Source organism: Actinomyces sp. oral taxon 171 str. F0337 (assembly GCF_005696555.1).
GTDB classification, from domain to species: Bacteria; Actinomycetota; Actinomycetes; order Actinomycetales; family Actinomycetaceae; genus Actinomyces; species Actinomyces oris_E.
In genome coordinates this window covers 916,300-972,136 of sequence record NZ_CP040005.1, presented here as the reverse complement: position 1 = coordinate 972,136, position 55,837 = coordinate 916,300, and the positions used below count along the sequence as shown (strand labels likewise).

Here is a 55,837-nt window from a genome sequence, read left to right as displayed (position 1 = left end):
TCCTCGGTCAGGTCGAACAGGGTGGCCTCGCCGGTGAGCACCGGTGTCTGCTCGGTGACCCCCGCCTGCTTCAGGAGCTCCTCGACGGCCTCCACCCGCTGAGAGACATGGAGGGAGTCGAGCTCGCCGTGCGGAAGGCTGAGCCGTCCGCCTTCGGTCTCCAGGCTACGCCCCGCCGCGAGCGCAGTCAGGGCCTCGCGGCGTCCGGCGTCGGGTCGGGTGAGGGCGCCTGCGGCCTCGTCTCCCAGCCCTTCGACGTCGAGGGCGCCCCGGGAGCCGATGTGGGCGATCCGCTCGGTGAGCTGGGCGGGGCAGGAGCGAGTGTTGGGGCAGCGCAGGTCGACGTCTCCGTCCTTGGCCGGTGCCAGCTCGGTGCCGCAGGACGGGCAGTGCGTCGGCATGACGAAGTCCCGCTCGCTGCCGTCACGCAGCTCGGCGACCGGCCCCAGGATCTCGGGGATGACGTCGCCGGCCTTGCGCACAATGACCATGTCCCCGATGCGCACGCCCTTGCGAGCCACCTCGGTGGCATTGTGGAGGGTGGCGCGGGCCACCGTCGAGCCGGCGACGAGGACCGGCTCCATCATGCCGAAAGGCGTCACGCGGCCGGTGCGCCCGACCTGGACGGCGATGTCCAGCAACCGGGTGCGGACCTCCTCGGGCGGGTACTTGTAGGCAGTGGCCCAGCGGGGTACTCGGGAGGTGTGACCGAGGCGCCGCTGAAGGGAGTGGTCATCGAGCTTGAAGACGATGCCGTCGATCTCGTGGATGAGGTCGTGGCGGTGGGTGGCGTAGCGCTCGATGTAGGCCTCACGCTCAGCGCGCCCCCGGACCACGGTGTTGTAGGGGGACACCGGTAGCCCCCAGCCGGCCAGCAGCTCGTACCACTCGTGCTGCCGGGTGGGCAGCTTCTCCCCCGGAGCAGGGGTGATCGCGCCGACCCCGTGGGCGATCATCGCCAAGGGCCGGGAGGCGGTGACGGCGGGGTTCTTCTGGCGCAGCGAGCCCGCGGCCGCGTTGCGGGGGTTGGCGAAGACCTGCAGGAGAGGGGTGCCGTCCGCCTGCCGCTGCAGGTTGCGGGTACGGCGCTCCTCGTTGAAGGACTCGAACTCCTGGGTGGGGAAATAGACCTCGCCGCGCACCTCGAGCAGGGAGGGGTGGGCGTCACCGGCCAGGACCAGCGGGACCGAGGCGATGGTGCGCACGTTGCCGGTGACGTCCTCGCCGGTGGTACCGTCACCGCGGGTCGCGGCCCGGGTGAGGATCCCGTCCTCGTAGGTCAGGGCCACGGCCAGGCCGTCGATCTTGACCTCGGCGGTCATGGCGAGCTCGTCGTCGCCGACCCCGGTCTCGGCGACCATGCGCTCAGCCCACTCCTGGACCTCGTCAAGGGAGAAGACGTCCTGGAGGGAGTACATGCGCTCATGGTGCGGGGCGGGGGCGAAGTCGGTGATGGCGCGCCCGCCCACCGAGCGGGTCGGCGATCCGGCTCTGGCCAGGAGGGGGTGGGCCGCCTCCAGCCCCTCCAGCTCCCGGTAGAGGGCGTCGTAGTCGGCGTCCGACAGGGGACTCTCGGCGTCGATCGCGTTGTAGTAGGCGTCGCGGGCGGCCTCGATGTCACGCACCAGCTCACTCCAGCGTTCCCGGGCGGCGGCGGGGACGACGCTCAGATCCACGGGGCTCTGCCGATCGGAGCGTGCCGAGGAGGAGGCCGGGGTAGGAGCGGGACCGCGGGGCGCGTCGATGTCAGTCATGGGGCCATCTTCCCCCAACCGAGCTCACACCGGGCTCTCGCGTATCCACAGTGAGCATGAGCATCCCCAAATGGGGAGGATGTCCACACCCGGGGGTGCCCACCGGCGACGTGACGGACTCCAGCGGTGATTCTGGAGGAATGAGCGCTATCGCCGATGTCCTAGACCTCCACCCGCTCCTTCCGGGAGAGACCTCGTTCTCGTCGTGCCAGCACTCGGCCGGTGAGGCGGCCGCGGACGCGGCTCTTGCCGCCTTGGCCGGACCATGGCACCTTGCGGTCCTGGACGGTCCTGACCGTGGCCTGGTGATAGCCGTCAGGGACGGCGCCTTCCTGGGACGGGGAGAGGTTCTCAGCGATCCGTTGGTGTCACGCCGCCATCTGCGTCTGCGGATTCACGGCGGTCGTGTCCTGGCGCAGGACTGTGGATCAGCCAACGGCTCCTACCGCTACTGGCACCTGGGACTGTGGTGGCGCGCCCGCAGGGAGATGAGGCTGAGGGAGGGGACGCTCCTGCGGCTGGGGGGCAGCGTGCTCGAGCTGCGCAGGCGTCCCTGCGACCTGGTGGTGGCGGCCCCTGCGGCGCCGGCTTCGTCAGCGGCATGGTTGATGGTGGGCTCACTGGTCTGCTTACTGGTCATGGGCTGCTCGGCCGCGGTTGCGGTCAGGACGGGGAGCCGCGGTGCGATGGGCATGGTCATGGTGGCGCCGATGGTCGCGATGACGATCATGCGCCTGGTGCCGTTCCTGCAACGTCGACGATCCCAGCGCACCGGGCGCGCCGGCGGGCCCAGATGGCGTGGTCGCCGGCGCCGCCGAGGACGCCGACCGGGTTGGAGGCACGGCGAGCCGGACCCTGCCACGATGCTGCTGGCCGTCGCGGCACGCTCCAGCATGTCTCAGTCCGTCCAGGGCTCCGAGGCCGAGGGCTCAACACCGGTCTCGACCTCCCAAGAGGTCCTGGCAGCCTGGAGTGCCGGGCGCCGACGGCGCTGCGTCCTATCGCTCTCCGACGGTGAGAGCCTGGCCCTGGTGGGCGAAGGGGCCGGGAATGCGCTGAGATGGTGGTGCACCCAGCTCCTGGCCCGCGATGAGGTCCAGCTGACCGTACTGACCGACCTGCCGGGTGACCCGCGGGACGAACGCACGGGTCGTCAGGACAGTGGGGAGCATAGTCAGGAGCATGAGGACTGTGAGGAGGAAGGCGGCCGACTGGGAGTACGCCTCTCCTGGGGCCCGCAGGCACGCCCTCACAGCGCGCAGATAGTGACCTGCTCGCATGACGAGGTCCCGCCGCAGGCGCTGAGCACGCGGCCCGCTCCGGCCGGGGCGCCGTCGTGCTCACCGATCTGGTGGGATGCGGTTCGTCACCTGAGCCGCTCCCGGATCACGTCACCGTCCAGGGCGTCGTCCCAGGTCGATGGGATTCCCGATCTGGTGCCCCTCAGTGAGGTCATGGACGACCTTGACGCCTACGAGCTGCGGGCGCAGTGGGAGGAGCAGTCGCGCTCGCCGGCTCAGGCTGCCCCGGCGTTGCCTGCGGTGCTCGGAGTGGGATCGCGGGGGCCCGTGAGAGCCGACCTGGTGGCGGACGGCCCGCACGCCCTGCTGGCCGGGACGACGGGTTCTGGAAAGTCCGAGCTGCTCATCTCGTGGCTGGTGCAGCTGGCACTGAGTCGGGCGCCGGATCGTCTGACACTGGTCCTCGTCGACTACAAGGGCGGTGCCGCCTTCGGTCCTCTCGCCGGCCTGCCGCACACGGCCGGGGTCCTGACGGATCTGGATCCTGCTGGCACCCAACGAGCCCTGTCCTCCTTGGAGGCCGAGGTGCACCGCCGCGAGCGGATCCTGGCCGCCCACGGCGCCAAGGACCTCTCCTGCCTGCCGCCACGGGTCGTCGTCCCCGATCTGGTGGTGGCGGTGGACGAGTTCGCCACCTTGGCCGGTGAGCACGCCGACGTCCTGGAGTCCCTGGTGCGCATCGCATCCCAGGGACGCAGCCTGGGGATCCACCTCATTCTGGCCACTCAGCGCCCTCAGGGGGCCGTGTCCCCGGCAATTCGGGCCAATACCTCCCTGCGAGTGTGTCTGCGGGTGCTCGACGCCGCTGACTCCAGGGACGTCCTGGGGCACGACGGGGCCGCCCGGCTCGGTCATCATCCCGGCAGAGTCCTGGTCAGTGGAGCCGGCAGCGAGCAGGAGGGCGTCCCCGGCCCACGAGGTCTCGGCAACGGACCTACTGGCCCTAGCAGCGCCAGCAACCAGGTGCTTCAGGCCCCCTGGTGCGGCTCAGGGCGTGAGGTCCAAGAGATCGTTGACCTCGTCTCACGCGCAGCCGAGGGACACGCCTCCCCGTGGCGCCCGTGGGCGCCGGCTCTGCCCACCTCGATCAACACGGCCCAGGCGCTCGAGCTGGGACGGCTTCGAGGCCCCCGGGCACCTGGCGGGACTGAGGAGCAGGGGGCGGATGGGGCACTCGCCCCCGCGGGCCTCACCGACCGCGCCCCACTGTCCACGCACGACGACGGCCGTCTTCTTCTCGCCGTGACCGACCTTCCTCGCCAGCAGAGTCTGGGGGTGTGGCACTGGCGGGTCACTCGCCCGCTGCTGGTGCTCGGGGCCCCGAGGTCGGGGCGCTCCACCCTCGTGGCCTCGGCCGCGACAGCGGCACTGAGCTCGGGCAGAGGGGTGCACCTGTGCGGACTCACTCCCCCGGCGTCCGACGGCTCCGGCGAGGCCGCCGACGCGACCTCACCCGTGCACGAACTCCTCACCCACCCCGGGGTGGGCACGGTTGTCGGTACGGAGGACCCGCGGCGCCTGGCCCGGTTGTGGGGGCTTGCGGCCAGTGGGCGGCTGGGCGGAGACCTGCTGTGCCTCGATAACGTCGACGCACTCATCCCGACCATCGATGAGGTGCTGGGCCCCGGTCAGGGAAACGCCCTGCTGGAGGCCGTCATCCGAACCACATCCGCAGCGGGCGCTCCCCTGCTGATGACCGCCCCGCTGGCCGCGTCCACCGCCCGGTGGGCAGGATCCATGGGGCTCAGACTGGTTCTCGGTGCGGCCACCGGCACGCAGGCCGCTCTCGCCGGTCTTCCACGTGGAGTGGTCACCGGTGGCGTCCCGGGGCGCGGCGTCATCCTGGACGGGGCTGCGACGACCGCCTGTCAGATCGTGCTCCGTGAGGGGTCCCCAGTATCCGGCTCCGACCACGACGGCGGCTGCGTGCTGCGGCTCGTGCCGCTGCCGACACGGCCCACCTGGGAGGACGTTCCGGACGGTACCTGGGCTGTGGGAGGGGACGCGGCTGCTCCGGTCACGCTTCCGGCTCGCACCAGTGTCCTGGTGACCGGGCCGCCCGGCTCGGGACGCTCCACGGCGCTGCGGGCGCTGGCTCAGGCGATTCCTTCGGATGCCCTCATTGTGGACGACCTGGACCTGGCGGACGTAGCCACCGTCACTCAGGTGGAGGCCGCGCTGGCGCGCTCCGATGTGGTGTTGGCCTCCGCCTCGACGGAGAAGGTGGCCACGACCTTCCGCGGCGCGATCTCCACCATGCGTGAGCGCGAAGCGCTCGTCGTGCTGTGGCCCGGTCTGCGCCATGCCGATCAAGCCGCCGGCGTCTCCCTGCGGGCGGTCACCGATCCGAGGGCGATGACGCTGCCCGGTCGTGGAGCACTCGTCTATCGGGGAACGTGCCTACCCATTCAGATCGTGCTGCCCCGGCCCGACGATGATCGCCCTATTGAACATTCTGTTTAACAGGCATTCTCAATGACGGAAAGTGGTGTTATCTCAACAGCTCCACGTCCTGTGAGGATCACGACAGGGTATAGGCGCAGGTCTCATGATCGAGGTCTTGCCCGCTGCCCACCGTCATGTGAAAGTTGTTCTCAGACGCGGCCGCCGTCCCCTGACAAGCCGGGCCGGCGCTAGCCGTATGACCGATGACCTTGTAGGGGGCCTTTATGGACTGGCGCAGCCAAGCCGCATGTCTCACCGTTGACCCGGAGCTCTTCTTCCCTGTGGGGAACACCGGTCCCGCTATTGCCCAGATCGCCAAGGCGAAAGAGGTGTGCGGCCGCTGCGAGGTGGTGGACACCTGCCTGAAGTGGGCTCTGGAGAATGGTCAGGACGCCGGCGTCTGGGGCGGCATGAGCGAGGACGAGCGTCGTTCCCTCAAGCGCCGGGCAGCTCGCGCCCGCCGGTCGTCCTGAAAACTGATCGAGTTTCTTTGCGCCGCGGTGTTCGCACGGTTAATCGTGCGAACACCGTTTTATTGATCCAGGCGTTTTCAACAGCTGGGATTCGACAGGTCAGGCGTCAGCCCTCGTAGCCCTCTGGTTAAGGCGGGCGTGAATGACGACGTCGGTCCCCCCTCCGCTCAGAGGCTCCCAGTCAATGACCCCCCGCAATTCTCCACGCACGAGCGTGGTGACGATCCGCGTTCCCAGACCGGTCATGAGGGTGTCCGGCGCAAGGCCGGCACCGTTGTCCATCACGTGGACCTCGAGCCTGTCCTCGTCACGGTGGGCCGTGACTGTCACGCGGCCGTCACGTCCATCGAGGCCGTGCCCGACGGCATTGGTCACGAGCTCGGCCAGCACCGTGGCCAGCGCCTGAGCCGTGTCAGCATCGACCACGCCGAAGGATCCTTCCAGCTTGGTGCTGACCTCACCTGTGGGCGTGGCCACGACCGCAGCCATGCGCAGGATGGAGGAGAAGACCTCATCGAAGTCCACGTGCTCGTTGACATTGTGACTCAGGGCATCGTGGACGGTGGCGATGGTGGTCACCCGGCGCTCGGCCTCGGACAGAGCTTGACGGGTCTCCTCGTTCGAGGCACGGCGGGCCTGCATGCGCAGCAGCGCCGAGACGGTCTGCAGGTTGTTCTTGACCCGGTGATGGACCTCCCGGATGGTGGCGTCCTTATTGAGCAGGACCTGCTCACGCCGACGCACCTCGGTGACGTCGCGGACCAGGAGCGCCGCCCCGGAGCGGTGCCCTCCGAGCGTCAGGGGGATGGAACGCAGAGAGAGGAACACTCCTTCGACCTCGACCTCGGTGAGCCAGGCCTGCCGTCCCATGAGCACCACGGCCAGCGTCTCATCGACGGGGGTGCGGGCAGGAATGATCGATGTGACGGCCTCCGCCAGCTGGATCCCCTCCAGCTCGCCATCGATTCCCAGGCGATGGAAGCAGGAACGCCCGTTGGGGCTGACGTAGACGATCCGCCCCTCCTCGTCCAGACGCAGGACGCCGTCGGCCACGCGCGGTGTACCGTGGCGGATCGTGGTGCCGGCACCTTGGATGGGGAAGTCACCCGAGGCGGTCATCTGGCACAGGACCTCGGCGATCTCCTCCATCTCCCGCTCAACGATGCGCCCGCCCCGGATGACGCCCACCGAGGTCTCCCGGGTGACGACGGCGATCGGTGTACCGGCGTGGACGACCGGGATGTACTCCTCCTGAACCGCGGCGGTGCCGGTCCAGTAGGGCTCGGCGGCGTCCTGGATCTGAGCGGTGGACAGTGACTCCATGGCCATGGCCTCACGTGAGGCCGGCATGCGCCGCCCGATGACGTCCTCGAGATGGACGGTGGTCCCACCGGAGGGGCGGGTATGGCCTGCGGCAATGAAACGCCCCGCGCGGGTACGCACCCACAGGACCAGGTCAGAGGTGGATAGGTCCGCAATCAGCTGCCAGTCGGCCACCAGCTGGTGGATCCAGTCAAGGTCGGCCTCGGCGAGGTCGACTGCGTCTCTCAGGGCGCTGGGCAGAAGATTAGGCACCTCTCAAGGTTATCGGCAGTGAGCGAACCCGGCTCGTCGAGCCGGCTAATTGCCAAGCAGAACACATGCTCAGGACCTTGACGATCCCGTTCTCAACTGTTCGAGCCGCGTCACGTCTCCCGGCCCCTCCGTGATCGAAACATGCCGCGGCCCGGTGAAACATGACAGGATCGCACCATGAGGAAGACCATCACCATCACCTATCCCGCAAGTCCGGCACGCACCGCGCAGATGCTCGCCGACCCCGCTTACCAGGAGGAGCGGGTTTCGAGAGCCGGACTCGACAACGCCTCGGTCGACGTCGCCCAGCGCGGTCAGGGGTTCGTCACCACCATCGCCGGGAGCATCCAGCCCTCCCAGCTTCCCTCGGTCGCCTCGCGGATCGTGCGCTCGGCGGTGTCCTTCACCGTGGCCGAGTCCTGGGGCGAGCCGAAGGACGACGGCTCACGCTCCGGCGGCTACGACGTGACGCTCAAGAACACCCCGGTCAAGGTCAGCGCCACCTCCACCATGGCTCCGGCCGTCGACGCCGCCGGTGAGGCCACCACCGTCACCGTCGACGTTGATCTCAAGGTCTCAGTGCCGCTGGTGGGCAAGACCATCGAGGAGAAGGCCATGAGCATGGTGGGGCGAGTCGTGGCGGACGAGGAGCGCCGCGCCACTGCCTGGCTCGCCGAGCACTGATCCGTGCCTTAGTCGCGCTTCGTTCACTCACCCTGATCACTCACTGTGCGCTACGTCGCCAGGTCTTGTTATTCCCGTGCTGCGTCTCTGTCCGCCAGTGGCGCAGCACGGGCCTGCACACCGGCTCGGACACCGAGTCGCGTTCCGTTTCATGGCACGATCAGGCCATGAGCACATCTAGCACAGCCGCCTCCGCCCCTAACGCCGTGTGGGCCGAGCGCACGGGCACCCGGCAGTACATCGGCCGCAACTCCTCCGGCGCCGAGGTGCGCGTCGGCATGGGGCCGGGCGAGTTCTCCCCCGGTGAGCTGATGAAGATCGCACTGGCCACCTGCAACACCCTGTCCGCCGACCACCGCCTGGCCAAGTCACTGGGCGAGGGGTTCGAGGCCACCGTGGGCTGCTCGACCGTCAAGAACGACGCCGAGGAGCGCTACGAGTCATTCCAGGTCGAGATCGTCACCGACCTGTCCTCACTCGATGCCGATCAGCGCGAGCTGCTGAACCAGCGGGTCGCGAGCGCCGTCGACCGTCACTGCACCGTGGGGCACACCATCGAGCACGGCGCTTCCTACACGACGACGATCGTCGACCCCAACGAGGACTGAGCGCCCGGCGCTCCGTCCGTTGATCCGGCCGCCGTCCCCGAGGCCCCCTGTGTCACTCAGGTAAGGAGACCACTGTGAACACCTCCCGCTCTGGGCGCTCCACCGCGCTCGAACGCGCCCTTGACAAGGCCCTCGCCATCCCGGCCGCCCGCATCGAGGAGCGCGTCGCACGGATGCGCCGAGACCGCCCCGGGGCCGACGCCGCCGAGCTCGTCGAGATGGCCGCCTCCCGCTTCCGGCGGGACGCGGGGCTGTCATCGGGAGCGGTCGGGGCATCCGCAGCGATACCGGCCATCAGTACCGGTGCGGCCGCCGCTCTGACAGTCGGCCAGAGCGCCGCCTTCATCGCCTCGGCCGTCACCTACGTTCTCACTGTCGCGGAGATCCAGGGGGTCCACATCGTCGACACCGAGCGCCGTCGGGCCCTGGTTCTCTCTGCCCTCCTGGGCAAGGAGGGCTCCGAGGCGGTTCAGGGCCAGCTGGGTCTGTCCTCGATGTTCTGGGCGGCTCAGCTGCTCATGCAGATGCCTCTGCCATCGGTGAAGTCGATCAATGCCCACCTCATCAAACGGGTGGCCAAGCGCTCGGCCGCCAAGGGTGGGGCACTGGCGCTGGGGCGCCTCCTCCCCTTCGGGATCGGGGCCGCCATCGGCTGGTCCGGAGGCCGGGCGCTGGCCAACCAGGTCATTGAGGGGGCGCAGGCGGCGCTGGGACCCCAGCTCGCTCTGGGTGGCTACGTCGACAACTCCCATGTCGAGGTAATCGACGCATGAGCGGCGTCGGCAGCGCGAGCGAGCCGTCGCCGCAGGCCGTCCAGTACCCGGCGTTGGCGCGGATGGGGCTCGTCCCCCCGCCGGACGTCGACGTCGCCTACGAGAACCTCCTGGCGGACGTTCTGACCAATGGGACCTCGAAGTCCGACCGCACCGGCACCGGGACGCGTTCGCTCTTCGCCCGCCAGCTGCGCTACGACCTGGGGCGTGGTTTTCCGCGTATCACCACGAAGTTCGTGGCCATGAAGGCCGTCAAGGGGGAGCTGCTGTGGTTCCTGCGCGGAGACACGAACGTGGGATGGCTCCAGGAGCGGGGTATCACGATCTGGGACGAGTGGGCCGATGACTCCGGCGAGCTGGGACCGGTCTACGGCTCGCAGTGGCGCTCCTGGCCCACCCGGGACGGGGGTGTGATCGACCAGATCTCCGGGCTCATCGATACACTGCGCACCGACCCGGACTCACGGCGCATGCTGGTCTCGGCCTGGAACGTCTCCGAGCTGGGGTCCATGGCACTGGCCCCCTGTCACGCCTTCTTCCAGTGCTATGCGGCCGAAGGCCGCTTGAGCCTGCAGATCTACCAGCGCAGTGCCGACCTGTTCCTGGGGGTGCCCTTCAACATCGCCTCCTACGCACTGCTCACTCACATGCTCGCTCAGCAGGCGGACCTGGAGCCCGGTGAGCTCATCTGGACCGGCGGGGACTGCCACATCTACGACAACCACGTCGAGCAAGTCCGCACCCAGCTCTCCCGAGTGCCGAGCGCCCATCCCTTCCCGACGCTGCGCCTGGAGCGGGCCGAGTCCATCGACGCCTACGACATGGACGACATCGACGCCTCCCAGGGCTACGAGCACCACCCCACGATCAAGGCCCCGGTCGCGGTATGAGCGGCCTGGGGATGATCTGGGCCCAGGATGTCACCGGCATCCTGGGGGCCGACGGCGGCATGCTGTGGCGCGTGCCAGCGGACTTCGCCCACTTCAAGACCACAACCATGGGCTGCGGGCTGGTCATGGGACGCACCACCTGGGAGTCACTGGGAGGCCCCCTGCCCGGACGGCGCAACGTGGTCCTCACCCATGACCGGTCCTGGCGGACCGAGGGCGCGGTCCGCGCCGGCTCGCTGCGCGAGGGGCTCTCGCTGGCTGCCCAGGGCCTGGCCTCCGAGCTGGGGCACGATCCTCGTGAGGGGGATGCTGCCGGGCTGCCCCGCCTGTGGGTCATCGGTGGCGGGAGCGTCTACGAGCAGGCTCTGGCCGACGGCCTGCCCGATGTGCTCGTCGTCAGCGTCCTGGACCTGGATGCCACCGAGCGGGCCCGCGAGCGCGGCCTGCCCAACTCGGCTCTGGTGCGCGCACCGGGAGTCAGCACTCAGGAGTGGGCCATCGATCCGTCCCTCTCCGACCCGCAGGGGCAGTGGCGCCCCGTGTCCGGGGACGCGCGCTGGCGTGTGGAGACCTGGCGGCACCTCTAGACGCGGCTCAGTGGGCGCAACGGGTCTTCAGTGGGTGGCATCATAACGAGCCCGCGCCTCAGTGACCGCACCGAGGTGGTCGGTGGCCCAGGCCTCAACCTGAGCGAGCGCCTCCGCCAGCCCCCTGCCTGGGTCGGTGAGCTCGTAGGTTACTCGCGGCGGGATCTCAGGGTACTGATGGCGCTCGATGAGTCCATCGCGCTCAAGGCCCCTGAGGGTCTGGGTGAGCATCTTGGTGGAGATACCGTCGACGCGGGTCGATATCTCCTTGAATCGTTGCGGCTGGCCCGCTTCGTGAAGCGCCCCGACGACGAGCACGGTCCACAGGTCGCCGAGCGACTTGAGCAGACCGCGTGAGGGGCAGCTGCGGCTATAGGGGTTGGGCGCCATCTCCCCCGCCTGCTGCATGCTGGTCAGCTGCTCAGTGTCGGCCACATTGTCTCCTCGTGTGCTTGGTCGCTGATCCGTCGTCGGCCGCCCACGCGCGTGAGCGGCCGACGACGGGCATGGGCGACAGATTACCTGCGAACCGGGAGCCCTACTCACTCAGGCACGACGGCGAGGCCGCCGGTCCAAGCGACCTGCTCCGTGACGCCCAGGGCGATGTTCAGCGCCCCGAGCGCCTCCAGACGCTCCGCCCGCTTGAGCTCGCCGGCGTCGGCCCACGTCAGTCCGGCGGCCTCGACGAAGGAGCGCAGGCTCGTCTTGGCCTCCACGGAGTCGGAGGCGGCCAGAACAGTGGCCGGGCGAGCGCCGATGGTGCCGCTCGCCAGGCCGGAGGCGAAGACGGTGTTGAAGGCCTTGACCACCTGGGCGTCCGGGAGCTTCGCTGCGAGCTCGGCGGTCGCGGAGCTACCGGCCGGGACGAGAGAGTCGAGAGTGGTGAAGTCCAGGGGGTTGGTCGGGTCGACGACGACCTTGCCGGCGAAGGCCTGTGCGCCGTAGGTGGCGATGACCTCGGCGATGGCGGTGTAGGGCAGGGCGAGGACAACGATGTCACCGGTCAGGGGCGAGCCGATCTCGGCGACCTCGACGCCCGACAGGTCGGTGGCCTTGGAGGCGTCGCGCACCAGGACCTGAGTACTGGCACCGGCCTTGACCGCCAGACCTGCGACCGCCGATCCGATGTTGCCGGCGCCGATGATGGAGATGGAGGGGACGGACATGAGAGCTCCTTGAGCGTTAGTTGTTGAACGAACAACTGAACTCTCTCACATGCATCCACTTTCCAATAGAGAGTGACTGTATGTAAGAGATCACTAACTGTCGTCGCGCACGATCTCTACCATCACTGACACGCCGAGCACCGTGGGCCTCTCGCGCTCAGAGCAGCTTCTTGGAGGTGAGCCAGTCAGTGGCGATGACCTTGGAGCTGAGCTTCTCGCCGGTTGAGCGATGGTTGAGGGAGCGCAGCTCGTCGGGGGTCAGCAGGGCCGAGACCCGGTTGATGGCGGTGGCCGCGATGGCCGGCATTGAGGCGGAGACCAGCGGGGTGACGTTCTGCGGGAGGATGAGCATCTGGGGGTCGGACAGGATGACGAGGTCCTTGGCCCTGATGGCGGGATCGGAGGAGTAGATGTCGGCGACGTCGACGGTGCCGTCGGTGAGGGCCTTGACGGTCAGAGGCCCGCCGGAGTCCTCCACCGGCGTGACGGAGGCGTCGACGCCGTAGACGGCCTTGAGGCCCTTGGGGCCGTATGGGCGGGTGGTGAACTCCGAGTTCGCGGCGATCGTGATGGGCCGCCCGAGCGAGGCCAGGTCGCCGATGGAGGTCAGGGAGTGGGCCTGGGCGGTGGCCTTGGTGACGGTCAGGGAGTCCTGATCCGTCGCCTCGGCCGGGTTCAGGACGGTCAGCGAGTGCGGCAGAGTCCTCAGCAGGGTGTCCTGGATGGAGGCGGTATCGCCGGCGGTGCGGGCGGGGGTCGCGGTGGTGGGGCTGCCTGAGGCGGAGGTCTTGCTGTAGTACTCCAGCAGGTTGCCGCCGTACTCGGGGATGACATGGATCTTGCCGGCCTCGAGCTCGGGCAGGTAGACCTCCCGCTGGCCGATCTGGTACTCGCGGGTGACGCTCAGGCCGACCTTCTCCATCATCTGGGCGTAGAGCTCGGCGATGATCTCGTTGGAGTAGTACTGCTGGCTGCCGATGATGATCGGGCCGCCGGAGTAGCCCCCCGAGGCGCGGTCGACGGCGAAGGGATCGGTATCGGAGCAGGCGCTCAGGGCGAGCAGGCCGGTGGTCGCACCGACGCCGGCCAGCAGGCCGCGTCGGGTCAGCTGCTTGCCGGGGCGCGAGTTGGACGGTGCGGTCATGCTGATTCCTTCCGGTGCTGCCGGGCACCCGGGGGCGTGACACCCCATTGGATGAGGGCGAAGATGGCCTCGGAGGCCAGGGCGAGGGAGATGACCAGGAGCGCTGAGGCGAGCATCATGACGTAGTCCTGAGTCTTGAGGCCCAGGAACATGAGTCGGCCGAGCCCGCCGGCGCCGGTGTATGCAGCCAGCGTGGCGGTGGAGATGACCTGGAGGCTGGCCGAGCGCAGCCCGCCGACGAGCAGCGGCGCCCCCAGGGGGATCTCGACCCGACTGAGCACCTGAAGCTCACTCATGCCGCTGGCCCGGGCGCCGTCGACGGCCATGGTCGAGGCCGCCCGCACCCCGCTCATGGCTCCGGCCAGGACACTGGGCAGGGCCAGGATGACGAAGGCGATCATGGGGGCGCTCAGGCCGACCCCGAGCACGAGGCCGAACAGCGTGATGAGGCCGAGGGTGGGCAGGGAGCGGGCCGCGCCGCTGAGCGACTGAACCCAGGTGCGTCCACGTCCGGTGTGCCCCACCCACCAGCCGGCGGGGACCCCGATGAGGGCGGCGATGAGGACACCGGCCAGGGAGTAGAGGACATGCTGGACAAGCAGCGGGCCGATCCCCATGGCCCCGCCCCAGTGAGCGGGATCGGCGATGTAGGCCAGGGCGGCCAGGACGAACCTCACGCCTTGCCCTCCTGACTCCCCGAGGTCGCGGCGCCGACACCGGCTACGGCCGCTCCGGAGGTTCCGACGCGCTTCCATGTCCAGGGCAGGCACAGCCGCCCCAGCGCAAGGACGAGCCCGTCCAGGATGAGAGCCAGGGCCGCGGTGGACACTAGACCGGTAAGGATCTCTGCGGTGACGCCGCGCTGGAAGCCGTCGGTGAACAGCCAGCCGAGGCTGCGCACACCGAGAACCGCTCCGACGGTGGTCAGTGAGATCGTTGAGACCGTCACCACGCGCAGGCCCGTGAGGATGGCGGGACCGGCCAGCGGCAGCTCGACGGTGAGGAAGCAGCGCAGGCGTCCCATGCCCATGGCGGTGGCGGCATCCAGGACCCGGGCGTCAACGGCGTCGAGCGCATCAGCGGTGGCCGGCACCAGGAGCGCCAGCCCGTAAAGGGTCAGGGCCACGATGACGTTGAACGGGTCGCGGATGCCGGTGGCCAGGATGATGGGGAGGATGACGAACAGGGCCAGGGACGGGATGGCGTAGAGCAGCGAGGAGCCGGTCACGAGAACAGCGCGCAACGGACGGGCCACGCGGGCCAGCCGGGCGATGGGGATCGCCAGGACGAAGGAGGCGATGATCGCGGGAACCGCCTGGAGCAGGTGGGCCAGCAGGTGCCCGGCAATGGTGGGCAGGTTGGCCAGGACCCAGCTCATACCCGCTCCTCCGCCTCCGCAGAGGACTCGTCGGCCAGGCGCCCGACGGCGCGGCCGGCCCGGTCCAGGATGATCCGGGACTCGGCGACGTCCTTGAGCCTCAGCTGGCGTGCGGCGTCGTCGAGGCCGAGGAAGCGGGCGACGAAGTCATCAGCCGGGTCGGCCAGCAGCTGGGGGCCGCTGCCGCGCTGGGCGACCTGGGCGCCTTCGCGCAGGAGGATGATCTCGTCGCCCAGGGCAAGGGCCTCGTCGACGTCGTGGGTGACGAAGATGATCGTCTTACCCAGCTCGGCCTGGATACGGACCATCTCGCGCTGGAGGTCACGACGCACAAGAGGATCGACGGCGCCGAAGGGCTCGTCCATGAGGAGCACCTCGGGGTCGGCTGCCAGGGCCCGGGCCACTCCGACGCGCTGGGCCTGGCCGCCGGAGAGCTGGTGGGGATAGCGTCCAGCCAGGTCGCGGTCGAGGTCGAGCATGTCCATGAGCTTGAGGGCCCGGCGCCGGGCGTCGCGGCGGTCGGCGCCCTGGAGGCGGGGCACGAGGGTGATGTTGTCAATGACGCGTCGGTGCGGCAGCAGCCCCGCGTTCTGCATGACGTAGCCGATGGAGCGGCGCAGGGCGACGGCGTCGCGGGTGGCGACGTCATCGTCATCGATGAGGACCCGTCCACTGGAGGGTTCCACCATGCGGTTGACCATGCGTAGCAGGGTCGTCTTGCCGCAGCCGGACGATCCCAGCAGGACGGTGGTGGTGCCGGCCTCGATACGGGCCGTGAAGGAGTCGACGGCTGGAGAACCGGATCCGGCACCCCTCCCAGCCGGGTACGACTTGGTGACGGCATCGAAGGTAATGGTGCTGCTCATTGCAGGTGCCGGGTGTCCTCTCATGGCCTGTGGCGGCGCGCCCTGATGGCGTGTCGCCACCGTACCAGCCGCCACCCGCCGATTTATCAGGTGGCAGCGTTTCCCAAGACGATTGGTGCAGAATTGCAAGCAAACACCCAGGTACTCACCATCGACACGTCGAAGGTATCGACGAGCTGCCCCCACTCAACACCGCAGCAGCGCGAACCATTCCCGCACTGCATGCCCAGGCTGCGACCCCGGGCGGGCTTTCCGGATCAGAAGGTCCGGATCAGAAGGCCGGGCGCAGGGCGACGTCGTCGGAGTAGTCGGAGGCAACGAGCTCGACACGGTTGCCCTCGGGGTCAAGCACGGTGGCCTCGTAGTACCCGTCGCCGGTCTCGCGAGGTCCGTCGACGACCGGCACACCGGCTTCCGACATGTAGGAAGCCAGGCGGTCGACGTCTTCGCGCCCCGGCAGGCCAAAAGAGACGTGAGCCCACCCCAGCCCGGCGGCCTCGCGCCCCTCGGCCAGCTCCGGACGGGTCATGATCTCCAGGCGGGTCCCCCGCTCGCCCGCGGGCGTCTCGGCGAAGTGGAGGATGTGGGTGCGCAGGCCGGTCCTGGGGTTCTCGTAGAGACCGTTGGCATGCCCGTCAAACCAGTGGGAGTAGAAGTCGCGGGCGCTGTCGAGGTCGGCGACCCAGATGGCGACGTGGTCGAGGTACGGCATGGTCATTCCTTTCCTGACGGTGAAGAATCACTACCGACAACCAGAGATGATCGTACGATCACTCTTCTAGGCAGCGATTTTTCAGCATTGAATCAACGGATTTCCGAAACTCCGATCCGTTGACACCAACAGTAGAAGACCATACGATCATTGTCATTGCTCGCTCTCCAGCAAAACGATCATCTCGTTGCTACCGATGCGGAGGAAGCATGCGCGAGAGTCCCCACGACAGGCGCCGCACGATACTGCGCGCCCTGAGCCCCACCACGGTCCACAGTGTGCAGGCGCTGTCCCGGCTGACCGGGGTCTCGGTCATCACCATCCGTCGGGACCTGGCAGAGCTGGCGCATGAGGGCCTGGTGACCCGGGTCCACGGCGGGGCTCTGCGTGCACCGCGCCGTGGAGCCGCCCGACCGGCCTCCATGCGTCGCAGGCAGGATGTGGAGATCAAGCGCCGTCTGGCGCAGGCCACTGCCGAGCTCATCGAGGACGGGGAGGCGGTCATCATCGACTCGGGGACCACCTGCGAGATGGTGGCTGAGCAGCTGGCCGGCCGCGACATCCGGGTTCTGTGCCTGTCGCTGGGAGCAGGGGCGGCAGTGGCCTCCGTGCGTGGAGCCGCGGTGACCATCGCGGGCGGCCCGGTGGATCCGGAGTCCCTCTCCCTGTTCTCCGCTGAGGCGGTCGAGGCGGTGCGCGCGTTCCGCGCCGACGTCGCGGTCCTGTCCACCTGCGCCGTGTCCACCCATGAGGGCATGACCGTCATGGAGTCCGACGACGCGATGGTCAAGCGCGCCATCATGGACTCCTCCACCCGACGCGTTCTGCCGACCGCACCGAGCAAGATCACCCAGACCAACACCTACCGGTTCGGGCGTATCGAGGACCTCGACACGCTGCTGACAACAAGCCAGATCGACCCCGAGGCACTCGAGGAGCTGCGGGGAGTCGGGGTTGACGTCGTCCTGTGCGACTAACGGCGAACGACCGGGTCGCAGCGGAGCGGCTTAGCCCAGCAGTGCTGCGATGGTGCAGGAGACCGCCAGCAGCGGGAGGATCCCCTGCTTGGCAGCTGCGCCACGGTGCGGAGCTGAGGCCAGGGCCAGGACCACGGCGGCCGCCAGCATGGCTCCAGTGCCAGCCAGGATGAGGGCGGCGCCGACGGCCACGTGCCCCAGGGCCGCCAGGGCGACTCCGGTCAGCGCCTGGAGGGCCAGGAAGAGGTTGTAGAAGCCCTGGTTGAAGGCGTAGAAGGCGTGCGGCCTGGCCTCTTCGGGCGTGCCCCCGAAGGTCTTGCGGGCCAGAGGCCCCTCCCAGGCGATGGACTCCATGTAGAAGATGAGGACGTGGAGGGCGGCGGCCAGGACGGCGAGGACCATTGCGGCGGTCAGCATGTGCGCTCGATTCATGGGACGGATGGAAACCGGCCCCCTCAACTACCCCGACGCCGTCGTTATTCCCCGGGATTCCCGAGGCTCCCCAGGACGCCTCCGGCGCCTCCTGAGGTCAGGAGGCCGCCTGCTTGGTCACCCAGGCGATGAAGTTCTCCTCGCCGGTGCCGGTCAGCTCGGCCATCGTGTGCCCCTGTCCCCAGATAGTGGCGAAGTCGACGCTGCCGGCTCCGGCCTGCTGGAGCGCCAGGGCAAGGTTCACCTCGACGGTGGAGGCGGTGTCGCCCTGGGTGATGCCGGTGCGGATGCGCCAGGCGGGGGCGATGGTGGAGCTGCCCCGCCCCTTGGAGTCCTGGGTGAGGTAGTACAGGGGGTCATACATCGCCACGCGCGTGACCATGTCGGTGCCGACCGAGTCCTTGGCACCCAGGTCCTTCTCGTAGCCGGCGACGCCGTAGTCCTTGTTCCAGCCCGACAGCCCCGAGTACCTGGACTGCCCCTTGGAGATGACCTCGCGGCTCAGGGAGGAGAAGTGCTGCTTGGTCTCCCCCGAGCCCATGACGAGGTTCTCGGTCTGGGCGCGGCCCACGCCGTCGAAGGCCCCCACGTCCTTGGAGGCGTTCTTCTGGGAGGTGACGAAGCCCTGCAGGCCGGTGATCGTCGCAGTCTTCTTGGAGGCGTCGTAGGTGACCCACTGCGAGGAGGAGTTGAGGAAGGCGATGTACTCCTCCACCGTCTTGTAGGTGGTGGACTTGCTACTGCCCTGACTGCCGCCTTTTGACGTCCCACCCTTGGGTGGCGTGCCGCCGGCGTCGCTGGGCGGGGTTCCCGACGGCGCCCCGCCGCCTCCACCGCGCTCCATCCCCGCCATCTCGGTCGACGAGGGCGTGTAGGGGAAGGTGGTGGCCGCCAGGAAGTCATTGAGGGACTTCTGGATGACCCCCACGAGGTGGTCGTAGTAGGAGCCCGACAGGAAGGTGCCCTGGGAGGAGGACTCCAGGGTGAGCGGCTTGCCCTGCGAGTCGGTGAGCTTCAGCCCGTTGAGGTAGGTGGGGAAGGCGGCCGCGAGGTCCTGGGAGTAGGCCCGTGTCCAGGTTCCCTCGGCCCGAGTGTCGGAGGAGGCGAACTGTCCCATGTTCCACTCGTAGGCGGCATTGGCGCTGTCCAGGCTGGTGATCGGGCACCAGCACATGGCTCCGGCGACGGCGTCGGACAGGGCCTTGCCGCTGGTGTCAGTGGTGGCGGCACCCAGGGCGGCCAGGTAAGGGGCGAACAGCTCGCTGTCCCCGGAGGCTCCTGCGACGGCGCTCTGCGCCCCTCCCCCGCTGTGCCCGAAGACGTAGACCTTCGCGGCGTCGCCGGGCACGGAGGCGGAGTTGTAGCGCCGGTAGCGCACGGCGGCCTTGAGGTCGGTGACGCCCCAGGGCGCGTTGCCGGAGTAGGTCTGGGAGTTGGAGTCCTTGCCGCGCAGGCCGGCATGGACGTAAATGAAACCGGCCTCCATGTAGGCCTTGATGGTGTCGTAGGAGTACTCGGTGGGCGGCTTCTGGGCGGAGTATCCCGGGGTGTTGACCGGGAAGACGGTGGGTGCGGTGGCGGCGGTGAGGCTGCCGACGGCGCCGGAGGGGTTGACCGTGGCCGTATAGGTGCCGTTTCCGTTGTCTTTTCCGGTGAAGTAGGCGCCGGGCACGTAGATGCCCAGGGTCTCGTAGTCCGAGGCCTGGGGCGTGGCCACGTAGCGCAGTCCCAGCTGGTAGTAGACCTTGTGCTCCGCGTCGTAGCGCCAGGCCGCGTTGTCCAGGGCGAGCTTCGTGTCGGTGGGCGCCTGCGACGACGCCGTGGAGGAGGCCTGCGCAGTGGCCCCTCCGGTGGAACAGGCCCCCAGGCCCAGGAGTCCCGCCGCAGCGGGCAGTGTGGTGAGGATGGTGCGTCGTGGCAGGTTCATCGTGGTTCCCTCCGGGACAGTCAGTCGCGTGCCTCGCTCGGGTGTCTGCGTACGTGGCTAGCACATCACCTTAAGGCAAGGGCGATCCCGGGACGCACCTGTACCGCTTCTGTGAGTCGTCATCCGCCCGACGATGACCGCGACAGGATGCGGACTCATCTCAACCGCACGACGACGGCGCCGCCCTCATGGGAAGAGCAGCGCCGTCGTCGGCTTGAGAGACAGTCCTGAGGCTCAGTCCTCAGCGGCGCTGGGGTGGGTCATGTCCATGGGGACGACCCACTTGTCGAACTCCTCGGCGGTGACGAAGCCGAGCTCGAGGGCGGACTCGCGCAGGGACAGGCCCTTGTGGTGCGCATTCTTGGCGATCTTGGAGGCCTTGTCGTAGCCGATGTGGCGGTTGAGAGCCGTGACCTGCATGAGGTTGGTCTCCAGATTGGCCTCGATCCGCTCGGTGTTGGGCTCGATGCCGTAGGCGCAGTTGGTGTCGAAGGAGACGCAGGCGTCACCCAGGAGCTGGATGGACTCCAGGACGCACCAGGCCATGACGGGCTTGAAGACGTTGAGCTGGAAGTTGCCCTGGGATCCGGCGAAGCCGACGGTGGCGTCGTTGCCGAAGACCTTCGTGGCCACCATGGTCATGGCCTCGCACTGGGTGGGGTTGACCTTGCCGGGCATGATCGAGCTGCCGGGCTCGTTCTCCGGGATGATGAGCTCGCCGATGCCGTTGCGGGGGCCGGAGGCGTACCAGCGCACGTCGTTGGCGATCTTCATGAGGGCGTCGGACAGGACCCGCAGGGCGCCGGAGACCTGAACCAGGGCGTCGTGGGCGCCCAGGGCGGCGAAGAGGTTGTCCGCCTGGGTGAACTCGATGCCGGTCTCCTCGGAGATCTTCTTGGCGCACAGGGCCCCGAACCTCGGGTGGGCGTTGAGGCCGGTGCCGACGGCGGTCCCGCCGATGGCGAGCTCGCGGGCACGGGAGTCGGCGTAGCGGATGCCGTCGAGGGCGAAGTCGATCTGAGCGACCCATCCGCTGAAGACCTGTCCCAGGGTGATGGGGGTGGCGTCCTGCAGGTGGGTGCGCCCCACCATGACGACGTCGGCGTAGGCCTTGGCCTTGGCGTCCAGGGTGTCGCGCAGCTGCTGGACGCGCGGGTACATGGCGGCCAGCTCGTTGACGACGGCGATGTGCATGGCCGTGGGGAAGGTGTCGTTGGAGGACTGGCCTCGGTTGACGTGGTCGTTGGGGTGGACCGGGGTCTTGGAGCCGCGCTCGCCGCCGGCCAGCTCGATGGCGCGGTTGGAGATGACCTCGTTGGAGTTCATGTTGGACTGGGTGCCCGAGCCGGTCTGGAAGACCACGAGCGGGAACTCGGCATCGAGGTCACCGGCGATGACCTCATCGCCGGCCTTGGCGATGAGCTCGGCGATGTCGGCGGGAAGCTCACCGAGCTCGGCGTTGGCCAGGGCGGCGGACTTCTTGAGGATCCCCAGGGCCTTGATCATGGGGCGACCCCACACGAAGGTCTCTCGGCCGATGTCGAAGTTGTGCAGGCTCCGCTCGGTCTGGGCCCCCCAGTAACGGTTGGCGTCCACCTCAACGGTGCCCATGGAGTCGGATTCGGTGCGGGTCGTGACAGCCTGGTTGGGCGTCTTTGCATCAGTTGTCATAGGTGCAAGGTTAGGCGCTCATGGTCCCTGCCGTGCGAGGACCGGCGTCCCAGACACGTCTCAGATCGCTGCCGGCCGACGGCATCGTCGCCGTGGCTCATGACGGCCGGAACTGTTCCAGAGCCAGGTCGAGCAGGTCCGCAAGACGCTCGTTCCCGTCAATGGTCCTGGGCTCATGGAGATGCCCCGTGATCTGCAGGGCTGCGAGTCCATGAAGCAGGACCCAGACGACGGTGGCGATCTCGCGGGTGGGGCCGGGACGCAGCAGACCAGCATCCTGGGCCTGAGCAACGAGCTCACCGACGGCGGCCATGGCGTCGTCAGCAGCCTCCTCCAGTCCTGGGTCCGGCTCGGCAATCGGAGCATCCCCGAAGACCAGCTGGTAGTGGTGGGGACACTCGACTGCGTAGTCGATATAGGCCCGGCAGCCGGCACGCAACCGCTGCCACGTATCCCGATGCCGCTCCGCACCGCGACGAATCCGCTCTGCGATCTGCCGCAGTGTCCTTCCCGCCAGGGCGCGCATGAGCGCGGCCTTATCCGCGTAATGACGATAGGGCGCCGAGCGGGACACACCGGCAGCTTCTCCAACGGCACGCAGCGTCACCGACTCAGGCCCTCTGTCCTCGAGCAGCGTTGAAGCAGCGTCGAGGATGGCGGCGCGCGTCGGGCCTGGATCACGAGGGCTCACGATCCAAGACTACCCACATGTTGACATAGTCAACTTCCCGGTTATGCTGACACCGTCAACTTAACCTGACGAGAGGACGACTCATGACCGACACCACCCGCTCCGGAGCCGACTTTGACGCGGCCTACCTGAGCACCTGGACCGAGCCCGACGCCGGAAAGCGCCTTGCACTCATCGAGCAGATGTGGGCACCGCACGGGTCGCTGCACATCTCCTCACCCGCCTTGACCCTCACAGGGACAGCCGACATCGCCGAGCACATCGGCCGTGTCCACAACGACCGCATTGCGGGCCAGGGCCTGACCTTCAGCTATGACCAGCGCATGGAGTCCGGCGACGCGCTATTGCTGCGCTGGTCGATGACCGCCCCGAGCGGCGATGTCGTCGGGCGCGGAGTCGACACCGTCTTCCGCGACGTCGACGGCAAGGTGACGCGCGCCTACATGTTCATGGGCGTGAACTGACCGGAAAGGGATAACGGGACCCCGACACGACTCGCGTCGAACACTCAGGACATCGCCGCCAGCACCGCCTCGATGCCGGCGGCGATCGTCGTGTGCGCGCCAGCCGCGAGGCGGACGACCTCGTCGGGCTCGGTGGGCGTCTGCGCGAGGGACAGGTCGGAGACGATGCTCATGCCGGCCACGCGCACACCGAGCTGGTGCAGGGCGACGGCCTCCAGGACGGTGGACATGCCCACGCAGTCGGCACCGACGGACTGCAGCATCCGCGCCTCCGCCATGGTCTGGTACTCCGGGCCGCGCAGAGCGGCATAGACGCCTGCCTTTTCTGTGACACCGCTCAGGATGTCGGTGAGCTCGTCGTCCCACACGCCGCGAACGTCGGTGAAGACCGGGCCGTCGAAGGGCGAGGAGCCGGTGAGGTTGAGGTGGTCGGTGATCGTCATGACCTCGCCGATCCGCCAGCTGCGCAGACAGCCACCGGCGTTGACCAGGACGGCCCCGCGCACACCGGCAGCGGCCGCGATACGTGCCAGGGCGACCACCGACGCGGGCCCGTGCCCCTCGTAGAGGTGGGATCGTCCGCGGGCCACGAGGACGCGCCGCTCTTCCCCGTCCTCTTGTCCGCTTATCCTCCGGCCACGACCGACGGTATAGAAGTCGAGGCGGTCCTCATGTCCCGGCGCTACCGGGACCAGGACACCGGGCAGATCGGACAAACGCAGGCTCACGGCCGGCTCGCCCCAAGCGGCCAAGGCGTCAGCGGTACCGGACCCCAGGACCACCAGGAGGTCGTGGCAAGGCACACCGGTACGACGGGCGATCTGATGGGCGCCTTCCATGGCCGGACCAGGGCCTTGCACTCCGGCAGAGGCGCTCAGGGCCTCCAGACGCTCAGGCTCGAGGGTGAAGCCTGTGACGGTGTCGTTCACGAATGGGCCTCCTGGCGGACGACCCGGCCTCGGCCGAGGACGAGGTGCCCGAGCACACCGATGAGCAGAGCGACCAGCACACCGAGGTTGGCTCCGGCCCAGGCCCCGTCGCGCCCCCCGAGGGGCCCGAGCAGGTAGCCCTGCCAGGACAACCAGGAGGCGGCCGAGTTGACGACCAGCCCCCAGCCGACGACGGAACCGGCAGCCACAAGGGCGATGGCCTCCCAGTTGACTGAGCCGTAGACGCCGTCGGGCGTGAAGAGGGCCTCCTCGTCGTAGTCACGCCTGCGCAGAATGACCTCGGCGACCATGACTCCGGCCCAGGCGGCGATGACGACTCCCAGGGTGGTGAGGAACCCCTGGAAGGGCCCGAGGAAGTCATCGGCCCCGAAGATCACGGCGATGGTGCCCACAGTCATGATGGTGGCGTCGATGGAGGTGGCCACGTGCCGGCGCACGGGCAGACCGGTCGCCAGAAGCGACAAGCCCGAGGAGTACAGGTCCATGATGATGCCACCGGCCAGCCCCAGGATGGCGACGATCGCGAAGGGGACGAGGAACCATGCGGGCAGGATCGTGGTCAGGGCGCCGATGGGGTCGGTGTTGATGGCCTGGCCGAGCTCGGCGTCGGAGCCCACCAGCAGGATGCCGAAGAAGACGAGCACCACGCAGGGCAGCGCCGACCCCAGCGTGGTCCAACCGATGACGCCGGCCGTCGAGGCCTTGCGGGGCAGGTAGCGGGAGTAGTCGGCGGCGGCGTTCACCCAGCCGAGGCCGAAGCCGGTGGCCACCATGACCAGGGCCCCGATGAAGGCCGCCGGACCTCCGGAGGGCAGCGCCAGGAGTGTGCGGAAGCTGATCTGGGGAGCGACAAGGACGAGGTAGATGATAGTGAGGATACCGGTGGCCCAGGTGATCCAGGTCTGGACCCTCATAATCGCCTCGAAGCCGAGGATGCCGGCGCTGGCGGCCAGGCCGACGGTGAGCAGGAAGCCGAGGATCTGGGCACCAACCTGGTTGTGCCAGCCCAAAGCCTGGAACACCGTGGCCGAGGCCAGGGTGGCCGAGACGCACAGGACGGTCTCCCAGCCGACCGTGAGAATCCAGGACAGGGCCGCGGACAGGCGATTGCCGTTGTAGCCGAAGGCCGCTCGGGACAGCGCCAGGGTGGGGGCACTGCCTCGCTTGCCCAGGACAGCCACGACACCGCACAGGAGGAAGGAGATGATGACACCGACACTGCCGGCGACGACCGCCTGCCAGAAGGACAGTCCGAATCCGAGGACCCAGGCACCCCAGGACAGCCCCAGGACGGAGATGTTGGCCGCGAACCAGGGCATGAAGAGATCGCTCGGCCGCCCCTTGCGATCGGACTCGGAGATGATGTCAAGACCGGCGTTCTCGACGCGGGTGGCGGCGGGGGCCACCGCAGGTGCACTGCTCATGGGCGATCGACCTCAATGTCGGTATCGGGACGCTCTCGAATGAGAGGTGTACGAAGTCTATGGGATGTCAGGGGTGGCGGACGACGCCGGAGGGACGAGAGGAGCCGCTCAGCCCAAAAATAGGACGTATCACACATACTAGGTGATCTCCATAGAAACTCCCGCTGGATACTGAGTGCCGTCTCAGATGCACACATGTATAGTCGAGCCATCCTCTTACGTCTCCCCCTCGTGGAGACTCATCACGGAAAGGAGCTCTCATGAGCGACAACGGAACCTTCGACAGGATCGCCGGTAAGGCGAAGGAGACCACGGGCAAGGTCACCGGCAACAAGGAGACCGAGACCGAGGGCAAGCTCCAGCAGGCTGAGGGCAAGGTCAAGGAGGTCGCCGAGGACGCCAAGGACGCCATCAAGGGTGCGGTCAACCGCCTCAAGGGCGACAAGTAGTAGCGTCCGCGCAATACGCCGAGCGCCCAGCCTCGTGAAGGAGGCTGGGCGCTGTCCTTCTGCCGACTTCTTTTGCGGATACCGACGTCAGCTTTCTGCAGGAATGAGGGTCGGCGCCACATTGACGACGCTCTGCGAGGGGTCGGCCTGCCCCCAGGAGTTGTTCCCCCAGGTCCAGGTTCCCTTGTCGACAGTGGCCCAGCTGTCATAGCCGGAGGTGCCGATCTGGGTGGCCCCGTCGATCTTGTCCACCTGCACCAAACCCGACGGGGTGTCGGAGACGGCACCGTTGACCTGCCCGTAGCGGTTGGAGCCGAAGCACCAGACTGTTCCCCCGGTGAGCGCGCAGGTGTGCTCGTAACCCGAGACGAGCTCAGTGGGAACGGCCGGCAGCTTACCGACCTCGACGGCCTGGTTGACCAGTGCCTCATCAGTCTTCTTGCCGAGCTGGCCGACCTCGTTGGCCCCCCAGGCGTAGACCGTGCCCGAGTCGTCCACGGCCACGGCGAAGCCCTTGCCCACACTCAGCGCTGAGACCTTGACCTTCTCCAGCCCGGGCACCGCCGTCGGTGAGACACGTGCGCCCTGGGTGTTGGCCTGGGCGTCAGCGCCCCAGCAGGAGACTCCGGTGCCACCGGAGGAGCAGACGAAGGATCCGCTGCCGGCACGCAGGGACGCCGACTTCGCGGCGGCGGGGGCCACCGCTGCGGAGGGCGACGACGGGGTCGCCTTCCCCTTGCCGGGCCACAGCCAATGCCCTCCCAGAGCACCGCCGGCCAGCCCGAGGACGAGCACGCTGGCCGCCACGACCGGGACGACCCACCTGCGGCGTGGTGCACTGCTCGAGCGCTGGGTGGTGGCGTCCTGAGGCGCCTCCATCTCGGCCACCGTGGGCAGGGGCTGAAGCCTGTAGCCCTGCGGTTGAGGCTGCGTCGGCGTCGCCATCTGCGGCTGGGGGGTCCCGGCCGCAGCCGACTGCTGAGCCGACTGAGTCGACCGAGTAGCCCCGTAGCCCGCAGCCCCGTGGTCCGTGGTGGCACCACCTGCGTCGTCGCCCCTGAATGCACTGTTAAGGGCCACTATGTTTCCAGGCGCCGTGTGCGAGGGCGCGGGCTCCTGAGCGGGCACCTGCTGCTGAGCAGGCGGGTACCCGGTGGGCTGCTGAGGGGAATACCCGGCAGAGGCTGCGATCTGTTCGAGCTGCGCACGCTGCTCGGGCGTCCAGGCGTGTCCGGCGGCGAGGGCCTCCCGAGCACGCTCAGGACTGCCGCCAATGAACCACAGCACCCTGTCCCCGTCGAGCATCCGGTCATCCATGGGCCAGACCTCTCCTCAACGTCAAGGATCGATGCGCGTCAGTACGTCAGCCTACGGCGCGCCATGAGCATGGCAGCGCCCGTCGCACCGGTGCCCAGCACCATCCAGGCGGCGGTCGTCCCCGCACCGGTCTGCGCAAGGGTGGAGCGACCTGCGCCGGCAGCGCCGTCCTGGCGAGGAGCCGCGGCCTGCTCACGGGGAGCCGCGGCCTGCTCACCGGAGACATCCGCGGAGCCCTGGGCGGCGCTCTCATCGGACGCCGCAGGAGCGCCAATCTCAGAGGACTGCTCGGACGCCTGCTCCTGAGGGGCCTGCTGCTCGGGAGCGGCCTCGGGGGCGGCGGGATCGCCCTGCTGCTGGTCACCCTGGTTCTGCTGGGGCTGCTCGGCCGGAGCCGCCGGCTTGTTCTGCTGCTGCACCGCGGCATTGTTGGCACCGGGGGCCTGGGGGTCGGCCTTGTCTGCGTCGTCCGCAGGAGCGGGGGCCGGAGCCGGGGCGGGAGCGGGCTTGTTGTTCTCAGGGTTGGGGACGGCTGGAGCGGGCGTATTGGGCTGCGGGCTCTCAGCCTTGGCCTCACCGGCCTGCGGTGCCGCCTGCTCGGCGGCAGGAGCGGGGTCCGTCTCAGCAGCAGCCGCACCGACCGGGACGACGGACAGGGCGACGGCCGCGGACGCGGCCACCCATACGCTTCGCTTCATGGGAACTCCTTCAGAAATGAGAGCGGTGGCTCTCACGTCGGGTGATAAGGATGCGGATACGGCCACCTTACCCGGCGCAGCCCTGGTCCTGTCACGCCGCCGACACGGACACCACCCCCACTGTCGGATACCTCACATGACAGCCGCACGCGGGGTGGCGAGAGATGCTCAGACCCGCAGCCCCAGCCCTCTCATGCGTGAGACGGCCCCCTGGGACAGCACCGAGTGGAGCTGCTCCTGAGCCATCGAGCCGAGAAGCTCGGGGAACTGTCCCAGGAGCCTCTGAAAGGTTCCGATCTCCTCACCGATGACGCGCCGTCCCCACAGCCCCAGTCGGGCAGCCAGCTGCGGGTCGGCTGCGATGACCGCCTCCAGCTCGGCGACGGCGTACGTGCTGATCGGGTCCTGACTGAGCTCGTGGACGAGTCCGCTGCGCAAGGGGTCCTCCAACGACTCACTCAGCGCCATGCCGAAGTCGATGAGCAGCCCGAAGGTGATGTAGGTCTTGAGCAGACGCTCGGCCCAGTCCAGTGGACGCAGGCGCTCATCGAGGTCGCCCAGAACGTCAGTGAAGCGCTCGGCCGCCCCCAGGGCGTCGATGCCGTGAGTCGACGCCAGCTCCACGACTCGGTCGAAGGAGGCGACTTCCCAGGCGCTCATGCGCAGCAGGTCGACCCGGGCCGTCATCCGCGGAGCCCGGTCGGCATCCTTGGCGTACCGGGTGCAGGCCGCCGTCCTGGAGATCGCGACGACGCCGACGACGGACAGCTCGTGGGGACCGACCTGCATCGGGGTGGAGGCGCTGGGCTGAGGTGACGGAGTCGGCATCTGAGGCATGACCACCATCGTATCCAGGTCTTGCCACGTGTGACGCGCAGCCGTGACATCGACCACGCCGCCGGCGCACCTCCCCGTCCAGGCAGGCCATCAACACGTTTTCCCGCTACGCTGACGGCGTCCGCGGTTGCCCGGTCGTCAGATGGACTCAGATATGACTCGCGATCGGCTGCCACATCCGACGGTGCCCACGCCCACGCAGCGCACTCCGAGCTGTGCGCGCGAGCGACAGCCGCGCCGGACCGGAACAACCCGATCAGAAGACAAGGAACCTCGTGAGCAACGAGCAGCACGGGGCCGACGCCGTCGAGCCCGACAACAACTCCACAGACAACCAGACCGCCGTCGAGGGCGCAGGCGCCGCTGCCGGCGCCGCCGACGCCACGTCCGGGATCATCGAGACGGCCGGCGCCCACGCCCCAGTCCTGGACGAGGCCACTCCCGACATCACCGATGAGGGCGACCGGACCGACCTGAGCCGCAAGACCTTCGCCGACTTCGACGTCGAGCCGGAGATCTGTGAGGCCCTGTCCGCCAAGGGCATCACCCACCCCTTCCCCATCCAGGCCCTCACCCTGCCGGTGGCCCTGGAGGGGCAGGACATCATCGGTCAGGCCAAGACCGGCACCGGCAAGACCCTGGGCTTCGGCATTCCCCTGCTCATGGACACCCTGGGCCCCGGGGAGGAGGGCTGGGACGAGGACCCCGCCTCCGGCAGCCCCCAGGCCCTGATCATCCTGCCCACCCGCGAGCTGGCCAAGCAGGTCGCCGAGGAGCTGTCCACGGCGGCCGCGAAGCGCACCGTGCGCATCGTCCAGGTCTACGGCGGGCGCGCCTACGAGCCCCAGATCGAGGACCTCGAGCGCGGAGCCGAGGTCGTCGTGGGAACGCCCGGCCGTCTCATCGACCTCATGGAACGCGGCGTGCTGGACCTGGCTCACGTCACCACCGTCGTCCTGGACGAGGCCGACGAGATGCTGGACCTGGGGTTCCTGCCGGACGTGGAGAAGATCCTGGCCCGCACCCGCACGGACCGGCACACGATGCTCTTCAGCGCCACCATGCCCGGGGCCGTGGTCGCCCTCGCGCGCCGCTACATGACCCGCCCCACCCACATCCGCGCCCAGGACCCGGGCGATGAGGGCATGACCGTCCAGACGGTCCAGCAGGTCGTCTACCGCACACACTCGATGAACAAGGTGGAGGTCGTCTCCCGGATCCTCCAGGCCGAGGGCCGCGGACGCACCATCATCTTCGCACGCACCAAGCGCACGGCGGCCCGGGTGGCCGACGACCTGCGCGCCCGCGGCTTCGCCACCGCGGCCCTCCACGGCGACCTCGGCCAGGGAGCCCGGGAGCAGGCACTGCGCGCCTTCCGCAACAGCAAGGTGGACGTCCTCGTGGCCACCGACGTGGCCGCCCGCGGCATCGACGTCGACGACGTCACCCACGTCATCAACTACCAGTGCCCCGAGGACGAGAAGATCTACGTCCACCGCATCGGGCGCACCGGCCGCGCCGGTAACTCCGGCACGGCGGTCACCTTCGTGGACTGGGACGACGTGCCGCGCTGGCGGATCATCGCCAAGGCCCTGGGCCTGCCCATCGAGGAGCCGGTGGAGACCTACCACACCAGTGAGCACCTGTTCTCCGACCTGTCGATCCCGGAGAAGGTCACCGGCCGTCTCCCCCGCCACAAGCGCACCCTGGAGGGACTGGACGCCGAGAAGATCGAGGACCTGGGTGAGACCGGCAGGCGCAGTCGCAAGCAGTCCGGCCGGCAGGGCGGGCGCGCGGAGCGCGGCCGGGGCCGCGGCGGCAGGGACGCCAAGCGCGGTGAGCGCTCCCGGCGCTCGGCCGACGGCGAGGCGAAGCCCCGCCGCAAGCGCACCCGTAAGCGCACTCGCGGCGGTCGCCCTGTTGACGGGGCGGCCGGCGAGTAGGCCCGGAGAGGACCGAGTAGACCCACCCGGGTCTCAGCCGCCGAACGACGGCGGCTCTCGGGGCGAACCCGGGTCAGAGGCGGGTCTCCAGGAAGGCGAAGACGCCGTCGGCCATGATCTGGACGGCGATGGCCGCCAGGAGCAGCCCCATGACCCGGGTGAGGATCCGGATGCCGGAGGTGCCCAGCACCCGGTTGAGCCCCAGGGAGAAGCGCAACGAGGCCCAGATGGCGATGTGCGTGCCGATGATCGCGGCCGTCACGGAGACCCATCCGGCCACCCCGCCCCCGGTGGTGTCCACGGCGACCATCGCCGCGACGATGGCACCGGGCCCGGCCAGCAGGGGCGTGCCCAGGGGAACGAGGGCTGCGTTGGTGGTGACGGCGTCGGGATCGGGGCTCTCATCGGCCCTGTCGGTGAGGAGCTCGAGGGCCACCAGGAGCAGCAGCAGTCCGCCGGCCACCTGGAGGGAGGGGACCGAGATGCCCAGGAACTTCAGGATGTAGCGCCCGAAGACCGCGAAGAGCACGATGACGGCGAAGGAGACGATCGTGGCCTGGCGGGCGGAGGCGGCGCGCTCGGTGGGGGTCTGCCGCGAGGTCAGGGACAGGAAGATCGGGATGGCGCCCAGGGGGTCCTGAATGACCAGGAGCGTCATGAAGGTCGTGGCGAAGACCGTGGAGTCGAAGACGGACTGCAGCATGGTGGTGTTCTATCACCGGCACTTGGCAGGCGTCAGAAGCGGTGGTCGGTCGGGAGTCAGGGGCGGATGAGGTCGAGGGCGCCCTCGTCGATGATCCGATCCAGCAGCTCGGGCGGCATGAGGTTCTCCCCCAGGCGGTTGGGCTTACCGGTGCCGTGGTAGTCCGATGCCCCCGACAGCCCCAGCCCCAGGCGCCGGGCCAGGAGGCGAACCTGCTCGCGCTGCTCGGGGTCGTGGTCGCGGTGGTTCATCTCCAGGGCCGCCAGGCCGGCCTCTGCCATCTCGGCGAAGGTCTCATCGGGCACGAGGCGGCGCTGGCGCGAGGAGGCACGCGGGTGGGCCGCCACCGGGACTCCGCCGGCGGCGCGCACCAGGCGGCAGGCCTCCACCGGGTCCAGTGCCCAGTGGTGGACGTAGTAGGGCGAGCCGGTGGCGAGCGGCCCGGCGAAGGCGGCGTTGCGGTCGGGGAAGGAGCCGGCCGCCACCAGGGCGTCGGCGATGTGGGGCCGACCGATCGTGTGGGAGTCGGCGGACTGGGACAGGACGTCCTCCCAGGTGACCGGGTAGTCCTCGCTGAGGCGCTCGACCATCCGCTGCGCCCGGCTGTCACGTGAGCGGCGGGCGCGGGCGAAGGCGGCGTCCAGCGCCGCGTCGTCGGCCCGGTGCAGGTAGGACAGCAGATGGAGGGTGACCCCGTCGGCGGCGCAGGAGATCTCGGTACCGCGCAGGAGAGCGACGCCGGAGTCCGGGACGGCCCGGGCCGCCTCGTCCCAGCCGGCCATCGTGTCGTGGTCGGTCAGCCCGACGACGTCGAGGCCGGCGCCGGCCGCCTGAGCCATGAGCCCGGCGGGCGAGTCGGTGCCGTCGGAGCAGGCCGAGTGGGTGTGGGGGTCGATACGCACTGTGACAGTGTAGGGAGACGTGGAAGACTGGAGGACATGAGTGAGCTGAGCCCCATGACGGATACTGCGGCCGCCACGCGTCGCGCCGACGACGCCCCAGTCCGCTTCGGGGTGATCGGGGCCGGTTTCATCGCCCGGTGGTTCGCCGAGGCCGTCTCCCACGAGCCGGCCGCCCAGCTCGTGTCCGTCACCTCCGCTCACCTCGAGCGCGCCGTCGCCTTCGCCTCCGAACACGGGATCCCGTATGCCCATGCCTCGCTCGAGGAGATGCTCGACGCCCACGGCCCGGGCTCGACGGCTCCGATCGACGTCATCCACGTGGGCTCCCCGAACTCCCTGCACGCGCAGCATGCGATCGCGGCGCTGAAGGCAGGTTTCCACGTTCTGGTGGAGAAGCCCTTCGCTCTGACGCGCTCGCAGGCTGAGGAGATGGTGGAGGCGGCGCGGACGGCCGACCGCTTCCTCATGGAGGCGTGGCTGTCCGCCTTCGAACCCGGGGTGGCCCGGTTGCGTGAGCAGCTGCCGCGGCTGGGGCGGCTGCACCGGGCGGTGCTGTCCAAGGAGCAGTTCTCCTCGCGGATGGAGGCCTACCGGGCCGGGGGCCTGCCACCGGCCTTCGACCCGGCGCTGGGCGGCGGCTCCCTCATGGACCTGGGCGTCTATCCGGTGAGCCTGGCCATTCACCTCTTCGGTGAGCCGGACCGGGTGACGGCCACGGGAGCGCTGCTGGAGTGCGGAGTTGACGCACGGGGCACGGTGGTCCTGTCCTACGACTCCGGTGAGCACGCCGGGTTGGAGGTCGTCTGTCTGCACTCCAAGACCTCTCCGGGGACGGAGTCGAGCTTCGCCGGGGACCACGATGTGCTGAGCATCGACGACTGCCAGTGGCCCCGGCGCATCGGGCTGCGCGGCCCTGCGGCGGTGACGGGTGCGGGTGAGGACCTGTCGGTCGAACGCGGTGCTCAGGGCTCCGGCCACCAGCTCGCCTACGAGCTGGCCGAGGTGTGCCGCCTGGTGCGTGCCGGCGCGCGCGAGTCCGATCTGCACCCACTGAGCCGCTCTGTGGCGGCGGTCGGGGTTCTGCAGGAGGCCCGCCGCCAGGTGGGGGTGCGTTTTCCGGCCGATGAGCAGGGCTGAGCCGTCCCAGTACCCCTGAACGCCCCGCTCAGCGCCGGCAGGGGCTCAACAGTGGGATGATGCCCCTATGGCATCGACTTCCCCCGCAGACAACCATCCGTCCGATGAGGCCCCCACCTCCTCGCAGGAGGCCACCCAGTCCTTGTCGGCGCGTGGCTCCAACCGGTCCCGACAGCCCGACAACCAGGCCTTCAGGGACTTCATCGGCTCGGGCTGGGGGCCCCGGCCCGAGGGGCTGCCCGCCCGCAGCGAGGCGGCGCCGTGGGCGGCGGCCCGGCGTGAGGCCCTGGGGCGGCTCTTCCCCGGGGAGCGTCTGGTGCTGCCCGCGGGCGCGCTCAAGGTGCGCAACAACGACTGCGACTATCGGTTCAGGCCCCACAGCGCCTTCGCCCACCTGGCCGGAACCGGCACGGACTTCGAGCCTGACGCCGTGCTCGTCCTGGACCCTCTCACCTCGGCGGACCAGGACGCGGGGTCCCCGGACGACGTCGATGACATCGATGTCGCAGATGGTGCCGCCCCGACGCACGAGGCGGTCCTCTACTTCCGACCTCGGGCCTCGCGCTCCAGCCAGGAGTTCTACGGCGACCCCCGCTATGGCGAGCTGTGGGTGGGCGTGCGCCCCTCCCTGGAGGAGGTCGAGTCGTCCACCGGCATGCGCTGCGCCCACATCGACTCCCTGCCCGATGCGCTGGCCAAGGACGCCGGTCCGGGCGCGGTCGGGCTGCGCGTCGTCGCCGAGGCCGATGAGTCCGTCACCGCTCTGGTGTCCACCACCCGCCAGCAGGTCGGGCAGCAGACCGGTGAGGCCGCCGCGGAGGTCGACGCCGGCCTGGCCGAGGCCGCCAGCGAGCTGCGCCTGATCAAGGACCCCTGGGAGATAGACCAGCTGCGCGCCGCCATCGCCGCCACCAAGGCCGGTTTCGACGACCTCATCCGCTCCATCCCCCGCGCCCGCGGCCACTGGCGCGGTGAGCGCGTCCTGGAGGGGGCTTTCGGCGCCAAGGCCCGCGAGGAGGGCAACGGCCTGGGCTATGACACGATCGCCGCGGCCGGCAACCACGCCAACACGCTGCACTGGATCAACAACGACGGCGCTGTCGAGCCCGGCCAGCTGGTCCTCGTTGACGCCGGCGTCGAGGTCGACTCCCTCTACACCGCTGACGTCACCCGCACGATCCCGGTCGACGGCCGCTTCACCGAGGCTCAGCGGCGGATCTACCAGGCGGTTCTGGACGCCGCCGATGCCGCCTTCGCCCGTGCGGGCACACCGGGATGCCGCTTCAAGGACGTCCACGCCGCCGCCATGGAGGTGATCGCCGCCCGCCTGGAGGAGTGGGGGATGCTGCCCGAGGGCGTGAGCGCAGCCGAGTCCCTGGCCCCCGAGGGCCAGTACCACCGGCGCTGGATGGTTCACGGCACCAGCCACCACCTGGGCCTGGACGTCCACGACTGCGCCCAGGCGCGCCGCGAGATGTACATGGAGGCCGAGCTCAGGCCGGGCATGTGCTTCACCATCGAGCCGGGGCTGTACTTCCGCGAGGACGATCTGCTGGTGCCCGCCGAGATGCGCGGCACGGGCGTGCGCATCGAGGACGACGTCGTCGTGCGCGAGGACGGCAGCGTGGAGCGTCTCACCCAGGACGTGCCCCGCACCGTGGAGGAGGTTGAGGCCTGGGTCAGTGGGCTCATCGCCTGACTGACTGCTCGGTCACCTCCCTTGCCTCTCATCGTTGCCCGCGAATAGCATCGCCGTATGACGATGAAACATGGGCTGCTCCCCGAGGACCGATCCCAGGACCACGGCGCCGTGCACGAGGCCGCTACCGTGGCCTCGCTGCTCGACGTCCTGGGGGACGCCACACGCCTGGCGATCCTGCGTCACCTCCACGGCGGCGAGCACCGGGTGGTGGAGCTGACCGAGCACCTGGGCCTGGCCCAGTCGACCGTCTCCCAGCACCTGGCGATCCTGCGCAGCGCCGGTCTCATCTCCAGCCACTCCCACGGGAGGGCCAACGTCAGCCGGATCGAGAACCCCGAGGCCATCGAGCAGGTCCTGTCCGCGACCGAGTCCCTGGCCGCCGTCATCTCCGCAGACGCCGCGAGCCGCGGCAAGGAGTCCCTGTGAGCACCTCGGGAGACCACGAGCACCACGATCATTCCCACAACCATTCCCAGGGGCACTCGCACAACCACGGCGCCGGGGCCTCGCGCGGACGGCTCCTGGTCGCCCTGTGCCTGTCGGCCACCGTCCTGGTGGCCGAGATCGTCACCGCTCTTCTCACCGGCTCACTGGCGCTGCTGGCCGACGCCGGGCACATGCTCACCGACGTCGCCGGGCTGGCCACGGCCCTGACGGCCGCCCACCTGTCCACGCATCCGGCCACGGACCGCTCCACCTGGGGCATGCGCCGCGCCGAGGTCATCGGGGCCGCGCTCCAGGCGGGCGCGCTCGCCGTCGTCGGTGTCTTCGTGGCCTTCAAGGCGGTTCACAACCTGCTGGCGCCCCCGCCGGTCGAGGCCTCCGGCATGCTCGTCATGGGCGTCATCGGCCTGGCCGCCAACGTTCTCGCGCTGCTGGTCCTCTCCAGGGGCCGGGGACATGACGGACACGGCGAGAACCTCAACATGAGGGCCGCCTTCCTGGAGGTCGTCAATGACGCCCTGGGGTCGGTGGGTGTCATCGTCGCCGCCGCCGTCGTGGCCCGCACCGGCTGGACCCGGGCCGACGCCATGGCCTCCCTCCTCATCGCCGTCCTCATCCTGCCCCGGGCGGTGACGCTGCTGCGCTCGGCCCTGGCGGTCCTCATGGACTTCACCCCCCGGGAGCTGGACCTGGCGCAGGTGCGCTCGCACATGCTCGGCATCGACCACGTCGAGGAGGTCCACGACCTGCACGCATGGACCGTCGCCTCGGGCATGCCGGTGCTGACCGCGCATGTCGTCGTGCGCGACGAGTGCCTGCGCGACGGTCACACCGAGGAGATCCTCGACCGGCTTCAGGGCTGCGTGGCCGAGCACTTCCCGGTCAAGATCCGGCACGCGACCCTCCAGCTCGAGCCCGTCTCGCACCTCGAGCACGAGGCCGCCTACTGCTAGACCGGGTCAGGTACGGCGGTAGCGCTTCCGGGTCGGCTCAGGGATGTGAGCCGGTTCCCCGCCCTCCAGGTGCTCCCGGGCGAAGGCCAGGGCACTGGCGAGCCCCTCGAGGCGCTGGGCGGCCGTCATGGACCGGGTGGTCACCTCGACGACGACCTGTCCCCCACCGGCCTCAAAGCCGGTGGCCACCAGGTGCTTGAGGACCCCGGCGCAGTCCTGGTTGCCCTGCCCGGGCAGCAGGTGGTCGTCGAGGGGCCCGGGCACGCCGTCGGTCAGGTGCAGGTGACGCAGCGTGGGCCCCAGCGAACGGGCCATGGCCAGCGCGTCGGAGCCGGAGGTGGCGGCGTGGGAGATGTCCAGCGTCACCGACTTGTATCCCTGACCCACCGGGTCCCAGGTGGGTGAGTAGGCCTGGAAGTCGCGCGTGGAGTGGGCGTGGCGGGGACGCCAGGTGAACATGTTCTCCACCGCCAGGTGAATGCCCGTGGTCGCCTCGCGCTGCGCGACCCCGGCGATGAAGGAGCGCGCGTAACGGGTCTGCCAGAAGAAGGGCGGGTGCAGCACCACCGTGGGCGCCTCGAGGTAGTGGGCCAGCTCGATGGAACGGTCCACCTTGTCCCACGGATCCACGCCGAAGACCCCGCGGGTCACCAGCAGCGTGGGGGCGTGGACGGCCAGCACCGGCTGATCGAACTTCTCCACCAGGGCCGCCAGCCGGATGGCGTCCTGGGATGCCTTCTCGCTCCAGACCATGATCTCGACGCCGTCGTAGCCCAGCTCCTGGGCGATGGCGAAGGTGTCGGGAACACTGCCGGGAACCACGCAGGCGGTCGACAGACCCACCGGAATGCTCATTGCTGAAATCCCTCGTCCCTCAGCGCTGATCAGTTCTCGTCACCCGAGCCGGCCTCATCACCGGTCTCCTGCGACGACGCCGAGGCCCCCTGATCCTTCCGATCCACCGGTCGCGGGGAACGCAGGAACGGGTCGTAGTCCTCGGAGACGTTGGAGACGGCCGGGGCGTCGGAGGTGGTGCCGGCAGGGGTGGCGGAGGTCCGGTCGGGAGTGCTGCTGCCGGGCTGCGGCAGCCGCACCCCGAAGCGGGGCTGCTCGTCGGGGCGCGAGCCGAAGGCGGTGGGCCCGGGGGCCTCCTCCCGGGCCCGACGGCGCTCCTGGGAGCGCCGCAGCGCCTCTCCCCCGCGCGAGAGGTTGCCCGGGACGTCGGCCAGGGCCTGGCTGGCCTCATGAATCTCACGTGCGGCGATGATCGAGTATCGCGAGGCCACGACCTGGCTGATGGAGGTGAAGTCGCGTCGCCCCCGGGTCAGGGCGTAGCTGAAGAGCTGGAAGACGATGCCCCACAGCACCCCCAGCAGGACGCAGGCCCAGAAGCTGAGCCGGGGCCCGCTGCTGCCGGCCACCGACATGATGATGCCGAAGAACATACCGATCCACAGGCCGTTCATGGCCCCAGACATCGCTGCACGCCCCCAGCTCATGCGCCCGGTGATGCGCTCGACCTGGCGCAGGTCGGTGCCGATGATCGCCAGGTGCTGAACCGGGAAGCCCTGGTCCGACAGAGCGTCGACCGCCCTCTGCGCCTCGGGGTAGGTCGCGAAGGAGGCCACCTCCTCCCCCTGGGGCATGACACCACCACTGGACGAGGTCAGGGACGACAACGGGCTCGAATTGGCGTTCATGGGGGCTATGGTCGCACGCGCGGGCGCGCGGTAAAGCCCCATCGGCAGGCAATCACGCCTCAGGCGCATAGGCTTGGCTTGTGGAGAACACCAGGACGCGCACGACCAGCAGGGTCTTTGTGGCCCGCCTCATCGGCACCTCCGTCTTCGACCCCTTGGGCGATGAGGTGGGTAAGGTCCATGACGTCGTCGTCCTGCTGCAGATGCGGGGGGAGCCCCGAGCCGTCGGCTTCGTCATCGAGGTCTCCAGCCGGCGCCGCGTCTTCCTGCCCCTGTCCCGGATCACCGCGATCGAGCCCGGGGCCGTCATCACCACGGGCCTGATGAACATCCGCCGCTTCACCCAGCGGCACGTGGAGACCCTGGTCGTCGGAGAGCTGTTGGACCGGGTGGTCACCATGCGCGACGGCTCAGGGACCGTCACGGTGCGGGACGTGGCCATCGAGCGCGACCGCGGCATGGACTGGAAGGTGACCCGCCTGTTCGTCCAGCGAGCCTCCTCGGGCCCCTTGGGCCTGCGCCGCGGGGAGACCTTCACGGTGCGCCCCGACGAGGTCAGCGGCCTGGCCGCCAGCGCCGACCAGCAGGGCGCCACCGCGCTGCTGGCCACCTTGGAGGACCTCAAGCCCGCCGATCTGGCCGACGTCATGCGTGACCTGCCTCAGGACAGCCAGATGCGCGTGGCCGCAGAGCTGACCGACGAGCGCCTGGCCGACGTCCTGGAGGAGCTCGGCAACGAGGACGCCGTCGCCCTCCTGTCCCGCCTGGAGGCCGGGCGCGCCGCCCACGTCCTGGACGCCATGCAGCCCGACGACGCCGCCGATCTGGTCGCCGACCTCCCCCAGCTCAAGGCCACCGAGCTACTGGGCCTCATGGAGCCCGAGGAGGCCGAGGACGTGCGCCGCCTCATGGCCTACGACGACTACACCGCCGGCGGTCTGATGACCACCGAGCCGATCATTCTGCCCCCCGAGTCGACGGTGGCGACCTTCCTGGCCCAGTCCCGCAAGGCCGAGGTTCCTCCCGCCCTGGCCGCCGTCGGCTTCGTGTGCCGCCCGCCCCTGGAGTCCCCCACCGGCAAGTTCGTGGGCATGATCCACTTTCAGCGAGCCCTGCGCGAGCGCCCCCAGCGCATGGTCGGCTCCATCGTGGACACCGACGTCGACTCCGTGCGCCCCGAGGACTCCATCGGTACCGTCACCCGCCTGCTGGCCACCTACAACCTGACGGCCCTGCCGGTCCTCGACGACGCCGGGCGCCTGCTGGGCGCCGTCAGTGTCGACGACGTCCTGGACCACCTCATGCCCGACGACTGGCGCGTGGCCGACGAGGCCGTCACCGACGAGACGATCGAGAGGGGCGCCAATGCCTGACCAGCTCGACCAGCCCTTGCCAGACAGTCGCCTGCGGTGGCTGCGCAGGACCCACCCGGCCCACGCCTCCCGCTCCGACGGCTTCGGCCGCTTCGCCGAGGCGACCGCCCGCTTCATGGGTTCGCCCAAGTTCGTGCTCTACATGTCGATCTTCGTCGCTGTGTGGATCGTGGCGAACCTCGTCCTGGCCAAGATGCAGCAGGCCTGGGACCCCTACCCCTTCATCCTGCTCAACCTGGCCTTCTCCACCCAGGCCTCCTACTCGGCGCCCCTCATCATGCTGGCCCAGAACCGGCAGGACGACCGCGACCGCGTCACCGCCGAGCAGGACCGCCAGCGCGCCCAGCGCAACCTGGAGGACACCGAGTTCCTCACCCGGGAGATCGCCGCCCTGCGCCTGGCCATGAACGACGTCGCCACCCGCGACTTCGTGCGCAGCGAACTACGTGACATGCTCAGCGAGATCCTCGCCGAGGAGCGCCTCACCCGTGAGGAGATCGCCGAGTTCCAGGACAGCGGCGACGACGAGCCCGGCACCACCCAGGGGCAGCGCCCCACTCGCTGAGGGCCGCCTGCTGTCCCCACGTGGGCCTCGCCACCTGTCGTGGTACTCCGGGGCACCCCTAGGATGGGGCCATGCCGCAACCGACTCATGACGCCGTCATGGAGGCGCTGGCCAGGGTCAACGACCCCGAGCTGCACCGCCCCATCACCGACCTGGGAATGGTCTCCTCCATTGACATCGCCGAGGACGGCGTGGTCAGTGTCGAGGTACTCCTGACCGTGGCCGGGTGCCCGCTGAAGGACACGATCACCGCCGATACCCAGCGCGAGGTCGGCTCTGTCGAGGGTGTCACCGGGGTGCAGGTGAGTCTGGGCGTCATGAACGATGAGCAGAGGGCCGACCTGCGCCGCCGGCTGCGCGGAGGGGCCGCTGAACCGGTGGTTCCCTTCACCCAGCCGGGCAACCTCACCCGGGTCTACGCCGTGACCTCAGGCAAGGGCGGGGTCGGCAAGTCCTCGGTGACCGCGAACCTGGCCGCTGCCATGGCCGCCCAGGGCCTGAGTGTGGGCGTCGTCGACGCCGACATCTACGGCTTCTCCATCCCCCGCATGCTGGGCGTGGACCGGGTCCCCACCCAGCTCGACGGCATGATCGTGCCGCCCGTGGCCCACGGGGTGAAGGTCATCTCGATCGGCATGTTCGTCGAGGACAAGCAGCCGGTCGTCTGGCGCGGCCCCATGCTGCACCGCGCCGTCCAGCAGTTCCTCTCCGACGTCTTCTGGGGGGACCTGGACGTCCTCCTGCTGGACCTGCCGCCCGGGACCGGAGACGTGACCATCTCGGTGGCACAGCTGCTGCCGAACGCCGAGATCCTCGTGGTCACCACCCCGCAGACGGCCGCCGCCGAGGTGGCTGAGCGCACCGGGCTCATCGCCGCCCAGACGCACCAGAAGGTGGTGGGCGTCATCGAGAACATGTCCTACATGCCCCAGCCCGACGGCTCACGCCTGGAGATCTTCGGCTCCGGCGGAGGCGAGATCGTCAGTGCCTCCCTGAGCGAGACCCTCGGCTACGAGGTCCCGCTCCTGGCTCAGCTGCCGCTGGACATCCGTCTGCGGGAGGGCTCCGACACCGGTTGTCCGGCTGCCGTGGCCGACGACGGCAAGCCGGCCGCCGACGCCCCCGCGGCCCTGGAGCTATCCGCCGTTGCCCAGCGTCTGACCCGCCGCGCCCGAGGCCTGGCCGGCAAGAGCCTGGGGGTCACCCCGGCCTGAGCCGGCCCCGCCCGGCCCTCTCACCGAGTCCGATGTTCTTCGCGTAGCCCGGCGGTTCTTCTATCCGGCTACAGGAGGTCTGCCCGGTTCGGTGGTTCAGAAGTCGACGGCGATGCGCGCGGCCTCGGCGCGGGTGCGGGCGGCGGCGTTGGCGGCGCGCACGATGTCACGCGGAGACAAAGGGCGCACACGGGTGCGGGAGTCAGCGCCCTCCGCGGAGGCGTCCCCCGCGTGCTCGCCGGAGGCACCCTCCGGCTCGACCAGGCTGGTGGGGACCTCTACCGGCTCCGGCTCGAGCGGCTGCTCAGCGGACTCCGCCTGACCGGCATCCTTGTTCTCCTCGGACTGCTCAGCACTCTCAGCATCCTTGGTCCCCTCGGGCTGCTCGGTCTCGACCTCATCGGACCCGTCAGTCGGATCGGCTTCCTCCGCCGGCTCGGACTGGGCCTCGAGCTCGGCGTCATCCGTCTGCTGAAGCACGCCCCGCGGCGAGGTGGAGCCTGCGGGTTGCTCGATACTCTCGGAGCTCTCGAGGCTCTCAGCAGCCTCGGTCCTCTCCGCGCCCTCGAGGCTCTCGGAACTCTCCGTGTTCTCGGTGTTCTCGGTGTTCTCGGTGTTCTGAGCGGCCTCAGCATCGTTCCCGCCCAGATGCTCGGCCCGCTTGGCCTCGATCTGCTTGCTCAGCGACTTGGCCCGGTCCTGCGTGACCACGTCGTTGACCGCCTGGGCGGCGTCGTCGGAGGCCTCCTTGGCGGCTGAGCCGACGGACCTGAAGGGGTGGGCGAGGTCCTCGCGGATGGCGTCGATGTCCTCCCCCAGGGCGTCGCGCACGATCTTGCGGGGGTCGTACTGGCGCGGGTCGAGGCTGGACAGGTCCAGGTCGGCCATCTCGGGGCCGACCTCCTCGGCGATCTGGCTGCGCGCGTTGTCCAGGAACACCCTGAGCTGACGCACCATCTGCGTGAGCTTGCGGGTGTACTCGGGCAAGCGCTGCGGCCCCACCACGATCACCGCCACCAGGATGATGACGAGGAACTCAGATCCAGAGATGCCGAACACGCCGCTCAGTATAGGGAGTCCTGGCCGCCCCGGTCCGCCTCGGTTCGCCTACCGGCGGACTCACCCGAGCGCCTGCCCTTCTATCGGGCCGAACGCCTGGAACAATGTAGTTTGAGGGGTGCACCTGGCGCCCCGCCGCAGAAGAAAGGCTCACAGTGAGTGCGGACAAGACGCTGAGCTGGTCCTACACGGAGGACTTCACCGCGGAGGACGAGGCCACCGCCCAGGCCCGCATACGCGGGCTCGAGCTCGGCATCACCCCGGTGTCCTCGGGGACCGGAGCGGCGCTGCGGATGCTGGCCGCCTCAGTGGGCGCCAAGTCCGTGGCCGAGGTCGGCACCGGCACCGGCGTCTCAGGCCTGTGGCTGCTGAGCGGCATGGGCACCGATGGAGTCCTCACCACGATCGATGTCGAGCCCGAGCTCCAGCGCGAGGCCCGCCGCGCCTTCGACGGGGCCGGCTACCCCTCCTCGCGCACCCGCATCATCCAGGGACGAGCCTCGGACGTCATGCCGCGGATGGCGGCCCGCTCCTACGACATGGTGGTGCTCGACGTCGCCCCGGAGGAGGCGATCCTCCTGGCCTCCAACGCCCTGCGGATGCTGCGCCCCGGCGGGGTCCTGGCCGTCACCCGCGCCCTGTGGAACGACCACGTGGCCGACCCGGCACGCCGCGACGTCACCACTGTGGCGGCCCGCGAGCTCGGCAAGGCGCTGCGCGCCTCCCGGGCGCTACTGACAACACTGCTGCCCGTCGGAGACGGCCTGCTCGTCTCCGTGCGCCAGACCTGACACAGGGCACCGTCCAACGGGACGGAACGAAGAAGAGGGTCGGACCCCTACTGGGTCCGACCCTCCCTCATAGGCTGGATAACCTGGCCACCAGCTCCTCGACGCCGAGGATCAAGTGGTACCGGCTCTCCCCCGGGCGCCTGGATCGATCAGATCTTGGCGTTGGCCAGGGCCTCTCCAAGTGCCTTGACCTCATCGGCCGTGATCTCGAGAACGAGTCGACCGCCGCCCTCAAGCGGAACCCGCATGATGATGGCGCGGCCTTCCTTGACGACTTCGAGAGGGCCGTCTCCGGTCCGGGGCTTCATGGCAGCCATGTGCTCACCTTTCGTCAGTGCTGCGCGGGCACATCGCCGCGCGACCTGTCATATTCTACGCCATTCAAGGTGCAACGTTCGAGGGTGCGCCTGCCATGACGCGACTCACGCCCCAGCCCGCCCATGGCGCAGCCGCCGGGCCGCACTGACCACGTAGTCCACCGCAGCCTCGGCGTCGTCGACGACGTGAAGCAGATCGGGGTCGGAGGCGGAGATCATGCCACGCTCAATCATCGTGGTGCGCAGCCACTCCAGCAGCCCGCCCCAGTAGCCGCTGTCCACCAGGACAATGGGGAAGGAGGAGATCTTCTGGGTCTGGACCAGGGTGAGAGCCTCGAAGAGCTCGTCGAGGGTTCCCATCCCGCCGGGCATGACGACGAATCCGTCGGAGTACTTGACGAACATGGTCTTGCGGGCGAAGAAGTAGCGGAAGTTGACCCCGAGGTCGACGTACTCGTTCATGCCCTGCTCGTGGGGCAGCTCGATGCCAAGGCCCACCGAGGTACCGCCGGCCTCGTGGCACCCACGGTTGGCGGCCTCCATCATGCCCGGTCCGCCTCCGGTGATCACGGCGTAGCCGGCGCGCGTCAGCCCGGCCCCAACCTCCATGGCCACTCGGTAGAAAGGATCCTCGGGCTTGGTGCGGGCCGAGCCGAAGACGCTGATGGCCGGCCCCAGCTCAGCCAGGGCTCCGAAACCCTCGACGAACTCCGCCTGGATACGCATGACCCGCCACGGATCGGCGTGGAGCCAGTCGGCGTCGGCGTCACTGCTCAGCAGGCGCGCGTCGGTGGTCTGGGTGGGGATCTGGGTGCCGCGCAGCACCACTGGTCCCTTGCGGTAGGACTCGCGTGTACTCATGCGGCCATGATCCCCTAATCCGGCCGAGGTGGCGATGTGTCCGGTGCGCAGAAGCGGAGGACATATGCAGGACAAAGGTCCCAGTCATCCACCCTCACCCCCCTCTCCTTTCCCAGCATCATCACATATCTCAAAACTCTCAAAATGACCTCGAATTGCATCGCAAACTTAATTTAAGACATCTTATTTCAGGTACGATCCACCGTTTCCGTGACTGAATTCTCCTTGTGTTTGGAAACACCAGTGAGGAGCGTCATTGTGAGCGTTTCCATCAGTTTTGGCGCGGTACCGTCACATATATGACCCGAGGCCCTGAAGATGTGTACGACGACGCTGCCGTGAACGCGTGGATCCAGGATGATCCGGATCCAGCCACCCGCGCCGAGCTCACTGAGCTCCTCAGTGCAGCCGGTTCTCATGGAGAGCGGGCCCAGGCGGCTCGCAGGGCCCTCAACGACGCATTCAGCGGCACACTCGCCTTCGGCACCGCCGGGCTGCGGGGTCGTCTGGGCGGCGGCCCCAACCGGATGAACCGGGTCGTCGTCATCCGCGCCGCGGCGGGGCTGTCCGCGTACCTCAAGGCCCGTCTCGGTGAGGGCTTCAGCGTCGTCATCGGTTATGACGCCCGCCATAACTCCGAGCAGTTCGCCCGCGATACGGCCGCGGTCGTCACCGGGGCAGGCGGACGGGCCATCCTCTTCGAGTCGCACTGTCCCACCCCGGTGCTCGCCTTCGCGCTGCGGCGCCTGGAGGCTGACGCCGGTGTCATGGTGACGGCCTCGCACAACCCGCCGCAGGACAACGGCTACAAGGTCTACTTGGGTGGGCGGGCCGTGACCGACTCGGGTCAGGGAGCTCAGATTGTTCCCCCCTATGACAGCCAGATCGCTGCGGTGATCGACGCCGTGGGCCCGGTCGGATCCGTACCCCGCCCACAGTCGGGCTGGGAGACGGTCGACCCGGGGATCCGGGAGGAGTACATCGAGCGGGCCGCTCAGGCGGCTCGGATGACGGCCCCCACCCCGGTGAGGATCGTGCTGACGGCGATGCACGGCGTGGGCGGGGCCACCTGCCGTGAGGTGCTCGCGCGAGTCGGGTTCACTGACGTCGTCGAGGTGGCCGAGCAGTTCGAGCCGGATCCGGACTTCCCGACGGTCGCCTTCCCCAATCCGGAGGAGCCCGGGGCGCTGGACCTGGCGCTGGAGAAGGCTCGGGAGGTCGAGGCGGACCTGGTGATCGCCAACGATCCTGATGCTGATCGTTGCTCCGCCGCGATCCCGGACGCGGATGCTCCCGGCGGCTGGCGTCAGCTGACGGGCGATGAGGTCGGCGCCCTCCTGGGCGAGCAGGCCGCCGAGCTGGCTGCTTTTGCCGGCAACGGGGTCCTGGCCTGCTCCGTGGTCTCCTCCCGCCTGCTGCGCCGGATCGCCCAGTCCCACGGGTTGGGCTTCCGCCGTACCCTGACGGGCTTCAAGTGGATCAGTCGGGAGCCGGGGCTGGTCTTCGGTTACGAGGAGGCGCTGGGGTACTGCGTCGATCCTGCCGCGGTGCGGGACAAGGACGGTATCTCCGCCTCGGTGAGGTTGGCAGTGCTGATCTCCGTGCTCAAGCAGCAGGGCCGGACCTTGCAGGATCTGCTCGACCGGCTCGCACGCGAGCACGGGCTGCACGCCACGAGCCCGTTGAGCATGCGGGTCGAGGACCTCGACATCATCACCAGCACCATGGAGCGTCTGCGCTCGGGTGGGGCGCCGGCCAAGCTCGCCGGTTCCCCGGTCACCAAGACGGTGGACCTGCTCGACGGCATCTCGGACGGCAACGGCGGCACCCTGCCCCCCACGAACGGACTGGTGTGGGTGACGGCCTCGGATGATCGGGTGGTCGTACGTCCCTCGGGGACTGAGCCCAAGCTCAAGTGCTACTGCGAAGTGATTCTGCCGACGAATGACACTCCGGTGGCCGAGGTGCGGGAGGCGGCCGCTGAGCGCCTGGAGGCCATCAAGGAGGATCTGCGCGGCATCCTGGGGATCGCTGCCTGAGCGGGCCTCACATGCGTGGCCTCCGCCGCGTCATCCGTTGATGAGGGTCTCAAGGCTGCGCCGATAGGCGCTGGGGCTCAGCCCGCAGGCGGCCCTGAAGGCGCCCGACAGGTGAGACTGGTCGGCGAAGCCGAGGTCTGCGGCGATCGTGGCCAGGTCGGTCTCAGGGCGCGCCGTGAGTGCCAGAACCACCTCCTGGAGCCTGATGCGGTGCCCCACCCATCTCGGTCCGCGTCCCAGGGTGGCGCGCAGGCAGCGCTGGATCGTGCGCTCACTGACGTGCAGAGCCGCAGGCAGGGAGTCGCCGGTGCGCCGGTGAAGCCGGGAGCGCAGCTCATCGACCACCCTGTTGGCCAGGAGACCGCTCTCCGAGGGCCGGTGGTCGGCCAGCCGTGCCCGGATCGCCTCGTCGGCGGCCTGGGCGCGGGCCTGGGGCGTGGGGTGGGCTGCGACCCTGCGCATGAGTGCGTGCAGTTCAGCGTCGAGCTCCTCGGTCAGGGGAAGCGCGGTGTTGGCCAGGCGCTGGGGCGACAGCGCGCCGAGGACGGCGAGTCCCGCCGGTCGCAGCCGTATGGCGAAGACCCTTCCACGACCCTGGATCGTGCGGTGCCAGGCGCGGGTCTGGACTCCGGTAATCACCAGGGGCGCGGGCACGTCACCCTCCTCCACCGTCAGGGTCACAGCCGGGGCGTCGATGATCCGCTGGTCCACGCTCTGGTCGCCCAGGTTCCATGAGACGTACCAGTACTGGTCGACGACGTCGGCCACTGTGGGATCGGGTGCCAGCCAGTGCGCGCCGTAGCGGGTGAGGTTGTCCGGTGCCAGCACCCCTGTGCGCTCCTGCGGACGGATCGGGGACTGGCGTGGACCGCAGTCCGGATCGGCTGACATGGCTCCTAGTGTGGCACGCACCCGCGCCTCGCCGGGGCCGGCGGCCTCCAGCTGTCGCCTTTCTTCTATGATGCCCCGGCCGGCGCCCTTAGCGTTCTGGTCATGAGCAGCACCAACTACGCTGAGACATTCATCCGAGTCGCCGAGGACTGCCCGGCGCAGGACGCGCAGGAGCCTCCTGCCGGCCCGGCGGGCAAGCCCCCGACGATCGCCCTCCTCCAGTACCGGCTCCTCAGTGAGCGCCCCTATGAGCTGACCTCCGACGACCTGCTGTTCGAGGTGCACGCCATCCGTCAGAACATTGAGCCTCCGGAGCGGGCCGCACAGCGGGAGGCCTTCTTCGCCAAGCCCCAGGCCTGCCTGCGCTCCTCACCACTGGCCAAGCGCTACGGCTGGGGATTCCACCACGATGGCCAGGGCCGAGTGGCGCTGGTCCCTCTCGGCTCGACGCGCTACCAGGAGCTCTCAGATGATGCCTCACTCACCCAGCTGAGAGCCATGCGCTCGCGCCGCGCCTCTTGAGGTGTTCAATCGTTCCGGTTCCCATGGAGGCCGGGGGACCGCCGGTCGTTTCCATTCGGGCGCTGGGGACTCATCCCCTGCGTAGCTGCGGCACCCGAGATCCGCTCATCACGGCCCCGTGGACCAGGGCCGAGACCAGGTAGACCACCCCGGAGGTCACCGCGATGACTCCGCCAGCGGACAGGCTGAGCCGCACCGCGATCAACAGCCCTGCCAGGGCCGTGGCCGCACCAAGAACAGGGGCGGCGATCAGCAGGTGCCGCATGGTGCGCGTCCACGGCGCCAGCGCGGCCGCGGGCGCGGCGATGAGCGCGATGGGTAGAATCGTGCCGACGGCGGGAACGAGCATCACAATGGTCAAGGTGATCATGACCATGACGGTTCCCTCGGCCCAGGCGGGGTTCAGCCCGCTGGCGCGGTAGCCCAGTGGGTCGAAGCTGTAGAAGGTGAGGAACCGCCCGGCCACCAGGAGCACGAGGACCGTCATCACCAGGACGACACCGACGGCGACGACGTCGACGTGGTTGACGTTGAGCACGGATCCGGCCAGGAAGGAGTCCACCTTGATCGGCAGCGGGGCGAACCACTTGTTGAGGAAGTAGCCCAGGGCGAAGCCGAAGGTGAGGACGACGCCGGCGGCCGACTGGGACGAGACCCCGGGCACCTGGGAGAGGCGCCGCATGAGCCAGATCATCGGCAGGCACATGAGGGCGGCCCCCACCAGCACCAGAGTGGACAGGAGGGTGAAGTCGGCCCGCTGACCGAGGACCGCCCGTGAGAACCAGGCGGCTGCGACCACGCCGACGATCGCGCCCGGGAAGGTCGCGTGGGTGAGTGACTCGGTGAAGAAGATCCGGCGATGGACCAGTGCGAGCGCACCCACGAGCCCGGCCAGCAGCCCCATGAGAACGACCTCGATGATGGGCAGAAGGAGGATGTCGAGACCGATGCTCATACTCGGCCTCCTTCGGCCATCGGGGCAACAGCACTCGACGCCCCCTCTGGTCCCCCAGCACGATCAACGGTGCCGTCCGCGCTCGCCGTCGTCGAGGTCGACACAGCTGTTGCGGACTGCGCCGAGCGAGCGCGCCGAGCCGGTCTGCGGAGCCTCTCGCGCACGGCGGCGACGCAGACGGCGAGCAGGAGGATCCCCGTCATCACCAGGGCCACGGTGGCCTGCGGGGAGATCGGCTTGTCGAGGGTCTCGGGCAGAGCCATGAGCAGCATGCCGAGGTATCCCCCGCCCACACCAACGGCGATGGCGACGAGGACCATGGTGCGTACCCGGGAGGCGAGGATGCGCGCCGTCGCACCGGGAATGACGAGGTAGCCGATGACGAGGAGGATGCCCACCGCCGTCGAGGCGGAGACGACCGCGGCCGCGATGGCGGTGTTGAGGACCAGGTCGAGCATGAGCAGCCTCAGCCCGGAGGCCCGGGCACCGGTGCGGTCGAAGGCGTAGGCGACCTGCTCCTTCCAGGTCGCCATGATGAGCAGGAGCGCGACTGCGCACACGATGAGCGCCTGCGCGAGCCGCGCATCGGTGACCTCCAGGAGGCGCCCGAACATGAGGGCCTCGAGCTGGCCGGACATGTCGCCCTTGGCCAGGGACAGAATGAGCCCGATGGAGAAGAAGCTGGTGAGGACGACGGCGGTGCCGGCCTCGGATGCCTCACCCCGACGCGAGCGGTGGGAGACGATGGTCAGGACCAGGGCCGCGACGACGGCGACGACGGAGGCCGCCGGGATGATCGCGTCGATCCCCCAGTAGACGGCGCCGGCGACGATCCCGGGGAAGACGGCGTGGACCATGGCCTCGGCACTGAACTCGGCGCTGCGCAGGTTGACGATGACACCGATGACACCGGCAACGACGCCCAGGAGCACCACCATGACCAGGGGGCGGAAGAGGAAGGGGGCGTCAGCCAGGTCCGTGAGTCCGGGGACGTTGACGGCCGCCAGGCGCAGCTGCTCGAGGGTCTGGCTGAAGAGCGTCATCGCGTCACTCATGACAGCTCCTGCGTGCCCGTGCCGGAGCGAAGCCCCAGCAGCCGAGTCGTGCCGTGGCCGCCGTAGGCCTCGTCGATGTAGCGGGCCACGAGCACGTCGTCGCGCGGGCCGAAGGCGATCTGACGTCCGGCCAGGAGGGCCGCCTGCTCGCAGGTCTCCTGGGCCAGGACGAGGTCGTGGGTGGAGATGATCAGGGAGATGCCCTGGTCCTTGAGGTCGGTAATGATGGACAGGAGGGCCTCGCGGTTGGGCTGGTCCAGGCCGTTGAAGGGCTCATCGAGGAGGATGAGGCGGGGCCGTGCGGCCACGCAGCGCGCCACGAGGACTCGCTGCTGCTGGCCGCCGGACAGGGTGCCGAAGCGTCGCTCGGCTCGGTCGGCCAGCCCCACGCTCTCAAGGGCCTCCAGTGCCCGACGACGGGCCTCGGCGCCGGGGCGCCGCAGGATGCCGAGCTGGGAGTACATGCCCATCTGGACCACCTCCCGCACGGTGACGGGGAAGGTGGGGTCGAGGTCGCTGAGCTGAGGAACGTATCCGACGGACCCCCGTGGTGCTCTGCCCGGTGCCGCCCCGTTAACACGCACCCGGCCTTTGCTGACGGTCACCATGCCGAGCAGTGCCCGCATGAGTGTCGTCTTGCCCGAGCCGTTGGGGCCGACGAGGGCGAGGGCCTGCCCGACCGGGACCTGGCCGTCGACGCCGGTGAGCACGGTGGAGGAGCCGTAGGAGAAGGAGGCGTCCTCCAGGGTGACGACCGGTTCGGCGGCAGCGGTCGGAATGGCCGGGGAGGTCATGGCGGGAGCGCGATCACGGGGGTCTGTCATCGGTTCCTCACTTGACGTCGGAGGCCTTGGGGGTCCACTGGGCGAGGTCGGCAGGGATCTCGGTGACCGTGCCTCCCCAGGCCTTGGTGAGGTTGGAGACGTTGTGGAGGATGGAGCCGATGTAGGTCTCACCGTCGGATCCGGGGGTCCCCAGGGAGTCGCCGTAGAGGGCCTCGTCTCCGATGACCGCTTTAACGCCGGCGACCTCGGCGACCTTCTGGATGGACTTGGGGTTGTTGGAGTTCTCAGCGAAGATGGCCACAGCCCCGGAGGCCTTGACCTTGTCCGCGGTCTCCTTGATCTTGTCGGCGGTGGCGTCCTGCTGGGCGTTGAAGTCGGACAGGGCAGCGCCCTCGAACTTCACACCGAACTCCTTGCTGAAGTAGCCGAAGGCGTCATGGCTGGTGAACAGGACCCGCTTGTCCTGGGGCACCGAGTTGAGCGAGCCGGCGGCCCACTCGTCGAGCTTCTTGAGCTTGGCGACGTAGGCGTCCACGTGGCTGCGGAAGACGCCGGCCTGATCGGGAGCGGCCTTCTCCAGGGCGGCACCGATATTGGTGACCTGGACGATGGCGTTCTTCGGCGAGGTCCACACGTGCGGGTCGAAGCGGAACTCGGGCTCACTCTCGCCCTCCTCCGGCGGGAAGGGCCACTTGGCGACCTCGACCTTGGCGCTGCCTCGGTCGACCTTGTAGGGCTTGGCCTCCTCCTTCTTCTTCTGGGCGGCCAGGTCATCGACGTCGGCGGCCCCGGCGACCCCGGAGGTCACCACCACGGTGCCCTTGAATCCGGTGGAGTCGACGGCGGAGTCCAGGAAGTGCTCCAGGTCGACGCCGGAGATGAAGAAGAGATCCGCCTCGGACAGGGCCTTGGACTGGGCCGTGGTCATGTCGTGCTCGTGCGCTGAGGCGTTGGGGGCCAGCAGGCAGGTGAGCTTGAGGCGGGACGTGGCCGTGGCGGCGTCGGCGCCGAAGTGCTGGGTCTTGCCGTCCGCGCCGGTGCGGTCGAAGGAGAGGTCGCTGGAGGCGTCGCCGCTGGCGAGCTGGGTGATGTAGTCGCAGATCTGCGTGGTGGAGGCGACTGCTTTGACCGTTCCCGCGGCGTCGGCCGAGGTCGAGCTGTGACCACAGGCAGCCAGGGCGGGAGCGGACAGGGCCAGGCAGGCGAGTGCCGCGGCGCTGCGGCGACTCATACTGGGGATGGTTCTCATAGAGCCGAGTATAGTTTCGGGGACCCGAAACTTGGCAAGTTGAGGCGATCCTTTCTGTTTCATGCCAGTGCGGACGGCAACGGGGCCCGGCTGTCACGCCGGGCCCGTCAGTGATGTTCGGTGATGTGCGGTGACGCACGGTTCTCTTCAGACGTCCAGCCCCTCCAGGACGGCGGCGCTGGCGGACAGGCCGAGGCGGTTGGCGCCGGCCTCGACCATGGCGAGGGCGTCGGCGGCGGTTCGGATTCCGCCGGAGGCCTTGACGCCGAGGCGGTCTCCCACCGTGGCGCGCATGAGGGCGACGGCGTGGGTGGAGGCGCCGCCGGCGGGGTGGAAGCCGGTGGAGGTCTTGACGAAGTCGGCTCCGGCGGCCTCGGCGGCACGGCAGGTGGAGACGATCTCCTCATCGGTGAGGGCGGCGGACTCGATGATGACCTTGAGGACGGCGCCCGGGCAGGCCTCGCGCACACCGCGGATATCGGCCTCGACGGCCTCGGCGTCGCCCTCCTTGACGAGGCGGAGGTTGACGACCATGTCGATCTCCTCGGCGCCCTTGGCGAGGGCGTCGGCGGCCTCGGCGGCCTTGACGGAGGTGGCGTGAGCACCGGAGGGGAAGCCGCAGACGGTGGCCACGTGCAGTGTGTCGGGAACCCCCAGCGGCAGGAGGCTCGGGGAGACGCACACGCTGTAGGTGCCCAGGGCGGCGGCTTCGGCGATGAGCGCGTCGACCTGGGCGGCAGTGGTCTCGGGCTTGAGGAGGGTGTGGTCGATGAGGCGGGCGATCTGGGCGCGCGTGGTCATGGGGGTCCTTTCAAGAGCGTCCATACCATCATGGACCGACCTACCTGACACGGGCAAAGCAACCACACGACATACCGTCAACGCTGGAATCACAGATGGGAAAGGACATTCACGATGTTTCCGTCCGCATCCCGGAAGAAGAAACGACGCACCCCCCCACTCCTCCACAGCGAGTTCATGCACGATCTCCCAGCCGTTCTCCCGCGCGATCCGGTAGGCGTCATCCAGATCATCCACCTCGATGGAGACCGCCGGGTTGACCGGAGCAGTGGGATCAGAGGCGATCAAACTGATTTGGATGGAACGATCCCCTGGCGGGGACAGGGTGGCGATCCAGCCATGATTCATGACCACCTCCATCCCGGTGAGGCGACGATACGCTTCAATGGCAGCATCAAGATCGCGCACAGTGATCAGTGGCATGGCTCGCCGTGTCGACATGGATATCACTCCCACACAACTGGAACTCGTCATGGATTGTTTTCGGGCGCGATGACGGCGATGACACGGGGCCAGTTGCCGAGCTCGCGGGGGCCGGGGCGGTGCGGATCGCGCGGGGCGGTCAGGTCGAGGGGGCGCACCGAACCGCTGGAGGGCTCGTAGATGTGCACGCACCCCTCACCGGGGTCGTCCTGCTCAACGGACCGCCAGGGCAGGGCCAAGACGTAGTGGCGGGGCACAGCCGGGGTTCGCGCCAGGGAGGTGCGCAGCCTCGCCCTCGCAGTGGGGTGCCCCTCGGCGTCGTCATCGAGAACGAGCGGACCACCGGTGACCAGGATGACCGGGAGCCCGCACGCCAGCACCTCACGGATCGAGGCGACCTCACTGCCCCAGGTGGGACCACAGTCGCTCACCCACCGCGCCGTGTAGCGACGGCGCCCGCCGCCCGGGGTGCAGGTGCTCGCGATCTCGGTCATCTGCCGGGCCACGGACCAGGGCGTGGAGCCGAGCGCCTTCGGCCAGGGCAGGATACCCAGGCCGCGGACATTCATGGCCCGCTGGATCCGCACCTGGTGGCGGGACAGGCTAGACATCAGCTGTTTGCCCTCCCGGCCGGATGGCGAGGCGGTCTTCTCCAGGGCGAGGTCGCCTGTCACGGCTGCGCGCTGGCCGGGTTCCAGGAGCAGGCGGGCGGCCAGGAGGCAGGTGGGCCCGCAGGTAGTGCCGTCGGTCTGGGTCAGGGTGATGGCCTGGCCCGCCTGGGTGAGGCGGCCCACCCGCAGCCGGGAGTTGACGGCTCGGGCGACGATGGCGGGCTCCACCGGCCGGGGCGTGGTCATCCGATGCGCTCCAGGATGACGCCGCGCTCCCGGCGGGCCACGGCGTCGGCCGCCTCCGGCGATCCGGCCTCGGAGATGACGATGCCGCCGGCGAGGGCTTCCCGGGCGCGGGCGAAGCGCTCGGGGGTGGCGGTGTGCAGGGTGAGCAGCGGCTGGCCGGCGCGCACCTCGTCGCCCGGTTTGGCGTGCATGGTGACGCCGGCGACGGCCTGGACCGGGTCCTCCTTGCGGGCCCGCCCGGCCCCGAGGCGCCAGGCGGCCACCCCGACGGCGAAGGCGTCCAGGGTGGTGAGGACCCCGTCGGCCGGGGCGGTGACGGTCTCGGTCTCCGGGGCGAGGGGCAGGGGTGCGTCCGGGTCCCCTCCCTGGCGGGCGATCATGTCGCGCCAGACGTCCATGGCGCGCCCGTCGGCCAGGGCATCGCGGGCCTCGTCCTCCGCGACGGGTCTGCCGGCGGCGGCGCACATCTCCAGGGCCAGGGCCACGGTGAGGTCGACGACGTCGGCCGGTCCCCCGCCGGCGAGCACCTCGAGGGACTCGGCGACCTCAAGGGCGTTGCCGGCGGTGAGCCCGAGCGGGGTGGACATGTCGGTCAGCAGGGCACGGGTGGTCACGCCGGCGTCGGTCCCCAGGGCCACCATGGTGGAGGCGAGCTCGCGGGCCTGGTCGATCTCCTTCATGAAGGCGCCCGAGCCGACCTTGACGTCCAGGACGAGGGCGCCGGTCCCCTCGGCGATCTTCTTGGACATGATCGAGGAGGCGATGAGGGGGACGCAGGAGACGGTGGCGGTGGTGTCGCGCAGGGCGTAGAGGCGCTTGTCGGCGGGGGCCAGGCCCGCACCGGCGGCACAGATGACGGCGCCGGGGCCATTGAGCCCGAGCATCGCCAGGATCTCCTCATTGCTGAGGTCGGCCCTCCAGCCGGGGATGGACTCCATCTTGTCCAGGGTCCCGCCGGTGTGCCCGAGCCCGCGCCCGGACAGCTGGGGGACGCTCACGCCGAAGACGGCCACGAGCGGCGCCAGTGGCAGGGTGATCTTGTCCCCCACTCCCCCGGTGGAGTGCTTGTCCGCTGTGGGGCGGGTCAGGCCGGAGAAGTCCATGCGCTCCCCGGAGGCGATCATGCCACCGGTCCAGCGGGCGATCTCGGCCCGGCTCATGCCGCGCAGGTAGATGGCCATGGCCAGGGCGCTCATCTGCTCCTCGGCGACGGCGCCGCGGGTGTAGGCGTCCACGACCCAGTCGATCTGGGCGTCGGTCAGGGCGGCTCCGTCGCGCTTGGCGGCGATGACGTCAACGGCGTCGAAGGGCTCGACGGCCGGTGGTGCGGCGGGGACGGTCACGGGGCTCTCCTCCATCATCTGTGGCTGCTGGTCAGCCGGTCCTCAGCCCTGCTGGCCGACGACGCGTTCGACGTCGGCGGCGGTGAAGCGGTCGGGCAGGACCTCGTCGATGCTCATCATCCCTGAGGGCATGGCCAGCACCAGACCGTCGGCGGCGTGCTCGCTCAGGAGCTGGCGGCAGCGCCCGCAGGGCGCTAAGGCCCGGCCGTGGGCGTCCACGCAGGCGAAGGCGACCAGGCGCCCTCCTCCGGTGCGGATGAGCTCGGAGACGAGGCCGCACTCGGCGCACAGGGTGACGCCGTAGCCGGCGTTCTCCACGTTGCATCCCGAGACGAGTCGGCCGTCGTCGACCAGGGCGGCGGCGCCGACCTTGAAGCGGGAGTAAGGGGCGTAGGCGCGGGTCATGGCATCCACGGCGAGCTCGCGCAGGGCCTGCCAGTGGGTGTCGGTCAGAGCAGTGGGCGCGATGCTGCTCACGGGTAGGGCACCCCCTCGGCGGCCGGTGCACGCACCTTGCCCACGAATCCGGCCACCGCCAGGATCGTGACGATGTAGGGGATCATGGAGATGATGTCGGGTGAGACCGAGCTGCCGATGACCGGCAGGGTCTGGGCCACGGAGGTGGCGAAGCCGAAGAGCAGGGCCGCCCCCAGGGAGCCCAGGGGCCGCCAGGCACCCAGGATCATGGCGGCCAGGGCGATGTAGCCGTTGCCGGCGGTCATGTCGTTCTCGAAGGACAGGCCCGAGCCGACGGTGAAGAAGGCCCCTCCCAGTCCCGCCAGCGCCCCGGCCAGGGCCAGGTTGGCCACGCGAGTACGCATGACGTTGATGCCGACGGTGTCGGCGGCCTTGGGGTGCTCGCCACAGGCCCGCACCCTCAGCCCCCACCGGGAGCGGAAGAGCATGACGGACAGGACCGCCACGGCCGCGTACATGAGGTAGACGAGGATCGTCTGGCGGAAGAGGACCGGCCCGATGATCGGGATCCGAGACAGCAGCGGTACGGCCAGGGTGGGCAGGCGCAGGGCCCGGTTGAGGCTGGGGCTGGAGGACAGGAAGG

The 55,837-nt window shown here is 69.3% G+C and carries 56 protein-coding genes and 1 pseudogene (2 of these 57 running past the window's edge); 21 read left to right on the top strand and 36 right to left on the bottom strand.

All coding sequences use genetic code 11. The annotated features are described in order from the left end of the window. Positions 1-1,754, bottom strand: the 5' portion of a protein-coding gene (gene ligA / locus FBF36_RS04355; RefSeq protein WP_138137217.1) for an NAD-dependent DNA ligase LigA. Its footprint begins 703 nt before the window's first position; only the first 1,754 of its 2,457 coding nucleotides appear in the window; the start codon lies at positions 1,752-1,754; its stop codon lies beyond the left edge, outside the window. 140 nt (positions 1,755-1,894) lie between these two features. Here ligA and FBF36_RS04350 point away from each other — a divergent pair, with 140 nt between their 5' ends. Continuing rightward, positions 1,895-5,518, top strand: coding sequence for an FtsK/SpoIIIE domain-containing protein (locus tag FBF36_RS04350; protein ID WP_009396239.1), 3,624 nt, complete (start codon positions 1,895-1,897; stop codon positions 5,516-5,518). A 206-nt stretch (positions 5,519-5,724) separates the two neighbouring features. Next, positions 5,725-5,973, top strand: a complete 249-nt coding sequence (locus FBF36_RS04345; RefSeq protein ID WP_003779481.1) for a WhiB family transcriptional regulator — start codon at positions 5,725-5,727, stop codon at positions 5,971-5,973. A gap of 99 nt (positions 5,974-6,072) precedes the next feature. On the opposite strand, the gene FBF36_RS04340 is transcribed toward FBF36_RS04345, so the two are convergent. Then, positions 6,073-7,548, bottom strand: a complete 1,476-nt coding sequence (locus tag FBF36_RS04340) for a sensor histidine kinase (RefSeq protein WP_009396241.1) — start codon at positions 7,546-7,548, stop codon at positions 6,073-6,075. Between the two features lie 177 nt (positions 7,549-7,725). Between FBF36_RS04340 and FBF36_RS04335 the strand changes: the two genes are divergently transcribed. The 5 genes from FBF36_RS04335 to FBF36_RS04315 all read left to right on the top strand — a co-directional run bounded on the left by FBF36_RS04335 (position 7,726) and on the right by FBF36_RS04315 (position 11,090). Continuing rightward, positions 7,726-8,232, top strand: a complete 507-nt coding sequence (locus tag FBF36_RS04335; RefSeq protein ID WP_009396243.1) for a DUF2505 domain-containing protein — start codon at positions 7,726-7,728, stop codon at positions 8,230-8,232. A gap of 167 nt (positions 8,233-8,399) precedes the next feature. Beyond that, complete coding sequence (locus FBF36_RS04330; protein ID WP_009396244.1) at positions 8,400-8,840, top strand: OsmC family protein; 441 nt, start codon at positions 8,400-8,402, stop codon at positions 8,838-8,840. A 74-nt stretch (positions 8,841-8,914) separates the two neighbouring features. After that, positions 8,915-9,613: a hypothetical protein gene (locus tag FBF36_RS04325; RefSeq protein WP_009396245.1), complete on the top strand. Its 699-nt coding sequence runs from the start codon at positions 8,915-8,917 to the stop codon at positions 9,611-9,613. Further along, positions 9,610-10,503 (top strand): thymidylate synthase, encoded by an 894-nt coding sequence (locus tag FBF36_RS04320; protein ID WP_009396247.1) that lies wholly within the window; start codon positions 9,610-9,612, stop codon positions 10,501-10,503. The genes FBF36_RS04325 and FBF36_RS04320 overlap by 4 nt, the downstream gene beginning before the upstream one ends. Next, entirely contained in the window at positions 10,500-11,090 is a 591-nt protein-coding gene (locus FBF36_RS04315; protein ID WP_009396249.1) for a dihydrofolate reductase, read from the top strand. The genes FBF36_RS04320 and FBF36_RS04315 overlap by 4 nt, the downstream gene beginning before the upstream one ends. A 27-nt stretch (positions 11,091-11,117) precedes the next feature. Here FBF36_RS04315 and FBF36_RS04310 read toward each other — a convergent pair whose 3' ends face one another. From FBF36_RS04310 to FBF36_RS04280, 7 genes are all read right to left on the bottom strand, one after another. Continuing rightward, a complete protein-coding gene (locus tag FBF36_RS04310) occupies positions 11,118-11,525 on the bottom strand; it encodes a winged helix-turn-helix transcriptional regulator (protein ID WP_009396251.1) in 408 nt (135 codons plus the stop codon). A gap of 107 nt (positions 11,526-11,632) precedes the next feature. Beyond that, entirely contained in the window at positions 11,633-12,256 is a 624-nt protein-coding gene (locus FBF36_RS04305; protein ID WP_138137215.1) for an NADPH-dependent F420 reductase, read from the bottom strand. Between the two features lie 157 nt (positions 12,257-12,413). Beyond that, positions 12,414-13,400 carry an ABC transporter substrate-binding protein gene (locus FBF36_RS04300; protein ID WP_009396255.1) on the bottom strand — a complete coding sequence of 329 codons (987 nt, stop codon included), beginning with the start codon at positions 13,398-13,400 and terminating at the stop codon, positions 12,414-12,416. Next, positions 13,397-14,077, bottom strand: a complete 681-nt coding sequence (locus tag FBF36_RS04295; protein ID WP_009396257.1) for an ABC transporter permease — start codon at positions 14,075-14,077, stop codon at positions 13,397-13,399. The genes FBF36_RS04300 and FBF36_RS04295 overlap by 4 nt, the downstream gene beginning before the upstream one ends. Next, positions 14,074-14,778 carry an ABC transporter permease gene (locus tag FBF36_RS04290; protein WP_009396259.1) on the bottom strand — a complete coding sequence of 235 codons (705 nt, stop codon included), beginning with the start codon at positions 14,776-14,778 and terminating at the stop codon, positions 14,074-14,076. The genes FBF36_RS04295 and FBF36_RS04290 overlap by 4 nt, the downstream gene beginning before the upstream one ends. After that, the gene (locus FBF36_RS04285) at positions 14,775-15,644 is read right to left on the bottom strand and encodes an ABC transporter ATP-binding protein (protein WP_009396261.1); all 870 of its coding nucleotides are present in this window, start codon (positions 15,642-15,644) and stop codon (positions 14,775-14,777) included. Before FBF36_RS04285 ends, FBF36_RS04290 begins: the two co-directional genes overlap by 4 nt. Before the next feature lie 271 nt (positions 15,645-15,915). After that, positions 15,916-16,356: a VOC family protein gene (locus tag FBF36_RS04280; protein ID WP_198283005.1), complete on the bottom strand. Its 441-nt coding sequence runs from the start codon at positions 16,354-16,356 to the stop codon at positions 15,916-15,918. A gap of 209 nt (positions 16,357-16,565) precedes the next feature. Between FBF36_RS04280 and FBF36_RS04275 the strand changes: the two genes are divergently transcribed. Next, the gene (locus tag FBF36_RS04275) at positions 16,566-17,333 is read left to right on the top strand and encodes a DeoR/GlpR family DNA-binding transcription regulator (protein ID WP_009396267.1); all 768 of its coding nucleotides are present in this window, start codon (positions 16,566-16,568) and stop codon (positions 17,331-17,333) included. Between the two features lie 30 nt (positions 17,334-17,363). Here the strand turns inward: FBF36_RS04275 and FBF36_RS04270 are convergent, their stop codons facing one another. From FBF36_RS04270 to FBF36_RS04255, 4 genes are all read right to left on the bottom strand, one after another. Then, positions 17,364-17,750: a DUF1304 domain-containing protein gene (locus FBF36_RS04270; RefSeq protein ID WP_009396268.1), complete on the bottom strand. Its 387-nt coding sequence runs from the start codon at positions 17,748-17,750 to the stop codon at positions 17,364-17,366. Positions 17,751-17,862: 112 nt separating this feature from the next. Beyond that, complete coding sequence (locus FBF36_RS04265; protein ID WP_009396270.1) at positions 17,863-19,692, bottom strand: subtype A tannase; 1,830 nt, start codon at positions 19,690-19,692, stop codon at positions 17,863-17,865. Between the two features lie 234 nt (positions 19,693-19,926). Next, complete coding sequence (gene fumC / locus FBF36_RS04260; RefSeq protein ID WP_009396273.1) at positions 19,927-21,363, bottom strand: class II fumarate hydratase; 1,437 nt, start codon at positions 21,361-21,363, stop codon at positions 19,927-19,929. A 97-nt stretch (positions 21,364-21,460) separates the two neighbouring features. Further along, the gene (locus tag FBF36_RS04255; protein WP_034492229.1) at positions 21,461-22,054 is read right to left on the bottom strand and encodes a TetR/AcrR family transcriptional regulator; all 594 of its coding nucleotides are present in this window, start codon (positions 22,052-22,054) and stop codon (positions 21,461-21,463) included. An 83-nt stretch (positions 22,055-22,137) separates the two neighbouring features. On the opposite strand from FBF36_RS04255, the gene FBF36_RS04250 reads away from it, so the two are divergent. Then, positions 22,138-22,518 carry a nuclear transport factor 2 family protein gene (locus FBF36_RS04250; protein WP_009396277.1) on the top strand — a complete coding sequence of 127 codons (381 nt, stop codon included), beginning with the start codon at positions 22,138-22,140 and terminating at the stop codon, positions 22,516-22,518. A 44-nt stretch (positions 22,519-22,562) separates the two neighbouring features. On the opposite strand, the gene FBF36_RS04245 is transcribed toward FBF36_RS04250, so the two are convergent. Further along, a complete protein-coding gene (locus FBF36_RS04245) occupies positions 22,563-23,447 on the bottom strand; it encodes a purine-nucleoside phosphorylase (protein WP_009396282.1) in 885 nt (294 codons plus the stop codon). Next, on the bottom strand, positions 23,444-24,892 hold the full coding sequence (locus tag FBF36_RS04240; protein ID WP_009396285.1) for a purine-cytosine permease family protein: 1,449 nt from the start codon (positions 24,890-24,892) through the stop codon (positions 23,444-23,446). The genes FBF36_RS04245 and FBF36_RS04240 overlap by 4 nt, the downstream gene beginning before the upstream one ends. A gap of 260 nt (positions 24,893-25,152) precedes the next feature. On the opposite strand from FBF36_RS04240, the gene FBF36_RS04235 reads away from it, so the two are divergent. After that, complete coding sequence (locus tag FBF36_RS04235; RefSeq protein ID WP_009396286.1) at positions 25,153-25,341, top strand: CsbD family protein; 189 nt, start codon at positions 25,153-25,155, stop codon at positions 25,339-25,341. Positions 25,342-25,428: 87 nt separating this feature from the next. Here the strand turns inward: FBF36_RS04235 and FBF36_RS04230 are convergent, their stop codons facing one another. The 3 genes from FBF36_RS04230 to FBF36_RS04220 form a co-directional block, all read right to left on the bottom strand. Beyond that, a complete protein-coding gene (locus FBF36_RS04230) occupies positions 25,429-26,658 on the bottom strand; it encodes an RCC1 domain-containing protein (RefSeq protein WP_009396288.1) in 1,230 nt (409 codons plus the stop codon). A 38-nt stretch (positions 26,659-26,696) separates the two neighbouring features. After that, positions 26,697-27,356 (bottom strand): hypothetical protein, encoded by a 660-nt coding sequence (locus FBF36_RS04225; RefSeq protein WP_009396290.1) that lies wholly within the window; start codon positions 27,354-27,356, stop codon positions 26,697-26,699. A 168-nt stretch (positions 27,357-27,524) separates the two neighbouring features. Then, entirely contained in the window at positions 27,525-28,202 is a 678-nt protein-coding gene (locus FBF36_RS04220; protein ID WP_192574995.1) for a ferritin-like fold-containing protein, read from the bottom strand. Positions 28,203-28,468: 266 nt separating this feature from the next. Here FBF36_RS04220 and FBF36_RS04215 point away from each other — a divergent pair, with 266 nt between their 5' ends. Then, positions 28,469-30,136: a DEAD/DEAH box helicase gene (locus FBF36_RS04215; protein WP_138137213.1), complete on the top strand. Its 1,668-nt coding sequence runs from the start codon at positions 28,469-28,471 to the stop codon at positions 30,134-30,136. Positions 30,137-30,209: 73 nt separating this feature from the next. Here FBF36_RS04215 and FBF36_RS04210 read toward each other — a convergent pair whose 3' ends face one another. Together FBF36_RS04210 and FBF36_RS04205 are read right to left on the bottom strand one after the other, a co-directional pair. Continuing rightward, complete coding sequence (locus FBF36_RS04210) at positions 30,210-30,839, bottom strand: MarC family protein (protein WP_009394157.1); 630 nt, start codon at positions 30,837-30,839, stop codon at positions 30,210-30,212. Between the two features lie 56 nt (positions 30,840-30,895). After that, positions 30,896-31,741, bottom strand: a complete 846-nt coding sequence (locus FBF36_RS04205; RefSeq protein ID WP_009394154.1) for a PHP domain-containing protein — start codon at positions 31,739-31,741, stop codon at positions 30,896-30,898. Between the two features lie 36 nt (positions 31,742-31,777). Between FBF36_RS04205 and FBF36_RS04200 the strand changes: the two genes are divergently transcribed. The 4 genes from FBF36_RS04200 to FBF36_RS04185 all read left to right on the top strand — a co-directional run bounded on the left by FBF36_RS04200 (position 31,778) and on the right by FBF36_RS04185 (position 35,977). Beyond that, the gene (locus FBF36_RS04200; protein WP_009394152.1) at positions 31,778-32,878 is read left to right on the top strand and encodes a Gfo/Idh/MocA family protein; all 1,101 of its coding nucleotides are present in this window, start codon (positions 31,778-31,780) and stop codon (positions 32,876-32,878) included. A 67-nt stretch (positions 32,879-32,945) separates the two neighbouring features. Beyond that, positions 32,946-34,577, top strand: a complete 1,632-nt coding sequence (locus tag FBF36_RS04195; RefSeq protein ID WP_138137211.1) for an aminopeptidase P family protein — start codon at positions 32,946-32,948, stop codon at positions 34,575-34,577. 57 nt (positions 34,578-34,634) lie between these two features. Then, entirely contained in the window at positions 34,635-35,006 is a 372-nt protein-coding gene (locus FBF36_RS04190; RefSeq protein WP_009395927.1) for an ArsR/SmtB family transcription factor, read from the top strand. Then, positions 35,003-35,977, top strand: coding sequence for a cation diffusion facilitator family transporter (locus FBF36_RS04185; protein ID WP_009395926.1), 975 nt, complete (start codon positions 35,003-35,005; stop codon positions 35,975-35,977). Before FBF36_RS04190 ends, FBF36_RS04185 begins: the two co-directional genes overlap by 4 nt. A gap of 6 nt (positions 35,978-35,983) precedes the next feature. Here FBF36_RS04185 and FBF36_RS04180 read toward each other — a convergent pair whose 3' ends face one another. Together FBF36_RS04180 and FBF36_RS04175 are read right to left on the bottom strand one after the other, a co-directional pair. Beyond that, on the bottom strand, positions 35,984-36,832 hold the full coding sequence (locus FBF36_RS04180; RefSeq protein WP_009395917.1) for a sugar phosphate isomerase/epimerase family protein: 849 nt from the start codon (positions 36,830-36,832) through the stop codon (positions 35,984-35,986). Positions 36,833-36,861: 29 nt separating this feature from the next. Further along, on the bottom strand, positions 36,862-37,677 hold the full coding sequence (locus tag FBF36_RS04175; RefSeq protein WP_075377010.1) for a general stress protein: 816 nt from the start codon (positions 37,675-37,677) through the stop codon (positions 36,862-36,864). Between the two features lie 80 nt (positions 37,678-37,757). Here FBF36_RS04175 and FBF36_RS04170 point away from each other — a divergent pair, with 80 nt between their 5' ends. The 3 genes from FBF36_RS04170 (at position 37,758) to FBF36_RS04160 (ending at position 40,829) form a co-directional block, all read left to right on the top strand. Further along, the gene (locus FBF36_RS04170) at positions 37,758-39,050 is read left to right on the top strand and encodes a magnesium transporter MgtE N-terminal domain-containing protein (RefSeq protein ID WP_009396019.1); all 1,293 of its coding nucleotides are present in this window, start codon (positions 37,758-37,760) and stop codon (positions 39,048-39,050) included. After that, the gene (locus FBF36_RS04165) at positions 39,043-39,615 is read left to right on the top strand and encodes a DUF1003 domain-containing protein (RefSeq protein ID WP_009396021.1); all 573 of its coding nucleotides are present in this window, start codon (positions 39,043-39,045) and stop codon (positions 39,613-39,615) included. The genes FBF36_RS04170 and FBF36_RS04165 overlap by 8 nt, the downstream gene beginning before the upstream one ends. Before the next feature lie 71 nt (positions 39,616-39,686). Continuing rightward, complete coding sequence (locus FBF36_RS04160) at positions 39,687-40,829, top strand: Mrp/NBP35 family ATP-binding protein (RefSeq protein WP_138137209.1); 1,143 nt, start codon at positions 39,687-39,689, stop codon at positions 40,827-40,829. A gap of 96 nt (positions 40,830-40,925) precedes the next feature. Here the strand turns inward: FBF36_RS04160 and FBF36_RS04155 are convergent, their stop codons facing one another. Continuing rightward, positions 40,926-41,888 (bottom strand): twin-arginine translocase TatA/TatE family subunit, encoded by a 963-nt coding sequence (locus FBF36_RS04155; RefSeq protein ID WP_009396025.1) that lies wholly within the window; start codon positions 41,886-41,888, stop codon positions 40,926-40,928. 155 nt (positions 41,889-42,043) lie between these two features. Between FBF36_RS04155 and FBF36_RS04150 the strand changes: the two genes are divergently transcribed. Beyond that, entirely contained in the window at positions 42,044-42,679 is a 636-nt protein-coding gene (locus FBF36_RS04150; RefSeq protein ID WP_009396027.1) for an O-methyltransferase, read from the top strand. Between the two features lie 149 nt (positions 42,680-42,828). On the opposite strand, the gene FBF36_RS04145 is transcribed toward FBF36_RS04150, so the two are convergent. Further along, positions 42,829-42,996, bottom strand: a complete 168-nt coding sequence (locus FBF36_RS04145; RefSeq protein ID WP_009396029.1) for a DUF3117 domain-containing protein — start codon at positions 42,994-42,996, stop codon at positions 42,829-42,831. A gap of 105 nt (positions 42,997-43,101) precedes the next feature. After that, positions 43,102-43,857 (bottom strand): TIGR00730 family Rossman fold protein, encoded by a 756-nt coding sequence (locus FBF36_RS04140; RefSeq protein ID WP_009396031.1) that lies wholly within the window; start codon positions 43,855-43,857, stop codon positions 43,102-43,104. Positions 43,858-44,156: 299 nt separating this feature from the next. Between FBF36_RS04140 and FBF36_RS04135 the strand changes: the two genes are divergently transcribed. Next, complete coding sequence (locus FBF36_RS04135; protein WP_009396035.1) at positions 44,157-45,896, top strand: phospho-sugar mutase; 1,740 nt, start codon at positions 44,157-44,159, stop codon at positions 45,894-45,896. Between the two features lie 30 nt (positions 45,897-45,926). Here FBF36_RS04135 and FBF36_RS04130 read toward each other — a convergent pair whose 3' ends face one another. Further along, entirely contained in the window at positions 45,927-46,787 is an 861-nt protein-coding gene (locus FBF36_RS04130) for an AraC family transcriptional regulator (RefSeq protein ID WP_034492100.1), read from the bottom strand. Between the two features lie 102 nt (positions 46,788-46,889). Here FBF36_RS04130 and FBF36_RS04125 point away from each other — a divergent pair, with 102 nt between their 5' ends. Next, positions 46,890-47,309: a DUF6157 family protein gene (locus FBF36_RS04125; RefSeq protein WP_009396039.1), complete on the top strand. Its 420-nt coding sequence runs from the start codon at positions 46,890-46,892 to the stop codon at positions 47,307-47,309. 70 nt (positions 47,310-47,379) lie between these two features. Here the strand turns inward: FBF36_RS04125 and FBF36_RS04120 are convergent, their stop codons facing one another. The 10 genes and pseudogenes from FBF36_RS04120 to FBF36_RS04075 all read right to left on the bottom strand — a co-directional run. Then, complete coding sequence (locus FBF36_RS04120) at positions 47,380-48,264, bottom strand: metal ABC transporter permease (RefSeq protein WP_009396041.1); 885 nt, start codon at positions 48,262-48,264, stop codon at positions 47,380-47,382. Then, positions 48,261-49,319, bottom strand: coding sequence for a metal ABC transporter permease (locus tag FBF36_RS04115; protein WP_009396043.1), 1,059 nt, complete (start codon positions 49,317-49,319; stop codon positions 48,261-48,263). The genes FBF36_RS04120 and FBF36_RS04115 overlap by 4 nt, the downstream gene beginning before the upstream one ends. Further along, positions 49,316-50,143: a metal ABC transporter ATP-binding protein gene (locus tag FBF36_RS04110; RefSeq protein ID WP_034492103.1), complete on the bottom strand. Its 828-nt coding sequence runs from the start codon at positions 50,141-50,143 to the stop codon at positions 49,316-49,318. The genes FBF36_RS04115 and FBF36_RS04110 overlap by 4 nt, the downstream gene beginning before the upstream one ends. Before the next feature lie 7 nt (positions 50,144-50,150). Then, positions 50,151-51,335 (bottom strand): metal ABC transporter substrate-binding protein, encoded by a 1,185-nt coding sequence (locus FBF36_RS04105; RefSeq protein WP_034492105.1) that lies wholly within the window; start codon positions 51,333-51,335, stop codon positions 50,151-50,153. A 165-nt stretch (positions 51,336-51,500) separates the two neighbouring features. Next, on the bottom strand, positions 51,501-52,154 hold the full coding sequence (deoC, locus tag FBF36_RS04100; RefSeq protein ID WP_034492107.1) for a deoxyribose-phosphate aldolase: 654 nt from the start codon (positions 52,152-52,154) through the stop codon (positions 51,501-51,503). Positions 52,155-52,358: 204 nt separating this feature from the next. Then, positions 52,359-52,514 (bottom strand): annotated as a pseudogene (locus tag FBF36_RS13785) (glyoxalase); the annotation flags it as partial. A 110-nt stretch (positions 52,515-52,624) separates the two neighbouring features. Next, the gene (locus FBF36_RS04090; RefSeq protein ID WP_138137207.1) at positions 52,625-53,434 is read right to left on the bottom strand and encodes a hypothetical protein; all 810 of its coding nucleotides are present in this window, start codon (positions 53,432-53,434) and stop codon (positions 52,625-52,627) included. Next, entirely contained in the window at positions 53,431-54,792 is a 1,362-nt protein-coding gene (locus tag FBF36_RS04085; protein WP_225792499.1) for a thymidine phosphorylase, read from the bottom strand. Before FBF36_RS04085 ends, FBF36_RS04090 begins: the two co-directional genes overlap by 4 nt. Before the next feature lie 27 nt (positions 54,793-54,819). Continuing rightward, positions 54,820-55,254 (bottom strand): cytidine deaminase, encoded by a 435-nt coding sequence (locus FBF36_RS04080; RefSeq protein WP_009394915.1) that lies wholly within the window; start codon positions 55,252-55,254, stop codon positions 54,820-54,822. Then, on the bottom strand, positions 55,251-55,837 hold the 3' portion of the coding sequence (locus tag FBF36_RS04075; RefSeq protein WP_034491674.1) for an ABC transporter permease. The gene runs 706 nt beyond the window's last position; only the last 587 of its 1,293 coding nucleotides appear in the window; its start codon lies beyond the right edge, outside the window — the gene reads right to left on this strand; it ends in the stop codon at positions 55,251-55,253. The genes FBF36_RS04080 and FBF36_RS04075 overlap by 4 nt, the downstream gene beginning before the upstream one ends.

Coding starts and splice junctions, on each gene's coding strand:
- FBF36_RS04350 (WP_009396239.1), top strand. CDS start 1,895: ATGAGCGCTATCGCCGATGTCCTAGACCTCCACCCGCTCCTTCCGGGA.
- FBF36_RS04345 (WP_003779481.1), top strand. CDS start 5,725: ATGGACTGGCGCAGCCAAGCCGCATGTCTCACCGTTGACCCGGAGCTC.
- FBF36_RS04335 (WP_009396243.1), top strand. CDS start 7,726: ATGAGGAAGACCATCACCATCACCTATCCCGCAAGTCCGGCACGCACC.
- FBF36_RS04330 (WP_009396244.1), top strand. CDS start 8,400: ATGAGCACATCTAGCACAGCCGCCTCCGCCCCTAACGCCGTGTGGGCC.
- FBF36_RS04320 (WP_009396247.1), top strand. CDS start 9,610: ATGAGCGGCGTCGGCAGCGCGAGCGAGCCGTCGCCGCAGGCCGTCCAG.
- FBF36_RS04315 (WP_009396249.1), top strand. CDS start 10,500: ATGAGCGGCCTGGGGATGATCTGGGCCCAGGATGTCACCGGCATCCTG.
- FBF36_RS04305 (WP_138137215.1), bottom strand. CDS start 12,256: ATGTCCGTCCCCTCCATCTCCATCATCGGCGCCGGCAACATCGGATCG.
- FBF36_RS04300 (WP_009396255.1), bottom strand. CDS start 13,400: ATGACCGCACCGTCCAACTCGCGCCCCGGCAAGCAGCTGACCCGACGC.
- FBF36_RS04290 (WP_009396259.1), bottom strand. CDS start 14,778: ATGAGCTGGGTCCTGGCCAACCTGCCCACCATTGCCGGGCACCTGCTG.
- FBF36_RS04285 (WP_009396261.1), bottom strand. CDS start 15,644: ATGAGCAGCACCATTACCTTCGATGCCGTCACCAAGTCGTACCCGGCT.
- FBF36_RS04280 (WP_198283005.1), bottom strand. CDS start 16,356: ATGCCGTACCTCGACCACGTCGCCATCTGGGTCGCCGACCTCGACAGC.
- FBF36_RS04275 (WP_009396267.1), top strand. CDS start 16,566: ATGCGCGAGAGTCCCCACGACAGGCGCCGCACGATACTGCGCGCCCTG.
- FBF36_RS04270 (WP_009396268.1), bottom strand. CDS start 17,750: ATGCTGACCGCCGCAATGGTCCTCGCCGTCCTGGCCGCCGCCCTCCAC.
- FBF36_RS04265 (WP_009396270.1), bottom strand. CDS start 19,692: ATGAACCTGCCACGACGCACCATCCTCACCACACTGCCCGCTGCGGCG.
- fumC (WP_009396273.1), bottom strand. CDS start 21,363: ATGACAACTGATGCAAAGACGCCCAACCAGGCTGTCACGACCCGCACC.
- FBF36_RS04250 (WP_009396277.1), top strand. CDS start 22,138: ATGACCGACACCACCCGCTCCGGAGCCGACTTTGACGCGGCCTACCTG.
- FBF36_RS04240 (WP_009396285.1), bottom strand. CDS start 24,892: ATGAGCAGTGCACCTGCGGTGGCCCCCGCCGCCACCCGCGTCGAGAAC.
- FBF36_RS04235 (WP_009396286.1), top strand. CDS start 25,153: ATGAGCGACAACGGAACCTTCGACAGGATCGCCGGTAAGGCGAAGGAG.
- FBF36_RS04230 (WP_009396288.1), bottom strand. CDS start 26,658: ATGGATGACCGGATGCTCGACGGGGACAGGGTGCTGTGGTTCATTGGC.
- FBF36_RS04225 (WP_009396290.1), bottom strand. CDS start 27,356: ATGAAGCGAAGCGTATGGGTGGCCGCGTCCGCGGCCGTCGCCCTGTCC.
- FBF36_RS04220 (WP_192574995.1), bottom strand. CDS start 28,202: ATGGTGGTCATGCCTCAGATGCCGACTCCGTCACCTCAGCCCAGCGCC.
- FBF36_RS04210 (WP_009394157.1), bottom strand. CDS start 30,839: ATGCTGCAGTCCGTCTTCGACTCCACGGTCTTCGCCACGACCTTCATG.
- FBF36_RS04200 (WP_009394152.1), top strand. CDS start 31,778: ATGAGTGAGCTGAGCCCCATGACGGATACTGCGGCCGCCACGCGTCGC.
- FBF36_RS04195 (WP_138137211.1), top strand. CDS start 32,946: ATGGCATCGACTTCCCCCGCAGACAACCATCCGTCCGATGAGGCCCCC.
- FBF36_RS04190 (WP_009395927.1), top strand. CDS start 34,635: ATGACGATGAAACATGGGCTGCTCCCCGAGGACCGATCCCAGGACCAC.
- FBF36_RS04180 (WP_009395917.1), bottom strand. CDS start 36,832: ATGAGCATTCCGGTGGGTCTGTCGACCGCCTGCGTGGTTCCCGGCAGT.
- FBF36_RS04175 (WP_075377010.1), bottom strand. CDS start 37,677: ATGAACGCCAATTCGAGCCCGTTGTCGTCCCTGACCTCGTCCAGTGGT.
- FBF36_RS04165 (WP_009396021.1), top strand. CDS start 39,043: ATGCCTGACCAGCTCGACCAGCCCTTGCCAGACAGTCGCCTGCGGTGG.
- FBF36_RS04160 (WP_138137209.1), top strand. CDS start 39,687: ATGCCGCAACCGACTCATGACGCCGTCATGGAGGCGCTGGCCAGGGTC.
- FBF36_RS04145 (WP_009396029.1), bottom strand. CDS start 42,996: ATGGCTGCCATGAAGCCCCGGACCGGAGACGGCCCTCTCGAAGTCGTC.
- FBF36_RS04140 (WP_009396031.1), bottom strand. CDS start 43,857: ATGAGTACACGCGAGTCCTACCGCAAGGGACCAGTGGTGCTGCGCGGC.
- FBF36_RS04135 (WP_009396035.1), top strand. CDS start 44,157: ATGACCCGAGGCCCTGAAGATGTGTACGACGACGCTGCCGTGAACGCG.
- FBF36_RS04130 (WP_034492100.1), bottom strand. CDS start 46,787: ATGTCAGCCGATCCGGACTGCGGTCCACGCCAGTCCCCGATCCGTCCG.
- FBF36_RS04125 (WP_009396039.1), top strand. CDS start 46,890: ATGAGCAGCACCAACTACGCTGAGACATTCATCCGAGTCGCCGAGGAC.
- FBF36_RS04120 (WP_009396041.1), bottom strand. CDS start 48,264: ATGAGCATCGGTCTCGACATCCTCCTTCTGCCCATCATCGAGGTCGTT.
- FBF36_RS04115 (WP_009396043.1), bottom strand. CDS start 49,319: ATGAGTGACGCGATGACGCTCTTCAGCCAGACCCTCGAGCAGCTGCGC.
- FBF36_RS04110 (WP_034492103.1), bottom strand. CDS start 50,143: ATGACAGACCCCCGTGATCGCGCTCCCGCCATGACCTCCCCGGCCATT.
- FBF36_RS04105 (WP_034492105.1), bottom strand. CDS start 51,335: ATGAGTCGCCGCAGCGCCGCGGCACTCGCCTGCCTGGCCCTGTCCGCT.
- deoC (WP_034492107.1), bottom strand. CDS start 52,154: ATGACCACGCGCGCCCAGATCGCCCGCCTCATCGACCACACCCTCCTC.
- FBF36_RS04090 (WP_138137207.1), bottom strand. CDS start 53,434: ATGACCACGCCCCGGCCGGTGGAGCCCGCCATCGTCGCCCGAGCCGTC.
- FBF36_RS04085 (WP_225792499.1), bottom strand. CDS start 54,792: ATGGAGGAGAGCCCCGTGACCGTCCCCGCCGCACCACCGGCCGTCGAG.